The 57,671-nt window shown below is 68.3% G+C and carries 58 protein-coding genes (2 of these 58 running past the window's edge); 22 read left to right on the plus strand and 36 right to left on the minus strand.

What is annotated here, in order from left to right; genetic code table 11:
* The 3 genes from VHC63_18525 to VHC63_18535 form a co-directional block, all read right to left on the minus strand.
* On the minus strand, window positions 1–186 hold the 5' end (the start) of the coding sequence (locus tag VHC63_18525) for a hypothetical protein (GenBank protein ID HVV38610.1). 477 nt of this gene lie to the left of the window's left edge; only the first 186 of its 663 coding nucleotides appear in the window; the start codon lies at window positions 184–186; the stop codon falls past the left edge of the window.
* Between the two features lie 141 nt (window positions 187–327).
* Complete coding sequence (locus tag VHC63_18530) at window positions 328–1,575, minus strand: Glu/Leu/Phe/Val dehydrogenase (GenBank protein HVV38611.1); 1,248 nt, start codon at window positions 1,573–1,575, stop codon at window positions 328–330.
* Entirely contained in the window at window positions 1,576–1,926 is a 351-nt protein-coding gene (locus VHC63_18535) for a hypothetical protein (protein ID HVV38612.1), read from the minus strand.
* Window positions 1,927–1,991: 65 nt separating this feature from the next.
* Here VHC63_18535 and VHC63_18540 point away from each other — a divergent pair, with 65 nt between their 5' ends.
* From VHC63_18540 to VHC63_18550, 3 genes are read left to right on the plus strand one after another with little or no spacing between them, the layout of a single operon-like run.
* Window positions 1,992–3,065: an AI-2E family transporter gene (locus tag VHC63_18540; protein HVV38613.1), complete on the plus strand. Its 1,074-nt coding sequence runs from the start codon at window positions 1,992–1,994 to the stop codon at window positions 3,063–3,065.
* On the plus strand, window positions 3,058–4,101 hold the full coding sequence (locus tag VHC63_18545) for an LLM class flavin-dependent oxidoreductase (GenBank protein ID HVV38614.1): 1,044 nt from the start codon (window positions 3,058–3,060) through the stop codon (window positions 4,099–4,101). The genes VHC63_18540 and VHC63_18545 overlap by 8 nt, the downstream gene beginning before the upstream one ends.
* Window positions 4,098–4,796: a sulfotransferase family protein gene (locus tag VHC63_18550; protein ID HVV38615.1), complete on the plus strand. Its 699-nt coding sequence runs from the start codon at window positions 4,098–4,100 to the stop codon at window positions 4,794–4,796. Before VHC63_18545 ends, VHC63_18550 begins: the two co-directional genes overlap by 4 nt.
* Here VHC63_18550 and VHC63_18555 read toward each other — a convergent pair.
* From VHC63_18555 to VHC63_18580, 6 genes are all read right to left on the minus strand, one after another.
* Window positions 4,783–5,418: an alpha/beta hydrolase gene (locus VHC63_18555; protein HVV38616.1), complete on the minus strand. Its 636-nt coding sequence runs from the start codon at window positions 5,416–5,418 to the stop codon at window positions 4,783–4,785. The genes VHC63_18550 and VHC63_18555 overlap by 14 nt on opposite strands.
* Window positions 5,415–6,620: a cytochrome P450 gene (locus VHC63_18560; GenBank protein HVV38617.1), complete on the minus strand. Its 1,206-nt coding sequence runs from the start codon at window positions 6,618–6,620 to the stop codon at window positions 5,415–5,417. The genes VHC63_18555 and VHC63_18560 overlap by 4 nt, the downstream gene beginning before the upstream one ends.
* Window positions 6,617–6,808 carry a hypothetical protein gene (locus VHC63_18565; protein HVV38618.1) on the minus strand — a complete coding sequence of 64 codons (192 nt, stop codon included), beginning with the start codon at window positions 6,806–6,808 and terminating at the stop codon, window positions 6,617–6,619. The genes VHC63_18560 and VHC63_18565 overlap by 4 nt, the downstream gene beginning before the upstream one ends.
* A gap of 185 nt (window positions 6,809–6,993) precedes the next feature.
* The gene (gene rsfS / locus VHC63_18570) at window positions 6,994–7,371 is read right to left on the minus strand and encodes a ribosome silencing factor (protein HVV38619.1); all 378 of its coding nucleotides are present in this window, start codon (window positions 7,369–7,371) and stop codon (window positions 6,994–6,996) included.
* 129 nt (window positions 7,372–7,500) lie between these two features.
* Entirely contained in the window at window positions 7,501–8,088 is a 588-nt protein-coding gene (gene nadD, locus VHC63_18575; protein ID HVV38620.1) for a nicotinate-nucleotide adenylyltransferase, read from the minus strand.
* Window positions 8,089–9,018: a TIGR03621 family F420-dependent LLM class oxidoreductase gene (locus VHC63_18580; GenBank protein ID HVV38621.1), complete on the minus strand. Its 930-nt coding sequence runs from the start codon at window positions 9,016–9,018 to the stop codon at window positions 8,089–8,091.
* On the opposite strand from VHC63_18580, the gene VHC63_18585 reads away from it, so the two are divergent.
* The 13 genes from VHC63_18585 (at window position 9,009) to VHC63_18645 (ending at window position 22,068) form a co-directional block, all read left to right on the plus strand.
* On the plus strand, window positions 9,009–10,202 hold the full coding sequence (locus VHC63_18585) for an MFS transporter (GenBank protein ID HVV38622.1): 1,194 nt from the start codon (window positions 9,009–9,011) through the stop codon (window positions 10,200–10,202). The genes VHC63_18580 and VHC63_18585 overlap by 10 nt on opposite strands.
* Before the next feature lie 17 nt (window positions 10,203–10,219).
* The gene (locus VHC63_18590; GenBank protein HVV38623.1) at window positions 10,220–11,185 is read left to right on the plus strand and encodes an FkbM family methyltransferase; all 966 of its coding nucleotides are present in this window, start codon (window positions 10,220–10,222) and stop codon (window positions 11,183–11,185) included.
* 43 nt (window positions 11,186–11,228) lie between these two features.
* Window positions 11,229–12,575, plus strand: coding sequence for a 3-deoxy-7-phosphoheptulonate synthase class II (locus VHC63_18595; protein ID HVV38624.1), 1,347 nt, complete (start codon window positions 11,229–11,231; stop codon window positions 12,573–12,575).
* Window positions 12,576–12,671: 96 nt separating this feature from the next.
* Window positions 12,672–14,459, plus strand: coding sequence for a nitrite/sulfite reductase (locus tag VHC63_18600; protein HVV38625.1), 1,788 nt, complete (start codon window positions 12,672–12,674; stop codon window positions 14,457–14,459).
* Entirely contained in the window at window positions 14,447–14,980 is a 534-nt protein-coding gene (gene cysC / locus VHC63_18605; protein HVV38626.1) for an adenylyl-sulfate kinase, read from the plus strand. The genes VHC63_18600 and cysC overlap by 13 nt, the downstream gene beginning before the upstream one ends.
* Window positions 14,959–15,645, plus strand: coding sequence for a phosphoadenylyl-sulfate reductase (locus tag VHC63_18610; GenBank protein ID HVV38627.1), 687 nt, complete (start codon window positions 14,959–14,961; stop codon window positions 15,643–15,645). The genes cysC and VHC63_18610 overlap by 22 nt, the downstream gene beginning before the upstream one ends.
* A gap of 15 nt (window positions 15,646–15,660) precedes the next feature.
* Entirely contained in the window at window positions 15,661–16,590 is a 930-nt protein-coding gene (gene cysD, locus VHC63_18615) for a sulfate adenylyltransferase subunit CysD (protein ID HVV38628.1), read from the plus strand.
* 2 nt (window positions 16,591–16,592) lie between these two features.
* Window positions 16,593–17,834, plus strand: coding sequence for a GTP-binding protein (locus VHC63_18620; protein ID HVV38629.1), 1,242 nt, complete (start codon window positions 16,593–16,595; stop codon window positions 17,832–17,834).
* Window positions 17,835–17,849: 15 nt separating this feature from the next.
* Window positions 17,850–18,587 carry an alpha/beta hydrolase gene (locus tag VHC63_18625; GenBank protein HVV38630.1) on the plus strand — a complete coding sequence of 246 codons (738 nt, stop codon included), beginning with the start codon at window positions 17,850–17,852 and terminating at the stop codon, window positions 18,585–18,587.
* Window positions 18,588–18,589: 2 nt separating this feature from the next.
* Window positions 18,590–19,399, plus strand: a complete 810-nt coding sequence (locus VHC63_18630; GenBank protein ID HVV38631.1) for an endonuclease/exonuclease/phosphatase family protein — start codon at window positions 18,590–18,592, stop codon at window positions 19,397–19,399.
* Window positions 19,396–20,148 (plus strand): MOSC N-terminal beta barrel domain-containing protein, encoded by a 753-nt coding sequence (locus tag VHC63_18635; GenBank protein ID HVV38632.1) that lies wholly within the window; start codon window positions 19,396–19,398, stop codon window positions 20,146–20,148. The genes VHC63_18630 and VHC63_18635 overlap by 4 nt, the downstream gene beginning before the upstream one ends.
* On the plus strand, window positions 20,145–20,507 hold the full coding sequence (locus VHC63_18640; protein HVV38633.1) for a VOC family protein: 363 nt from the start codon (window positions 20,145–20,147) through the stop codon (window positions 20,505–20,507). The genes VHC63_18635 and VHC63_18640 overlap by 4 nt, the downstream gene beginning before the upstream one ends.
* 10 nt (window positions 20,508–20,517) lie before the next feature.
* Window positions 20,518–22,068 carry a Calx-beta domain-containing protein gene (locus tag VHC63_18645; GenBank protein HVV38634.1) on the plus strand — a complete coding sequence of 517 codons (1,551 nt, stop codon included), beginning with the start codon at window positions 20,518–20,520 and terminating at the stop codon, window positions 22,066–22,068.
* On the opposite strand, the gene VHC63_18650 is transcribed toward VHC63_18645, so the two are convergent.
* A complete protein-coding gene (locus tag VHC63_18650; GenBank protein ID HVV38635.1) occupies window positions 22,065–22,616 on the minus strand; it encodes a TetR/AcrR family transcriptional regulator in 552 nt (183 codons plus the stop codon). The two genes, VHC63_18645 and VHC63_18650, sit on opposite strands and share 4 nt — an antisense overlap.
* Window positions 22,617–22,763: 147 nt before the next feature.
* On the opposite strand from VHC63_18650, the gene VHC63_18655 reads away from it, so the two are divergent.
* On the plus strand, window positions 22,764–23,642 hold the full coding sequence (locus VHC63_18655; protein HVV38636.1) for a metal-dependent hydrolase: 879 nt from the start codon (window positions 22,764–22,766) through the stop codon (window positions 23,640–23,642).
* 6 nt (window positions 23,643–23,648) lie between these two features.
* Here the strand turns inward: VHC63_18655 and VHC63_18660 are convergent, their stop codons facing one another.
* The 6 genes from VHC63_18660 to VHC63_18685 form a co-directional block, all read right to left on the minus strand.
* Entirely contained in the window at window positions 23,649–25,082 is a 1,434-nt protein-coding gene (locus tag VHC63_18660) for a VWA domain-containing protein (protein HVV38637.1), read from the minus strand.
* Entirely contained in the window at window positions 25,082–25,960 is an 879-nt protein-coding gene (locus VHC63_18665; protein ID HVV38638.1) for a MoxR family ATPase, read from the minus strand. The genes VHC63_18660 and VHC63_18665 overlap by 1 nt, the downstream gene beginning before the upstream one ends.
* 46 nt (window positions 25,961–26,006) lie before the next feature.
* Entirely contained in the window at window positions 26,007–26,489 is a 483-nt protein-coding gene (locus VHC63_18670; protein ID HVV38639.1) for a GNAT family N-acetyltransferase, read from the minus strand.
* Window positions 26,490–26,491: 2 nt separating this feature from the next.
* A complete protein-coding gene (locus VHC63_18675) occupies window positions 26,492–26,890 on the minus strand; it encodes a CopD family protein (GenBank protein HVV38640.1) in 399 nt (132 codons plus the stop codon).
* An 81-nt stretch (window positions 26,891–26,971) separates the two neighbouring features.
* Window positions 26,972–27,430, minus strand: coding sequence for a GNAT family N-acetyltransferase (locus VHC63_18680; protein ID HVV38641.1), 459 nt, complete (start codon window positions 27,428–27,430; stop codon window positions 26,972–26,974).
* 55 nt (window positions 27,431–27,485) lie between these two features.
* Complete coding sequence (locus tag VHC63_18685) at window positions 27,486–28,739, minus strand: glutamate-5-semialdehyde dehydrogenase (GenBank protein HVV38642.1); 1,254 nt, start codon at window positions 28,737–28,739, stop codon at window positions 27,486–27,488.
* Window positions 28,740–28,770: 31 nt separating this feature from the next.
* Between VHC63_18685 and VHC63_18690 the strand changes: the two genes are divergently transcribed.
* The 3 genes from VHC63_18690 to VHC63_18700 are packed head-to-tail and all read left to right on the plus strand — an operon-like array spanning window position 28,771 to window position 30,643.
* Window positions 28,771–29,364: a GNAT family N-acetyltransferase gene (locus VHC63_18690; GenBank protein HVV38643.1), complete on the plus strand. Its 594-nt coding sequence runs from the start codon at window positions 28,771–28,773 to the stop codon at window positions 29,362–29,364.
* Complete coding sequence (locus VHC63_18695) at window positions 29,346–29,834, plus strand: hypothetical protein (protein HVV38644.1); 489 nt, start codon at window positions 29,346–29,348, stop codon at window positions 29,832–29,834. The genes VHC63_18690 and VHC63_18695 overlap by 19 nt, the downstream gene beginning before the upstream one ends.
* 17 nt (window positions 29,835–29,851) lie before the next feature.
* Window positions 29,852–30,643, plus strand: a complete 792-nt coding sequence (locus tag VHC63_18700) for a PspA/IM30 family protein (protein HVV38645.1) — start codon at window positions 29,852–29,854, stop codon at window positions 30,641–30,643.
* Here the strand turns inward: VHC63_18700 and proB are convergent, their stop codons facing one another.
* The 20 genes from proB to VHC63_18800 form a co-directional block, all read right to left on the minus strand.
* A complete protein-coding gene (gene proB / locus VHC63_18705; GenBank protein ID HVV38646.1) occupies window positions 30,644–31,744 on the minus strand; it encodes a glutamate 5-kinase in 1,101 nt (366 codons plus the stop codon).
* A 2-nt stretch (window positions 31,745–31,746) separates the two neighbouring features.
* Entirely contained in the window at window positions 31,747–32,976 is a 1,230-nt protein-coding gene (obgE, locus tag VHC63_18710) for a GTPase ObgE (protein HVV38647.1), read from the minus strand.
* Complete coding sequence (gene rpmA / locus VHC63_18715) at window positions 32,973–33,218, minus strand: 50S ribosomal protein L27 (GenBank protein HVV38648.1); 246 nt, start codon at window positions 33,216–33,218, stop codon at window positions 32,973–32,975. Before rpmA ends, obgE begins: the two co-directional genes overlap by 4 nt.
* A 5-nt stretch (window positions 33,219–33,223) precedes the next feature.
* Window positions 33,224–33,523, minus strand: a complete 300-nt coding sequence (gene rplU, locus VHC63_18720; GenBank protein HVV38649.1) for a 50S ribosomal protein L21 — start codon at window positions 33,521–33,523, stop codon at window positions 33,224–33,226.
* A gap of 20 nt (window positions 33,524–33,543) precedes the next feature.
* Window positions 33,544–35,364, minus strand: coding sequence for an Rne/Rng family ribonuclease (locus VHC63_18725; GenBank protein HVV38650.1), 1,821 nt, complete (start codon window positions 35,362–35,364; stop codon window positions 33,544–33,546).
* Entirely contained in the window at window positions 35,298–36,056 is a 759-nt protein-coding gene (locus VHC63_18730) for a TIGR03936 family radical SAM-associated protein (GenBank protein ID HVV38651.1), read from the minus strand. The genes VHC63_18725 and VHC63_18730 overlap by 67 nt, the downstream gene beginning before the upstream one ends.
* Complete coding sequence (locus VHC63_18735) at window positions 36,053–37,999, minus strand: TIGR03960 family B12-binding radical SAM protein (protein HVV38652.1); 1,947 nt, start codon at window positions 37,997–37,999, stop codon at window positions 36,053–36,055. The genes VHC63_18730 and VHC63_18735 overlap by 4 nt, the downstream gene beginning before the upstream one ends.
* Window positions 38,000–38,025: 26 nt before the next feature.
* Complete coding sequence (locus VHC63_18740) at window positions 38,026–38,862, minus strand: hypothetical protein (GenBank protein HVV38653.1); 837 nt, start codon at window positions 38,860–38,862, stop codon at window positions 38,026–38,028.
* A gap of 10 nt (window positions 38,863–38,872) precedes the next feature.
* Window positions 38,873–39,997, minus strand: coding sequence for a rod shape-determining protein RodA (gene rodA, locus VHC63_18745; GenBank protein ID HVV38654.1), 1,125 nt, complete (start codon window positions 39,995–39,997; stop codon window positions 38,873–38,875).
* A gap of 32 nt (window positions 39,998–40,029) precedes the next feature.
* Window positions 40,030–41,973 (minus strand): penicillin-binding protein 2, encoded by a 1,944-nt coding sequence (gene mrdA / locus VHC63_18750; protein HVV38655.1) that lies wholly within the window; start codon window positions 41,971–41,973, stop codon window positions 40,030–40,032.
* Complete coding sequence (gene mreD, locus VHC63_18755) at window positions 41,966–42,493, minus strand: rod shape-determining protein MreD (protein HVV38656.1); 528 nt, start codon at window positions 42,491–42,493, stop codon at window positions 41,966–41,968. The genes mrdA and mreD overlap by 8 nt, the downstream gene beginning before the upstream one ends.
* Entirely contained in the window at window positions 42,478–43,305 is an 828-nt protein-coding gene (gene mreC, locus VHC63_18760) for a rod shape-determining protein MreC (GenBank protein HVV38657.1), read from the minus strand. Before mreC ends, mreD begins: the two co-directional genes overlap by 16 nt.
* 12 nt (window positions 43,306–43,317) lie before the next feature.
* Window positions 43,318–44,346, minus strand: a complete 1,029-nt coding sequence (locus VHC63_18765; GenBank protein HVV38658.1) for a rod shape-determining protein — start codon at window positions 44,344–44,346, stop codon at window positions 43,318–43,320.
* 173 nt (window positions 44,347–44,519) lie between these two features.
* On the minus strand, window positions 44,520–44,930 hold the full coding sequence (ndk, locus tag VHC63_18770) for a nucleoside-diphosphate kinase (protein ID HVV38659.1): 411 nt from the start codon (window positions 44,928–44,930) through the stop codon (window positions 44,520–44,522).
* Window positions 44,931–44,988: 58 nt separating this feature from the next.
* Complete coding sequence (locus tag VHC63_18775; GenBank protein ID HVV38660.1) at window positions 44,989–46,290, minus strand: Mur ligase family protein; 1,302 nt, start codon at window positions 46,288–46,290, stop codon at window positions 44,989–44,991.
* The gene (locus tag VHC63_18780; GenBank protein ID HVV38661.1) at window positions 46,287–47,657 is read right to left on the minus strand and encodes a class I tRNA ligase family protein; all 1,371 of its coding nucleotides are present in this window, start codon (window positions 47,655–47,657) and stop codon (window positions 46,287–46,289) included. The genes VHC63_18775 and VHC63_18780 overlap by 4 nt, the downstream gene beginning before the upstream one ends.
* 16 nt (window positions 47,658–47,673) lie before the next feature.
* Window positions 47,674–48,942 (minus strand): ATP-dependent Clp protease ATP-binding subunit ClpX, encoded by a 1,269-nt coding sequence (gene clpX, locus VHC63_18785; protein HVV38662.1) that lies wholly within the window; start codon window positions 48,940–48,942, stop codon window positions 47,674–47,676.
* A gap of 12 nt (window positions 48,943–48,954) precedes the next feature.
* Entirely contained in the window at window positions 48,955–49,584 is a 630-nt protein-coding gene (locus VHC63_18790) for an ATP-dependent Clp protease proteolytic subunit (GenBank protein ID HVV38663.1), read from the minus strand.
* Window positions 49,584–50,921, minus strand: coding sequence for a trigger factor (gene tig, locus VHC63_18795; protein ID HVV38664.1), 1,338 nt, complete (start codon window positions 50,919–50,921; stop codon window positions 49,584–49,586). The genes VHC63_18790 and tig overlap by 1 nt, the downstream gene beginning before the upstream one ends.
* A gap of 52 nt (window positions 50,922–50,973) precedes the next feature.
* Complete coding sequence (locus VHC63_18800) at window positions 50,974–56,748, minus strand: ATP-binding protein (GenBank protein ID HVV38665.1); 5,775 nt, start codon at window positions 56,746–56,748, stop codon at window positions 50,974–50,976.
* An 83-nt stretch (window positions 56,749–56,831) separates the two neighbouring features.
* On the opposite strand from VHC63_18800, the gene VHC63_18805 reads away from it, so the two are divergent.
* Window positions 56,832–57,431 (plus strand): Maf family protein, encoded by a 600-nt coding sequence (locus VHC63_18805; GenBank protein HVV38666.1) that lies wholly within the window; start codon window positions 56,832–56,834, stop codon window positions 57,429–57,431.
* Window positions 57,422–57,671: the 5' portion of a tRNA dihydrouridine synthase DusB gene (gene dusB / locus VHC63_18810; GenBank protein ID HVV38667.1), read on the plus strand. The gene runs 875 nt beyond the window's last position; only the first 250 of its 1,125 coding nucleotides appear in the window; it begins with the start codon at window positions 57,422–57,424; the stop codon falls past the right edge of the window. The genes VHC63_18805 and dusB overlap by 10 nt, the downstream gene beginning before the upstream one ends.

Genomic DNA, 57,671 nt, shown 5'->3' on the forward strand with positions numbered 1-57,671 from the left:
GGCCCGCACCGCCACCGACGCCCCCGGCCGCAACCCGTGTGGGAACAGCGACGCCAGCGGCCCCCGCACCGGCCGCGCCCGCTGGCTGGCCAGGACGGAGGTGGCCTGGGCGCGTCCCGCGATCGCCCGCAGCCGGGCCCGCTCCTCCCCGTAAGCAATGGCAAGTTCTTCCTGCGCCTGTGCCACCCGTCCACTGTATCGAACAGGTGTTCGGTCTTGTCGAGGGGAGCCGGCGGGGTTGGGGTCCCCGCCGGGCCGTGAGCGGAGCCCTCGGGCGGAGCGAACCGAAAAGACAGCCGTAGGGAGGCTTTCCGAAGGAAAGACTCCCTACGGGAAGAAGCCGCGGGCGGCGATGGCTTCGGCCACGCGCTCGAGGGCCAGGGCGAAGGCGGCGCGGCGCAGCGGGACGCCCAGGGCCTCGGCTTTGGACCACACCGCCCGGAAGGCGGTGTCCATGCTGTCGCGCAGGCGGGTGGCGAAGACCTCTTGGTCCCACATGAAGCCCTGGCGGCTCTGCGCCCACTCGAAGTAACTGCCGGTCACGCCGCCGGCGTTGGCGAGGATGTCGGGCACGACCTTGACGCCCTTGGCCTCGAACACCGGGTCGGCGTCGGGCATCGTCGGGCCGTTGGCCGCCTCGATCACGAGCGACGCCGTCATCGACTCGGCCACCGATGCGTCGATCACGCCGCCGAGCGCCGCGGGCACGCACAGGTCCGTCGGCACGGTGAACACGTCGAGCAGCGGGATCTGATCGGCGATCGGGAAGCCCACGACGGAGCCATGCTCCTTGACGTGGTCGCCCAGCGCGGCGATGTCGAGGCCGCCGGGGTTGTAGACAGCGCCGCCCACGTCGGCCACCGCAACCACGCGCATACCGGCGGACTGCAACAGGAACGCCAGCGGACCGCCGACCTTGCCGAAACCCTGAATGGCGGCGCGCCGGCCGACGATGTCGACGCCCATCTCCTCGAACGCGGCGCGCGTGCACACCAGCACCCCGCTCGACGTGGCGCCGGCGTGGCCCCGTGTCCCGCCGACCGACAGCGGCTTGCCCGTCACCGCCGCCGGCACGGCGTGGCGGCCCTGGATCATCTCGAGGGTGTCCATCAACCACGCCATGACGCGGCCGTCGGTGTTGACGTCGGGCGCGGGCACGTCGAGGTCGGGGCCGATCACCGGCGCGATCTCCACGGTGTAGCGCCGCGTCACGCGCTCGAGTTCGCTGAGCGACAGCTTCGTCGGGTCACAGCGCACGCCGCCCTTGGCGCCGCCGAAGGGCAGGGCCGAGATGGCGGTCTTGAACGTCATGTCCGCCGCGAGCGCCTTGACTTCGTCGACGTCGACGTCGGGATGAAACCGTATGCCGCCCTTGGCTGGACCGCGGGCGGTCGAGTGCTGCACCCGCCAGCCGGTGAAGACCTCGAGGTGGCCGTCGTCCATGCGGACGGGGATCGCGACTTCGAGGATGCGCTGGGGCACCCGCAGGGCGGCGTGAATGTCGGGATCGACGCCGATCAGCTCTGCCGCATCGTCGAGACGTGCGAGCAGCGCCTCCCACGCCGCGCTGGCCACCTAGGCGCCTGCGGCCTCGCCGATCATCTCGCCGTTCTCGTCCACGAGGATCGACGGAGTGACGCCTTCGCGGTAGTGGATGAACAGATTGGTGATGAGCTGCGCCAAGCCGTCGGTGTTGGCGCCCGGTTCGAGCGTCACGGTGATCTCGTTGCCGTAGATGTGGACGTGCTTCACGCCGCCGCGTTCGAACAGCATCTTGGCGAGGCGATCCGGCGGTCGATCGAAGATCACGTCGGCGAGCGACGAGTACCGCTCGTGCGCCATACCGGTGAGGCCGCGGTCGGCCTCGAAGCGGACGACGCCGGGCTTCGACGTCTTCTTCTCGGTCACATTGATGGCGAGGCCCATAGCGAGGTTCAAGCTACATCGCCCGTCCGCCCAAACCGGTGTCCGTGTCCTTTAGCGTGGCGGCGGTGAACGTCTCGAACGCCACCGTCGCCCGGATCACCCTCATCGCCTGCGTGGTGGTGGGCGCGGTAGTCGGCTCGGTCTACGCGCTGCACCGGCTGTCACACATCATCACGCTGCTGGTGGTAGCGCTGTTCATCGCCATCGTGCTGGCGCCCTCGGTCGACGTGCTGGTGCGCCGCGCTCGCTTTCCCCGCGGCCTCGCCGTGCTCGCCGTGTTCCTCGCCGGTCTGCTGGCCTTCGCCGGCTTGACCTTCGCTTTCGTGCGCCCGATCGTGAAGCAGTCGCGGCAATTCGTTGACGACCTGCCCACCTTCGTGGCCGACGCCAAGGCCGGTCGCGGCCGCGTCGGGGAACTGGTGAAGAAGTACAAGCTCGACGACTTCGTCGAGAAGAACCAGGACAAGCTCAAGGAGGCGCGCAAAGAGCTGGGCAAGCGCGCCGTGCCGCTGGCGAGCACCGTGGCGAGCAGCGTGGCGGCCACCGTCACCACGCTGGTGCTCGCCGTGTTGATGCTGATGTCGGGACCCGACATTCAAGCCGGGATGCTCGACCTCATCGACGACGGCATATTGCGCGAGCGCATACGCCGCCTCGCCCACGACGCCAGCCTGGCGATGACGCGCTACATGGCGGGCAACCTCATCATCTCGGTCATCGCCGGCGCCGCCACCTACGTGGCTCTGCTCGTCACCGGCACGCCGTTCAAGGAAGTGCTGGCGTTGTGGGTGGCCTTCGCCGACCTGATCCCCCTTGTAGGCGCCACCCTCGGCGCGGTGCCGACGATCCTCGTCGCGTTCCTGCACTCGACGGTGGCCGGCATCGCCGTGCTGGTGTTCTTCATCCTGTACCAGCAGTTCGAGAACCACGTGCTCCAGGTGACGATCATGGCGCGCAGCGTTCGGCTCAACCCGCTGGCCGTGCTGGTGAGCGTGCTGGTCGGCGTCGAGATCTTCGGCATTCTCGGCGCGCTGCTCGCCATCCCGGTCGCCGGCGTGATCCAGGTCATCGTGGTGGACCTGATCAACGAGCACCGCCGCAAGCGTTTGGCCGCGGTTACCGTCGCACCTCGTGACTGAGTTCTGGACGACGGGCATCGCCCACCCGCAGGTGGCGGCGCGTCAAGCCGAACGCGCCGAAGCCGCCGGGTTCGACGGCCTGGTTGTCGTCGACTCGCAGAACCTGTCGGGCGACCCCTACGTCGCGCTGACGCTGGCCGCCGCGGCGACGAGCAACCTCAAGCTGGGCACTGGGGTCACCAACACCTCGACGCGCCATCCGGCGGCGACCGCCGCCGGCATCCTGTCGGTGCACGTCGCGTCGGGCGGCCGCGCCGCGCTCGGTATCGGCCGGGGCGACTCCGCCCTCGCCCACCTCGGCTTCGCGCCCGCGCCCGTCGCCGAACTGGCGGCCTACGTGCGCGTGGTGCGCGCCTACTTGCGCGGCGAGGCGGTGCCCTTCGACGCGCTGGCGCGCTTCGGCCACGCCGGCACCAAGGAACTCGACTCGCTCGGCCTCGCCGACGCGCCCGACGACAGCCGCCTCCACTGGCTGCCCGCCGGCCTCGCCCCGGTCCCGGTCGAGGTGGCCGCGACCGGGCCGAAGGTGCTCGCCGCGGCGCGTCGCGCCGACCGCGTCCTGGTCGCCGTCGGCGCCGATCCCGAACGGGTGGCGTGGGCCCGCGATCTCGCCGCTGCACCCGCCACGGGCGCGTTCGTCAACCTGGTCGCCCACGCCGATCGCGACGTCGCCCGCGACCTGATGCGCGGCGGCCTGTCGACCTTCGCCCGCTTCAACACGATGCACGGCGAGACCAACGGGCCGCTACACGAAGACGACCGCGTCTTGCTCAAGTCGCTGCACGAGTCCTACGACATGACCCGGCACACGCAGACCGGCTCGGCGCAGGCGAACCTGCTCACCGCGGACTTCGTCGACCGCTTCGGTATTGCCGGGCCCGCCGACTACTGCGTCGCGCGCCTGCGGGCCTTGGTCGAGCTCGGCGTCGACAAGTTCGTCATCGTCGGCCCGTCGCTGGGCAGCGATCCCGACGCCGCCCGCGTCGCCCAGGCGACGCTGGCCAACGAGGTGCTGCCGGCGCTGCGCGGCACATGAGGTACGACACGTGGGACTACCACTCCCGCGCTTCGCTGAAGCATCGTTACCTCACGGTGGCCACTCCCAAGGTTGGCTGCACCACGATCAAGCGCACGTTGCACGCCCTCGAGGGTTTGCCGCCGGCCGATCCGTGGTGGGCCGTGCACGACGAGGGCGAGGAGTTGCGGCTCGAGCATTACTCCGCCGCCGAGCAGCAACAGCTGCTGACGTCGCGCGACATCACGCGCTTCGCGTTCGTGCGCAATCCCTACGACCGCCTGTTGTCGGCGTGGAAGTCGAAGATCCTGCGCCACGACTCGTCGTACGTGCCGTTGGCGGCCGAGATCCGCGCTGCATGCGGCTATCCCGACGACACCGTCGTCGCGTTCGGCGACTTCGTTCGATACGTCACCACCCACGAACATCCCGACGCGCACTGGGAGCGGCAAGTCGTCATCCTCGCCTGCGACCGCATCGCCTATGACGTCGTCGGCCGCTTCGAGAACTTCGCCGCCGACTTCCGCACGATCCTGCTGCGCCTCGGCGTTACCGAAGACGTCCTGGCCCTGGCCGGCGAGGTGACCAATCCCACGCCCGACTTTCCACTCGCCGTCGCGTACGACACGGAACTGGCGAACGTCGTGTACGACTATTACCGCGAAGACTTCGAGCGGTTCGGGTACGACGCCGACAGTTGGTTCACGCCGCGCTGATCGCGTCGAGCACCGCGGCCCACACCTCCGAGCCGGTGTTGATCACATCGAAGTGGTCACCGCGCGGTTCGACGATCTCGACGTCGTCGCCGGCGGCGCGCGCCACCTCCGCGTAGCTACGCGACAGCTCGCGTCCCGCGGGAAAGTCCTGCGCCGGGCTGATCAACACGGTGCGCGCCCCGATCGGCACGCGCGCCGCCGGATCCGCGGCCGCGATCTGCTTGCCGGCGAACGCGTCGATGGCGCGGTCGCCGTAACCAAGGGCGTGGGCGCGTGCCAGGTCGTTGACGCCCGCCACGCTGATGACGACGCCGGGCCGCGGGTCGAGTTCCCTCGCCGCCCACAGCGCCAGCTGGCCACCGGCGGAATGACCGACGACGGCGGTCAGCGGACCGAGCGTGCGCAGCGCGTCGACGACATCGGTGCACGTGTTGGGAAACCCACCGCCGCGTTCGCCGACGCGGCGGTAGCCGACGTTGCCGGCGACGTAGCCGCGGCTGGCGAGATCACGGCAGTGGTCGGCGAGGCCCTCGCGTCCGTACATCGCCTGCCAGAACCCGCCGTGGACGAGCGCCACCGCGCCGATGGGGTCGCCGGCCGGCCGGTAGACGTCGACGGTCAACCAGTGACCTGGAGTTCGGCCAATCCGCGCAGCGTCATGTTGGGCCGGTATACAAGATCGCCTGTGCGCTCCAGCTTGGGGAAGCGCTTGAGCAGCGCCGGGAAGGCCTCCTGGCCCTCCATGCGCGCCAGCATCGCTCCGAGGCAGAAGTGGATGCCGTTGCTGAACGCGATGTGGTTGTTGGGCGAACGCGTCAGCACGACCTCGTCGGGGCGTTCGAACGCTTCGGGGTCGCGGTTGGCTCCGGCCAGGAGCAGGATCGCCGGGTAGCCCTTTTGCAGTTTGTGGCCGGCGATCTCGACGTCGGTCAGCGCCGTGCGCTGCGTGAACTGCACCGGCGAGTCGTAGCGCAGGAATTCGTCGATCGCCGTTTTGGCCAGACCGTCGGGGTCGGCGGCGAACTCGTCGCGCACCGCCGGGAAGTTGCATAGCGCCAGGGTGCCGTTGCCGATGAGGTTGGAGGTCGTCTCGTGCCCGGCGACGAGCAGCAGGATCAGGTTGGCGAGCAGCTCGGCGTGCGTGAGCCGGTCCCCCTCTTCCTCCGCCGCGATCATCACGCTCACCACGTCGTCGGTCGGCGAAGCGCGGCGCTCCTCGATGAGTTCGTTGAAGTACTGCACGAACTCCATCGCCGCCTGGATCGCCTGGCCGAAGTCGGCCTCGGCGAGGTTGGTGTCCGGGTCGATCATGCGCGCCAGGTGGACGGACCAAGCGGCGAACCGGTCACGGTCGGCGACGGGCACCCCGAGCAGCTCGGCGATGACGAAGACGGGCAGCGGACGCGCCAGCACGTCCATCACGTCGAACTCGTCGCCGGGACCGATGCCGGCAAGCAGTTCGTCGACCAACGCCCGCACCCGCGGCCGCCAGCCCTCGACGGCCTTGGGCGTAAAGGCGTGCTGCGCCAGCCGGCGCAGCCGCGTGTGATCCGGCGGGTCCGAGAAGAGCATCACCTTGCCGCCGAGGAACCCGCCCATCTCGGCCTGGCCGCTGGTGGCGTTGGCCATCAACTCGGGCGCCATGTTCGACGAGTCGGAGCTGAAGCGCTCGGCGTCACGCAGGACGGCGAGGCAGTCGGCATGGCGTGACAGGAACAGCTCCTGGTATTCAGGCCCCTGCCACACCGGCGCCTCTTCCCGCATCTGCTTGTAGACGGGATACGGGTTCGCCCGGTTCTCCGGGTTGAACGGGTCGTAGATCATGTGTGTCGTTCCCTTCGCACTACCGCGAACGTCCCAGCCGCGAACGCGAGCGAAATTACCGCGAGCACGAGGTGGACGGCGATGAAAGCGACACCGCCATGCTTGAACACGTTGCGGATGAACACGACCCAGACGAAGATCGTCCAGACGGCGAAGGCCCGAAGGAAGGTGGCGGAGCGCAGTTGCATGCCCGCACGCTACGGCGCGGGAGCGTGATTCAACTACGACGCTGTGACTGGCGAAGCTTGAAGCGCGCCTGCCGGCGCTTGACTGCCTGCGTCCCGCCGCTGCGGACGTTGATCGGTAATCCGGCGTGCTTCGCTTCGAGACGCAGCGCCGCGAGGCGCCGCGCCAACCATTGCGCGCGGATGGTTCAGTCCTCGAATGCCACGCGCGGGACGTCGCCCCAGAGGCGTTCGAGGTCGTAGAACTCGCGTGCCTCGTCGAGGAAGATGTGGGCGATCCAGTCGCCGAAGTCCATGAGGACCCAGCGGGCGTCGTCGAGCCCTTCGATCGAGCGCGGTCCGTTGCCGCCGGCGCGCTTGACCCGTTCCTCGATCTCCTCGCAGATCGCCCGCACGAGCCGATCGTTGGGAGCCGACGCGATCACGAAGTAGTCGCACAGACCGAGGACCTTGCTGACATCAAGGATGACCGGGTCGGTCGCCTTCTTGTCCGACGCGGCGCGCGCCGCCTCGAGCGGGAGGGCCGGACTGGCTTCAGTGGGATTCGGACGCGTCAAAACAGGCACGAGGTACGGGGCTCCTTTCGCAGGACGGACGGATGACGACGGGCGTAGCGCTCACAGCGTGACGCCCCGGTGGGCGCCGGACGACTGAATTTGGGTGGTGCTACGCACCAACAGGGGAAAGTCCCGTGGTCATCTGGCTCCAGCGTACCGCCCGTGTTTGCGTACCACGCGCATCGCGGCCGCCGGCACGAGACCGTCGACGGGCAAGCCGGCCGCCATGCGCTGGCGCACCAGCGAGGACGACACGTCGATCGACGGGACGTCGACCACTTCCACCTTCCAGCCGGGCACGTCGACGACCTCGTCGAAGCGCGGCCGGTTCACCACGACGAGGGTGACGAGCGCTCGCAGGTCCTCGACGCGATGCCATGTGTCAAGCTGCTTCGCCGCGTCGTAACCGACGACGAGGAACAACTCGCCCGTGGGGTCGAGCGCCTTGAGCTCCTCGACGGTGTCGATCGTGTAGGTCGGTCCGCCCCGGTCGACTTCACGGGCATCGGCGGTGATCGCCGGCAGCTCGATGTCGTAGATCGCTGCCTGCACCGCGGCGTAGCGCTCGGCGGCCGGCGCCACCGGCGGCGGGTCTTTCTGCCAGGGGTCGCCGGCGACGATCACGTGCATCTCGTCGAGCCGCAACGCGTGGTGCACCGTCGTCGCCACCACGATGTGGCCGACGTGAATCGGATCGAACGTCCCGCCGAAGAGGCCGATGCGCATTTACGTCCCGGCGAGTTTGGCGACGACGGGCGCGAACGCGTCCATGGCGTCGCCCTGGACCACGATGTCGTTGAAGCCGAACTCCTCGCGGCGCTTCTGGAGCGACTCGACGATCTGGTCGACGGTGCCGACCATGGCCAGGGGGATGTCGGCCGCCTCTTCGGGCGTGACGCCGAACAGCGGGGCGATGTTCGCGAGCACTTCGTCGCGGTTGTCGACGACCTGGGTCATGAACGTGAGCACCTGGAGATCGAGGGAGTCGAAGCGGTCGCCCGCCGCGTCGCGGATCCACTGCATGCGCTCCCGGTACACGTCGCCCATCGCCGACTTGGCCGTCTCGGCGTCGACCGCGCCCGAGCGCAGGTTCGGGTTCACACCGATCGTGTCGGCCATCTGCGCCGCGATGGTCAGCACCTTCTTGCCGCCACCGCCAATGAGGACGGGCGGGCCGCCCGGTGTGCTCGGCCGCGGGAAGCCCTGCGCGTTGGTGATCGTGTAGTGCTCGCCGTTGAAGGTGCACGTGCCGTCGGCCCACAGCGCCTTCATGATCGTCAGCGCTTCTTTCATGCGGTTGATGCGCGTGCCCGGCGAGTCGTACGCGATGCCCGACTCGTCGTAGTCGGTCTTCATCCACCCGGCGCCGAAGCCAAAGATCACGCGGCCGGGGAAAGCGACGTCGAGCGTCGCCACTTCCTTCGCTTGGGTGATCGGGTGGCGGTAGTCCACGTCGTAGACGAGGGCGCCCACGCGCAGGCTCTGCGTCACTTCCGCCGCGATCGTCATGGCGATCGTCGGCGACCACTGATCACCGAAGTGGTCCGGCAGATACAGCGTCGTGTAGCCGAGGTCCTCGGTCTTGCGAGCGAGATCGCGCCAGGCGTTCCCGTCTGAAGCCGCGTGGTGTTGCACACTGAAACGAAATGGACGCATCTACGCAATCTAGGTCGACGTGGCTCACCCGCAACTTGGTGGTGCTTTCGGTCGTCAGCTTTCTTCAGGACGCGGCGAGCGAACTGCTCTACCCGGTGCTGCCGATCTTCCTCCGCACCGTGCTCGGCGCGCCTGTCGCCGCCATCGGCGCCATCGAGGCCGTCGCCGAAGGCATCGCCGCCGCGGCGAAATACGTCGCCGGTCGCGTGGCTGATCGCGTGCAGCCACGGCGCATCGTCGGGCTCGGCTACGGGCTCGCCGCCGCCGGCAAGCTCGTCGTCGCCGCCGCGGGTGCGTGGCCCGTCGTCATGCTCGGCCGCGGCGTCGACCGCCTCGGCAAGGGCATCCGCGGCGCGCCCCGCGACGCGCTGCTGGTCGACGACATCCCCGTCGAGGCGCGCGGCCGCGCGTTCGGCGTGCACCGCACCGCCGACACCGCCGGCGCGGTGATCGGCCCGCTGATAGGGCTTGGCCTGTACGAACTGCTGCACCACCACATCCGGCCGCTGCTGTGGATCGCGGTCATCCCCGCCACGTTGAGCGCGCTCACCGTCGTGTTCGCCAACGACTCGCACGTCGTGGCGCGTGTCAAGGACGCGCGGGCCGCGGGCCGCGAGCGACCAGATGTGAAGATTCCCGCCAGCGCCAAGCGCGTGATCATCGCCGTGACGGTCTTCAGCCTCGTCAACTTCCCCGACGCGCTGATCATCCTGCGGGCCAACGAACTCGGTCTCAGCCTCGGCCTCGTGATCCTCGCGTACGCGTTGTACAACGTGAGCTACGCCGGCTTGTCGTATCCCTTCGGTGCACTCGCCGACCAACTGTCGTCCAACGTCGTGTACGCCATCGGCCTCGTATGTTTCGCCGTCGGCTACTTCGGCCTCGGTCTTGTCACCAAGAGCTACTGGGTGTGGCCGCTGTTCATGATCTACGGCGGCTTCCAGGCGGCGACCGACGGCGTGGGCAAGTCGTGGGTGAGCAAACTCGTCCCCAACGAGGTGCAGGGTCGCACGCAGGGCACGCTGCAAGCCGCCACCGGCGGCGCCGTGTTGATCGCCGGGTTGTGGGCCGGTTTCGCCTGGCACGACAACGGCCGCGTCCCGCTGATGATCTCCGGCGTCGTGGCCCTCGCTGCCGCCGCCTACGTGGCCACCGCGTTGCCGGCACGGCGCCTGCCGGCGTAGTTGGCAATGATGACCGCGTGACCGAAGCAAGACAGGCGCGGACGCGCGTCCGCGATGCGATCGCGACGCACCCATGGGTGTGCCGAACCCTCGCCGGCGCGGCGCGCTACGGAGGCGCGCGTTCGGCGGCGGCGAAGCTGCGTCAGCTCAGTCTTGATCTCGTCACCGTTTCGGTACCGGAGGTCGCCACCGGCGGCGTGCGGGTGACGGTCCGGCTGCCAGGTCGCGCCGGTCGGGATCAGATCGCGACCGCCCTGCGCGAGTCCGGATGGACCGGCTTCGAGCCACCGATGCCGACGGTGTTCGCCGCCTGCGCAGCAACGTTTCCCGGCGTGGTCTACGACATCGGAGCCAATACCGGCTTCTACTCCGTCGTCGCCGCCCGCGTCGCGCGTGCCAACAAGGTGGTGGCCTTCGAGCCGTTCCCGCCGGTACTGGCCAATCTGAAATCGACGCTGCGCGTCAACCGATGCTCCGACCGCGTCCACGTCGAACCAGCCGCCCTCAGCAGCGCGCCCGGCGAGGCGACGTTGTACGTGCCCCTGCAAGACCACGGCCTCGTCGAGACGAGCGCCACGCTCTCCGCCAGCTTCAAAGAGGAGTACAGCGACGCCATCGACGTGCGGGTGCTCACGCTCGACGCCTATGACGAGTCGGCGAGCCCCGGCCGGGCCACGCTTTTGAAGATCGATGTCGAGAGCATGGAGGCATCCGTCCTGCGCGGCGCCCTGCGGATACTCAAGACCCATCGCCCGATCGTGTTCTGCGAGGTGCTGCCGAGCGGGGACGCCAAGGCGATCGACGCCATCCGCCAACAGGTCCGCTACACCGACATCCGGTTGCACGCCGACGCCGCGTTCATCGGTTCCGACGTCAGCTTCGACCCCGCGGGATGGAACCATTTGCTCGTTCCCGACGAGAAGCTCGAACGGGTCGAGCCCCTCCTCACGCGGTGCGGCCTCACGTTGGAGCGGGCTGAGTAGCAACCGCTTTGCCATCGCGGCCCCGGGCGGCGAACATTGTTCTGTGACGACGAAGGCCTGGACGCCCGCGAGCTGGAAAGACAAACCAGCAAAGCAGCAGCCCACGTGGCCTGACGCCGCCGCGCTCGCCGAAGCGGAGAAGACCCTCGCCGGGCTACCGCCGCTGGTGTTCGCCGGCGAGGCCCGGGGTCTGCAGCGCCAGCTGGCGCAGGTGGCGGCGGGCGACGCCTTCGTCCTGATCGCCGGCGACTGCGCCGAGTCGTTCCACGAGTTCTCGGCGGACAACATCCGGGACAAGATGAAGGTCATCCTCCAGATGGCCGTCGTGCTCACGTACGGCTCCGGTGTGCCCGTCGTGAAGATCGGCCGTATGGCCGGCCAGTTCGCCAAGCCGCGCTCGGCCGACTTCGAGACGGTCAACGGTGTCGAGCTGCCGAGCTTCCGCGGCCACAACGTCAACGACGACGCCCCGACACTCGAAGCCCGCCTGCCCGACCCGCAGCGCCTCATCCAGGCGTACCACCAGTCGGCGTCGACGCTGAACCTCGTGCGCGCCTTCGCCACCGGCGGCTTCGCCGACCTGTCGCAGGTGCACACCTGGAACCAGCAGTTCGTGGCGTCGTCGGCCGAGGGCCAGCGCTACGACCAGGTGGCGGCCGAGATCGACCGCGCCATGCGGTTCATGCGCGCCTGCGGTATCGACCTCACCGCCGAGTCGGCGCTGCACCAGGTCGACTTCTTCACCAGCCACGAGGCGCTCGTGCTGCCCTACGAAGAGGCGCTCACCCGCAAGGACTCCCTCACCGGCGACTACTACGACTGCTCGGCGCATTTCGTGTGGATCGGCGAGCGCACGCGTGAACTCGACGGCGCCCACGTGGAGTTCTTCCGCGGCATCAAGAACCCGATCGGCGTGAAGATCGGTCCGGCCGCCGATCCCAACGACGTCGTGGCGTTGTGCCGGGTGCTGAATCCCGACAACGAGCCGGGCCGGCTCACGCTCATCACGCGTCTCGGCGCCGACCACGTGAGCGAGCACCTACCGCGTCTGCTCGACGCGGTGCACGAGGTCGACGCGTCGGTCGTGTGGGTGTGCGACCCGATGCACGGCAACACGTTCACGTCCTCCACGGGCCACAAGACGCGCCACCTCGAGTCGATCCTCGCCGAGGTCGAGACCTTCTTCTCCGTCCACCGCGCCCACGGCACCTGGCCTGGTGGCATCCACGTCGAGTTGACGGGCGACAACGTCACCGAGTGCCTCGGCGGTTCCGACGTCGTCGCCGAAGGCGACCTCGCCACCAACTACACGACGATGGTCGACCCCCGCCTCAACGCCCGGCAGTCGCTCGACTTGGCGTTCCGCGTCGCCGAACTACTCCGCCTCTAGTGACTTCGTGCGGGAGCGCGGAATGTTGAGCGAATAGGTCGGGTTTTAGTACGCTGACTCGTCCACCTCGCACGCCCGAGGAAGGAACCCTCTCCTATGACCATCGCTGAGCATCCCGTCATCTCCGACCCGCTGATCGCCAGGGACGTCGCTCGCTTCGAAATGGAGCTCGAGCGCTACCTCGCCAACGGCACCGACGACGACCGCTTCCGGGTGTTCCGCCTCGGCAACGGCATCTACGGCCAGCGCCAGGGCGGCACCAACCAGATGGTGCGGGTGAAGATCCCCTACGGCGGGATCAGTCCCGAGCAGCTCGAGATGATGGCCCACATCGCGGATACGTACTCGCGTGGTTGGGGCCACATCACCACGCGTCAGAACATCCAGTTCCACTTCGTCGAGCTGACCCGCGTGCCCGCCGTGCTGCGCGACCTCGGTTCGGTCGGCATGACGACGCGCGAGGCGTGCGGCGACACCGTGCGCAACGTCATGGGCTGCCACCTCGCCGGGGCCTGCCCGTTCGAAGTGCTCGACATCACGCCGTGGGCCGAGGCGACCTTCCGCTACTTCGTTCGCCACCCCTACGCCCAGCGCCTCCCGCGCAAGTTCAAGATCAACTTCTCGGGCTGCGCCACCGACTGCGGGCAGGCGATGTTCAACGACGTCGGCGTCGTCGCCGTCGGTCGACCGCTGCCCGACGGCACCGTCGAGAAGGGCTTCCGCGTCTTCATCGGCGGCGGCCTCGGGGCCAACCCACACCCGGCGATCGCCCTCGAGGACTTCACGCCGCGCGACGACCTGCTCGCCACCATCGAGGCCGTCCTGCGGACCTTCGACCACTACGGCAACCGCGACAACAAGCTGCGCGCCCGCCTGAAGTGGGTCATGGACCAGATGGGCCCCGACGAGGTGAAAGAGCGCGTCCTCAAGGAGCGTCGCTTCCTCATCGGTTCGGTCGGTTACCCCGGCGGCGTGCCGGCCCACGTAGTCGACGTCGGCGACGACCCGGCGGGCATGGCCACGGGCGTCGAGGCCGACTCGGTCGGCTACACCGGCGGTGTCTCGGTCACGATCAACGGCACGAATCCCTTCACGCGCTGGGAGCAGGCGAACGTGATCCGCGGCAACGCCAAGGGCACCGTGTCGGCCATCGCCTACGCCCGCCTCGGCGACGTGACCAGCGAGCAGTTCCGCGCCCTCGCCAACATCCAGCGCGAGTTCAACGCCTCGGTCCGGTTGACCAACCGCCAGAACATCGCGTTCCGTGACCTGACCGAAGAACAGATCCCGCAGCTCTACGAGCGCCTCGCCGCCATCGGGATGGCCGAGCCGGGTGCTGAGCTCGCCCGCGACGTCGTGTCGTGCCCCGGCGCTGACACCTGCAACCTCGCGGTGACGCAGTCGCGTGGGCTGGCCGACGCCATCGGCGTCGCCCTGGAAGAAGCCGGTCTCGGCGACGTCGGCGGCATCCGCATCAACATCTCGGGCTGCACCAACTCGTGCGGCCAGCACCACGTGGCCGACATCGGCTTCATGGGTGTCGAGCGCCGTGCCCACGGGCAGTCCGCTCCCGGTTACCAAATGCTGCTCGGCGGTCACCTCGCCGACACCATGGTGGCGTTCGGCCAGAAGGCGCTGCGACTTCCCGCCAAGAACTGCGGCGAGGCCGCGGTGCGGGTCATCGGCAAATTCGCCAGCGAGCGCAACCTCGGCGAGACGTTCCCCGCCTACATGGAGCGCATCGGCGGTGTGGGAGTACTCACCGACGCGGTGCGCGACCTCGACTGGTTCCCCAAACCCGACGAGGGCCCCGATTACTACGTCGACTACGACGAGACAGGTCCGTACGAAGTCGAACTCGGAGAGTCTGAATGCGCGACGTGATCGACGTTTCTCAGGGAGCGACGATCTGGCTCACGGGGTTGCCGTCGTCGGGCAAGACGACACTGGCCTACGCGCTCGAGAAGAAGTTCATCGAAGCCGGGCAGCGGGTGGAGGTGCTCGACGGCGACGTGATCCGCGAAGGGCTCACTGCCGACCTCGGCCTGTCGGCTGAGGATCGCCGCACCAATGTGCGCCGCATCGGCTTCGTGGCCGAGTTGCTGTCCCGCCACGGCGTCGTCGCCATTTGCCCCGTCATCGCCCCTTACCGCGACGCCCGTGACGAGGTCCGCGCCAAGCACGAAGGCCGCTTCGTCGAGGTGCACGTCGCCACGCCCGTCGAGTTGTGCTCCGAGCGCGACGTCAAGGGTCTGTACGCCAAGCAACGCGAAGGGAAGCTGTCGGGCCTCACCGGCGTTGACGATCCGTACGAGGCGCCGATCGATCCGGAGATCCGGATCGACACCAGCGGCAAGCCGCTCGAAGAGACCGTGGAGGAGCTGTGGCAAGCGTTGCACCCATAGCAACCGCCGACGGCTTCACCGACGCGGAGCTGCGCGACATCAGCGCGTCGTTCGAATCGGCGTCGCCGAGCGCGATCATCCGCTGGGCTGTCGACAACTTCGCCCCGCACCTGTGTCTCACGGCGTCGATGACCGACGCCGTGCTCGTCGACTTGGCGTGGAAGGTGTACGAGCCGATCGAGGTCGTCTTCATCGACACCGGCTACCACTTCCCCGAAACGCTCGAGACGGTCGAGAAGGTGCGGCGCAAGTACGGCCTCAACCTGCGCATGATGACGGTGCCGACCCACGACGAAGAGTTGTGGAAGGTCGATCCCGAGAACTGCTGCTCGGCGGTGAAGGTGGGCCAGCTCGACCGCGCCCTCGCCGGCAAGGAAGCGTGGATGTCGGGCCTGCGCCGTGACGAAGCCGAGACGCGGGCCAACGCACCGATCGTCGCTCGCGACCTGCGCGGCCTGATCAAGATCAACCCGCTCGCCAACTGGACCCAGCAAGACGTCGACGGCTACATCCAGGACCACGACGTTCCCGTCAATCCACTGACCGAGCAGGGCTACCCGTCCATCGGCTGCTGGCCGTGCACCAAACCGGTCGGCGAGGGCGAAGATCCGCGAAGCGGACGCTGGGTGGGCCGCGATAAGACGGAGTGCGGCCTGCACCTTTAGGCTTTCTCTTTCCCGATGCCCACTGCCACCGATTCACGTAACCGATTCGAACTGTCGCACCTCGACATGCTCGAGTCCGAAGCCATCTTCGTCATGCGCGAGGTCGCCGCGACCTTCGAGCGCCCGGTGCTGCTGTTCTCCGGCGGCAAGGACTCGATCATCCTGCTGCGCCTCGCCGAAAAGGCGTTCCGTCCCGGCAAGTTCCCGTTCCCGATCATGCACGTCGACACCGGGCACAACTTCCCCGAGGCGATCGAGTTTCGCGACCGCCGCGTCGCCGAACTCGGCGAGCGCTTGATCGTCGCCAGCGTCGAGGAGTCGATCGCGAAGGGACGCGTCGTCGAGGAGACGGGGCCGCGGGCGTCGCGCAACCGCTTGCAGACCACCACCCTGCTCGACGCCATCGAGGAGTACGGCTTCGACGCCGCCTTCGGTGGCGCCCGGCGCGACGAGGAGAAAGCTCGCGCCAAGGAGCGCTTCTTGTCCTTCCGCGACGAGTTCGGGCAGTGGGACCCGAAGAACCAGCGCCCCGAGTTGTGGTCGCTCTACAACGGCCGCGTGCGCAAGGGCGAGCACATCCGCGCCTTTCCGATCTCCAACTGGACCGAGCTCGACGTGTGGCAGTACCTGCGCCGCGAGAACCTCGAGATCCCCTCCATCTACTTCAGCCACGAGCGCGAAGTGTTCGAGCGCGACGGCATGCTGCTGTCGACGGCGCCGTTCATGCAGCTGCTGCCCGGCGAGACGCCCGAGCGCCGCATCGTGCGCTACCGCACGGTGGGCGACATGAGCTGCACCGGAGCCGTCGAGTCGACCGCCGCCACCATCGACGCCATCATCGACGAGGTGGCGTCGAGCCGCATCACCGAACGCGGCGCCACCCGCGCCGATGACCGCTTCACCGAAGCGGCGATGGAAGACCGCAAGAAAGAGGGCTACTTCTAGCCATGGAGTTGTTGCGCTTTTCCACGGCGGGTTCCGTCGACGACGGCAAGTCGACGCTCATCGGCCGCCTGCTCTACGACGCCAAGAGCATTTTCGAAGACCAGTTGACCGCCGTCGAAGACGCATCGGAGCGGCGCGGTCTCGACTACGTGAACCTGGCGCTGCTGACCGACGGTCTGCGCGCCGAGCGCGAGCAGGGCATCACCATCGACGTCGCCTACCGCTACTTCGCCACCCCGCGGCGCAAGTTCATCATCGCCGACACCCCGGGTCACGTGCAGTACACGCGCAACATGGTCACCGGCTCGTCGACCGCCGACGTCGCCCTCGTGCTCGTCGACGCCCGCAACGGCCTGGTCGAGCAGAGCCGGCGCCACACGTTCCTGGCAACGCTGCTGCAGATCCCCCACATCGTCGTGTGCATCAACAAGATGGACCTCGTCGACTACGACGAGAAGGTCTTCGACTCGATCCGCGACGAGTTCCGCGAGTTCGCCACGCGCCTCGAGATCGCCGACCTGACGTTCATCCCGATCAGCGCGCTCAAGGGCGACAACGTCGTCGAGCCGTCGCAGAACATGCCGTGGTACCGCGGCCTGCCGCTGCTGACGCACCTCGAGGAGCAGGAGATCGCGTCGGATCGCAACCTGGTCGACGCCCGCTTCCCCGTGCAGTACGTGATCCGCCCGCTCAACGACGAGCACCACGACTACCGCGGCTACGCCGGTCAGGTCGCGGGCGGCGTGTTCCGCCCGGGCGACGACGTGATGGTCTTGCCTTCCGGGCTCACCACCAAGATCGCGTCGATCGACACCTACGAAGGCCCGGTGGACGAAGCGTTCCCGCCGATGTCGGTGACCATGCGACTCGAAGACGACGTCGACGTGTCGCGCGGCGACATGATCTGCCGCGTCGGCAACCATCCGGCGCCGTCTCAGGACGTCGAAGCGATGGTGTGCTGGTTCAACGATCGCCCGATGCAGGTGGGCGGCAAGTACGCCATCAAGCACACGACGAACGAAGCGCGCGCCATCGTCAAGGAACTGCGCTACCGCCTCGACGTCAACACGCTGCATCGTGACGAAAGCGCCGGCGACCTCGCCCTCAACGAGATCGGCCGCGTCCTGCTGCGCACCACAGCGCCGCTGATGGCCGACGAGTACCGCCGCAACCGCACCACGGGGTCGTTCATCCTCATCGACGAGGCGACCAACGCCACCGTCGGCGCAGGCATGATTTTGTAATTAGCGTCTTTCTCCATGACAGTCGTTCTGCTGCATGGAGTCCCCGAGACCGCCGACATCTGGGACGACGTCCGCGACCACCTCGAGCAGCCGTCGATCGCCCTGCGCCTCCCGGGGTTCGGCTGCGCCCGACCCGACGGGTTCAGCGCCACCAAGGACGCCTACGTCGACTGGGTCCTCGGCGAACTCCGGGGCATAGACGGTCCGATCGACCTCGTCGGCCACGACTGGGGCGGCGGCTTCACGGCGCGTATCGGCACGCATTATCCCGACGCGGTGCGGTCGTGGACGATCGACGTCGCCGGTGTCATCCACCCCGACTACGTCTGGCACGACTTCGCCCAGATCTGGCAGACGCCCGGCGAAGGCGAGAAGTTCTTCGAGCAGCAAGAAGCGTCGACGCCCGAGGAGCGGGCGCCGCTCATGCAGATGTTCGGCCTCGACGAGAAGGCGGCGCTGAAGCTCACGCGCATGAGTGATCCGGTGATGGGCACGTGCATCCTCGACCTTTACCGGTCGGCGACGCCGAACCCGCACAAGGACTGGGGCGACGGCTACAAACACTCGGAAAAGCCGTGCATGGTCCTCACGCTCACGGGCGACCCCTTCACCGGCGGCACCGAACCGAGTAGCGAAGTCGCGCGGGTGCTGGGCGCCAAGGAAGTCACGTTTGAAACGGGACACTTCTGGCCGCTCCAGAATCCGGTGGAGGGCGCGGGGTACATCAACGAGTTCGTTAGCGCGCTTGCCTGATTGTGCTGCGCGTCCTCACCCTCAACATCTGGAACGTCATGGGCGACTGGCGCGCCCGGCGCCAGGACATCGTGGCGTGGATCGACCACCTCGAGCCGCACGTCGTGTGCCTGCAAGAGGTGATCGAGTCGCCCGACGGCAAGAACCAGGCCGACTGGATCGCCGAGCACACCGACGGCGAGTGGCACATCGCGTACACCGGCCGCGATGTGATGGACGGCGCCGCCAAGTTCGGCAACGCCGTCATGTCGCGCTGGCCGATCGACGCGCAACACGACGCCGACCTCACCTCGAACCCGCCCGGCCGACTCGACGAAGTGCAGCGCTGCATCCTCCACGCCCGCACCAACGACTACGACATCTTCAGCACCCACCTCGTGTGGCGCTACGACGAGGGCAACATCCGCGAACGCGAGGTCCTCGAGATCGACGACTTCATTCGCCAGCACGCCGATGCCACCGGTCCCCTCCCGCCGGTCCTGTGCGGCGACTTCAACGCCGAGCCCGACTCGACCGAGATCCGGTTCCTGACGGGCTCCACGTCACTCGAAGGGCGATCCACCTACTTCCAGGACGCGTGGCGCGTGGCCGGGGGTCGCGGCGACGGCTTCACCTGGGACAACCGCAACACCAACGCGGCGGTCGAGCGAGAACCCGACCGGCGCATCGACTACATCTTCAGCGGCTGGCGCAAAGACGACACCAAGGGCGCCGGGCGCGTGGCGTTCTGCGACGTCGTGTGCAACCGGGCGCTGACCGGCGCGTTCGGCTCCGACCACTTCGGCGTGTTCGCCGAGATCGAGACGCCGTGAGCGGGGTCGTCGCCGAACTGTGGCGCTACCCGGTCAAGTCGATGCAGGGCGAGCGCGTCGAGCAACTGAGCCTCGGTTCGGGGGGCGCCGTCGGCGATCGCATGCTGGCGGTGGTCGACGCCGGGGCCCGCAAGGTGCTGTCGGGCAAGCGCTACGCGGAACTACTGATGGCGTCGGCGCGCCTCGAGGGCGGCGACGTCGTCGTCACGCTGCCCGACGGCGCCGAATACGCCGCCGGCGACCCGGGCGTGCACGCCGCGCTCTCGGCGTGGCTCGACAAGGAGGTGCGCCTCGAGCCACCGCCAACCGACGCCGTCTACCCGATGGAGATGTACACCGGGATGTCGGACGAGTCGACGCCCGTCTTCGACTGGCCGGGGCCGCCCGGCACGTGGCTCGACTTGGCGGACGCCCACTTCCTCACGACGTCGAGCCTGCGCGCCGCCGCGGCGCTGCATCCCGACGGTGTGTGGGACGTGCGCCGGTTCCGGCCCACGGCGCTGGTCGAAACCGACGACGACGGTTTCGTCGAGGACGGCTGGTCGACCATCGCCCTCGGGGCCGTCGAGACCGAGGTCATCATGAAGACGCCGCGCTGCTCGATGCCGTCGCGGGCCCAGCCCGGATTCGAGCGGGACATGAAGATCGGCACGACGATCCGCGACGGGCACGACAACAACCTCGGCGTGTACTGCGCGATAACCCAGGCGGGTCTCGTGGCGGTCGGCGACGCCGTGGAGGCGGTGTGAACATCGAAGGCATCGACCACGTGCAGTTGGCCATTCCCGTCGGCGAGGAAGACCGCGCCCGCGCCTTCTACGGCGGCCTCCTCGGGTTGACCGAAGTGCCCAAGCCGGCGGAACTGGCCGGCCGCGGCGGCTGCTGGTTCGAGCGCGGCGCGGTGCACGTCCACATCGGCGTCGAGGCCGACTTCCGCCCGGCCCGCAAGGCGCACGTGGCGTTCCGGGTGGACGAAGTGCGCACGCTCGGCGAGGCCGCCCGCGCCGACGGCTACGAGGTCAAAGACGACGACCCACTCGCAGGCGTCGACCGCATCTTCGTCTTCGACCCCTTCGGCAACCGGCTGGAGTTTCAAGCGCCGCAGTAGCGTTCGCCGCGTGACCTCACGCGTGCTGCGCTTCGTCGTTGTCGTGTTCATGATCACTGCCGGCGCAACGGCCCTGGGGGCGCCACCGGCCCGGGCGACGACGACTGGGACTTATGTGATCGACCCGATCTCCGGGGTGAGCGAGGGAGACACCTCGGTTCTCGTCAGCGTCACCCGCACGAGCGCCACCGACACGAGCGACACCGTCGACTACGACACCGCCGACGGCACGTCGAGCGGCCTGACCTTGCCGCCGGACATCACGAATCCAGCCACCGCGAACGCGACGGCACCCGAGGACTACACCGCGACGGAAGGCACGCTCGTCTTCGGACCCGGCATCGTGACCCAAACCTTCAGCGTGCCGATCACGGACGACGACATCGTCGAGGACCCAGAGGTGTTTCGGGTCCTCGTGAACGGCGCCGAGGCTTATGTCGAGATTTACGACAACGACGTGGCCCCCCAGGACTGGCACGTTGCCATCACCACGCCGCCGCCGGCGAGCGCGCACGTCGGCGACACCGTGTCCGTCGGCTACTCGGTCTCGGTCGATCCCGGCGCTGACGATCTCACTGTGACGAACGTCGCCGCCGGCGCCGGCACGAGCGGGCTCGATTCCGCGTCGTTCCCGTCGCCGCCGACGAGCGTTGCCGCCGGGACGACGACTCCCGCGACCGGTACCGCGCGGGTCGTCGCCCCGCCCGGCACCGGCGGTGTCCACCTCCAGATCACCGTGAGCGGCACGCTCGGCGCGGACTCGTCCGACAAGTCGGCGGCGACGGCAACGATCGCGGTTGCCGAGGCCCTCAGGGGGAAGCTCACCGTCGACAAGCACAACATCCGCGTCGGTCGTCCGCTCACGTACACGCTGACGTTCACGAACAGCTCGGCGACACCCGCGCAGCTGTCGGGTCTCCCTGCGGGATTCGTCCCGCCCGCCGGGACGACGCTCACGTCGCGCAGCGACGGCTCGACCACCGTGGCGGCCAACGGTGGAGCGTCGGTGTGGACGCTCGTCGTCGGCGTGGACGACGCCGACACCAACGGTCAGGTCATCACGCAAGCACCGACCGGGGTGCAGTACGCGATGGCCGACGTCGGGCTCGCGGCGCGGCCCGTACCGCTGTCGCCCGCCAACGTGTCGAGCACGGTGCAGGCCGCCGTCGTCGGCGTGTCGTCGCACCAGCTCAGCGACCTCGACGGCGGCTCGCTCCTGCCCGGCGACGTGGTCCGCGTGACGATCACCGTGGCCAACTCCGGCGGCGCGCCGGGCAATGCGACCTTGCGCGACGCGTTGAGCCAGCTGCAGGCGCCAACCGATGTGCTGGTCGACGGCTCGCCGTGCGGCGCGGCGTGCACCGTCAGGAGTGCATCCGTCATCGCGGCGCTGGGCAACATCCCCGCCGGGGGCTCGCGCGTCGTGACCTTCACGGTCACCGTCCGGCAACCACCGACGAGCAACACCGCGTCGAGCGGCGCGACCGTCGCCTTCCACCCGGCGACGGCGGGCGCCAGCCCCACCCCCGCCAACGTGGCGACGCTGTCAATCGCCGCCTAGCCACCTACGTAGCGCGCCAGTAGCCGCACGACTTCGGCGATGAGCCGCTCGCGTGTCGCTTCGTCGGTGACGGTGGCGATGCGCGGCGCGAACTGGCTGACGACGCCGATCGAGATGTACACGGCGAGGTCGATGTCGGGAACGTCGAGGTCGGCCGCGGCGACGCTGAGGTAGTCCTTCGTCAGGTCGTGGACGTGGGCGACGGCGCTGTGCGCTTCGGGCCGCGACGGCGCCGCCGCCAGGTACGGCGCCAGCACTTCGGTGACGCCGGGCTCGGCGGCGAAGAAGTCGACGGCGGCGCGCAGAACGGTCTCGGCGGCCTGCGTGTACGAAAGCTCGCGCACGGCGGCCATGCGGTCGACCGCGAGCTGGGTGAGGCGCGCGGAGCGGTCCTGGACGACCGCCCGCACCAGCGCCTCCTTGTCGGGGAAGTACTGGTAGATCGAACCCACAGCCACGCCGGCGGCTTTGGCGACCTTGTTGGTGCTCAGCTGGTCGAGCCCGACCTCGGAAAGAACCTGAGCAGTGGCGTCGATCAAGCACGCCACCAGCCGCTGCGACCGTTCCTGAGTGGGCGTGCGGCGTCGCGAAGCTCCAGGTGACGCCGGTCTTTTGTGCGACCCAGTGGGCACGGCGACCTCCTGCCGGAAAATGGTCCTGGACATGAATACCTACTCACATTTTAGATTGCCGCTATGAGTGACCTCCAAGTGCGCCGGATTCCCTTCACCTTCGACGACGTCGACTTCCACTGGAACCCGTCCAACAAGGCGATCTCGGTATTCGTGAACGCCATCTCGTTCTGGGTCATCGGCCTCGAGAAGTACTTCGTGCGGACGATGCGCGAAGCCGAATCGCGCATTACCGATCCCGACGTGTTGGAAGAGGCGCAGCTGTTCCGGCAGCAGGAGGCCGTCCACGCCGCCACGCACCGCCGCCACGTGAACGCGCTCATCGACCAGTACCCCGGGCTCCAGGCCGTGCTCGACGACATCGTCGCCCGCTATGACGCGCTGTTCGAGGCGCATGCCCTCGAGTACCACCTCGCCTACGCCGCCGGGCTGGAGGGCACCTTCACGCCGACGTTCAAGATGATCATGGATCACCGCCACACGCTGCTCGCCGATGGCGATGCGCGCGTCGCGTCCCTCACGCTGTGGCACTTCTGCGAGGAAGTCGAGCACCGGAGCTCGGCGGTCATCGTCTACGACCACGTCGTCGGCGACGCCGCCTACAAGATCCGGGCCTTCCCCTCGGTCGTGCGTCACCTCGACGGCTGCATGGAGGCGCTCCAGCGCGGATTCCAAGCGGCCGTCCCGGGCGAGGCCGGTGCCGCGCACTACGGCGGTCGCTTCCAGCGCCTCGTTTGGCGCGGGCCGGCGAATCCGCTGGCGGACGTGCCCGTATCGGGGCTCGTGACCGCGCTGGTCAGATCACTGCGTTCGCTGACGAGTACCTACGACCACCAGGCGCAGCCGCTGCCCGCGTACGCCGAAGAGTGGTTCGCCCGCTTCGACGCCGGCGAGGACATGACCGAAGTGTTCGGCGTCCCGCACGGTCGCCTCGCCTCGTAATCGGCTTCAGTCGAGCAGGCCGACGAAGTTCTCGAGCTGGCGCAGGTTGCGGCACTCGTAGACGCCGTCGCAGTGGGTGCCGTACTCGGAGACGATCGAGTCGCCGGTATCCCAGTACGAACGCGGCTCGGGATTGAGCCAGTAGACGTGGCGCGCCCGCTTGTTCATCTCGTGCACGACCCAGCTCTGCGCCGCGTGGTAGTTGTTGCGGGCGTCGCCGAGGAGAAGCACGGAGGTCTTGGGGTTGAGCTCCTTGCCCCAGCGCTCCCAGAACACTTCGAAGGCGTGGCCGTAGTCGGAGTGGCCGTCGACCCAGATCACGTCGGCTTCGTTGTTGACGCGCGTGATCGCGTCGGTGATGTCCTCGACGCCGGTGAAGAACTCCGTCACCTCGTCGACACCGTCGATGAACACGAAGGAGCGCACCTTCGAGAACTGCGTGTTCAGCGCGTACGTCAGGTGCAGCGTGAAGCGGGCGAACGCGGCGACCGAGCCTGAGATGTCGGCGATGATCACCAACTCGGGCTTCGAGGGCCGCGGGTACTTGAACTTCGGCTCCGCCGGCACGCCGCCGTAGGACAGCGAGTGGCGCACGGTGTTGCGGAAGTCGAGCGGGCCTTTGCGCCCGTGCCGGCGCTTGCGGGCCAGGCGCACCGCCAGCTTGCGCGTCAAGGGGGCGATCGCCTTGCGCAGGCTCGCCAGCTCCTCCTTGGACGCGTGCATGAAGTCGATGTCTTCGGGCAACGGCTTGCGCAGCGTCCGCGCCATCGCTTCGGGACCGCGATCGGCCACCAGACGCCGGCGGATCTCGGCTTCGATCTCCTGGCGCAGCTTCTCGATGCGGGACTGGTACTCGTCGTGGGCGAGGCGTTCTTCGAGACTCGTGAGTTGGCCGTCGTCGGCCTCGTTCTGCGCCTCCTGCATCATGCGTTCGAGCATTCCCTCGAGGTCGAGGTTGCGCAGGGTGCGATACAGGTAATACGTACCGCCGACGGGACGGCCCGGCTCCATCCCGGCGTAGCGAGCGACGGCCTGCTTGGCGAGCGCCTTGATCATGGCGTCATCGGCGTTCATCAACGCCTTGTAGAGCATCTCGGCGAGTTGCTCAGGCGTGAGGCCGTCGAGACCACCGCCCGCTTGCTCGCCGCTCTGTTGCATCTCGCGCAGCATTTCGAGCGCGGCTTCGTCAAGCGCGCCGTTGCCGTCGCCGCCTTCGGGCGGGGCCAGCCGCGTCGAGAAGTACACCTCGAACACCGTCTCGAAGGCGCGCCAGTGCGCAGCGGACTTCACCATCGTGGCGCCCAGCGCGTACTTGAAGGCCTCGCGGTCTTCGAGCGGCACGTGCTTGACCGCCTCCATGGCGTCGATCGACTCCGTCAGGCTGACCGGGAGCCCCGCGTTGCGCAGTTCACCGACGAACCCGTTGAGGAGGTCAAGCATTAGGAGTCGGAGAGTTCCTTCGTCGCCTTGGCGATGTCGGTTTGGTACTTGAGCAGGATGTGCAGCGTCTCTTTGGCCTGCTCGGCGTCGATCGACTGAATGCCGAGCAGCACGAGCGTGCGGGCCCAGTCGAGCGTTTCGGAAACCGACGGGTGCTTCTTGAGGTCGAGCGAGCGGATGGAACGCACGATGCGCACGATCTGATCGGCGAGGTGATCGGTGATGCCCTCGACGCGGGTGACCACGATTTCCTTCTCGCGCTCGAGCGACGGGTAGTCGATGTGGAGGAACAGGCAGCGACGCTTGAGCGCTTCGGACAGCTCACGGGTGTTGTTCGACGTCAGGAACACGAGCGGGATCTGCTTGGCCGTCACTGTGCCGAGTTCGGGGATCGACACCTGGTACTCAGAGAGGATCTCGAGCAGCAGCGCTTCGGTCTCGACCTCGACGCGGTCGACCTCGTCGATCAGCAGAACCACGGGCTCTTCGGCGCGGATGGCCTCGAGCAGCGGGCGGGTCATGAGGAACTCCTCGCCGAAGATGTCCTCTTCGATCTCCTTCCAGGTGCCCGACTCCTCGGCGTTGCGCTGGGCCTGGATGCGGAGCAGCTGCTTCTTGTAGTTCCACTCGTAGAGCGCCTTGGCCTCGTCGAGCCCCTCGTAGCACTGGAGGCGGATCAACCGGGCGCCGGTGATCTCGGCCACCGACTTGGCCAGCTGCGTCTTGCCGGTACCAGCCGGTCCTTCGACGAGCACCGGCTTGCCCAGGCGGTCGGCGAGGTGCACGACACCGGCGATGCCGTCGTCGGCGAGATAGGCCACGTCGTGCAGCTTTTGCCGAACTTCGGCGACGGATTCGAACCGGTGATCAGTGCTCATGGTCTCCATTACCAGCCGACACTAATTGAGAACTTGACCGCTCGGTCTAGTTTTGCCCGACCCGGGTCGGGATCGGCATGTCGAAGTGCAGCACGCCGTCGCAGAAGGTGACCGACGTGCCCGGAGCCCACTTGCGGAACACGTGCATCATCGAGCGGTTGTCGGCGAGCACGTCCGCCTCGAAGCGGGCGACGCCGTGCGCGCGGCCCCACTCCCCGAGCGCCTCGAGCAGACGCGAACCGATCCCTTGCCCCTGGAGACGGTCGGTCACCACGAAGGCCACCTCGCCGATGTCGTCGCCCGTCCGGTCGAAGCGCCCGACGCCGACGACGTTGTCGTCGCCGTCCACCGCCACCAGCGCCTCGCGATCGACGTGGTCGACATGACTGAAGCGGTCGACTTCTGCCGGCGTCAGGTGCGGATGCGGGGAGAAGAACCGGTAGTGGCGCGTCACGTCGCTCAGGCTCTCGTGGAGATCGACGAGCTTGGGCCCGTCGGCCGGCTCGATCGGACGGATGCGGATGGCCATGGCTAGTGCAGTTGGATCCCGATGAACAGCGCGCCGAGCGCCCCCAGCGCCGAGAGCGCGCCGAACACGGCCAGCGCGGCCTTCGAGCGCGCGATGGTGTGCAGGAACGCCGACACGCCGGCGACGGCCACGACGAGCACCTTGACCATCACGGTGCGGCCGTAGGCGGTGTCCCACTGCGGGTTCACCGTCATCACGTTCCAGATCCCGGTGACGACGAGGACGCCGAACGCCGGCCACGCGATCCGGTTGAACCGCCGGGCGACCGTGCGCGGCGCGTCCTCGCCCAGCGCCCGCAACCCTGGCACGAGTCCGGCGAGCGTCAACTGCCCGCCGACCCACACCGTGGCGGCGAGCACATGAATGAACAGGCGGATGGTCGTCCACGAGACAGGCAGCACCCGCCCATTCTGTCCACGCGGGCCCCGTGTGCGGACTTGCTCCGGCGAATGCCGGAGCAATCCCGCACACAGGGTGGTTTGTCACGCCGACAGGGGCATCTCGAAGTGGATGTAGCCGCTGTCGAAGCTCGACTTGCGGTTGGGTGACCAGTGGCGCATGAGCGCGATCGCCGCCCGGTTCTCGCCCATGGTGTCGGCGACGAAACGGGAGATGCCGACCTCGCGCGCCCGTTGTGCCAGCGCGTCGAGCAGCGCGGTGGCGAGGCCGTGGTGCTGGTACGGCTCGCCGACCACGATGGCGACTTCGGCGACGCCGGGCGCCACGACGTCATACCGACCGACCGCAGCGATGAACGGCCCGTCGACGGCCACGAACGCCTCGCGGTCGTGGTGGTCGACGTGCGTGAAGAACGACGCCTCGCTGGCGGACAGGACCGGGTGGGGCCGGAAGAAGCGGAGCCGACGCGACTCGTCGCTCAGGTGGTCGTGCGCCTTGACGAGTGCCGGCGCATCGGATGGCTCGATGGGACGGATCTCCATGCACTGTGCAACGCCGCCGCCGGCCGCATCGTTCCGATGCGGACCGTGACATCCGTCACGACCGGATCTGGCCCGTCCCGTGGATGACGTACTTCGTCGTGGTGAGTTCGCGCAGGCCCATCGGGCCGCGGGCGTGGAGCTTCTGGGTCGAGATGCCGATTTCGGCGCCGAAGCCGAACTGCTCGCCGTCGGTGAAGCGGGTCGACGCGTTGACGATCACCGCCGCGGCGTCGACCTCGTGGGTGAAACGTTCCGACGACGCCAAGTCACGCGTGATGATCGCCTCCGTGTGACCGCTCGAGTAGCGGTTGACGTGGGCGATAGCGGCGTCGAGGTCGTCGACCACAGCCACACTCATCTTCATGTCGAGGAACTCGGACGCGAAGTCCTCCTCGGTGGCCACGGCCATCGAGTCGACGATCGCCCGCGCCCGCGCGTCGCCGACCAACTCGACGCCCTCGAGGGCGGCGGCCACTCGCGGTAAGAAGGCGTCGGCGACCGACGCGTGCACGACGAGTGACTCCGCCGCGTTGCACACCGACGGTCGCTGCGTCTTGGCGTTGACCACGATCGCCTCAGCCATGTCGAGGTCGGCCGACGCGTCGACGTACACGTGACAGTTGCCGTCGCCGTCGATCACGTAAGGCACCGTCGCGTTCTCCAGGATGGACGCGATGAGCGACGGCCCGCCGCGCGGGATCAGGCAGTCGACGACGCCGCGCAGGCGCATGAACTCGACGGCAGCCTCGCGCGACACGTCGTCGACAAGGGTGACAGCGTCCTCGGGCAAACCCGCCTTCGCAATGCCGGTGCGCAGCGCCTCGGCGATGGCCCGGTTCGACTCGGCCGCGCCCGACGACCCGCGCAGGAACGCGGCATTGCCCGACTTGATGCACAGCGCCGCTGCGTCGGACGTCACGTTCGGACGGTTCTCGTAGATGATCGCCACCACGCCGAGGGGCACGCGCACGCGCTCGATGCGCAGCCCGTTGGGGCGGACCCACCCGTCGAGCACTTCGCCGACCGGGTCGGGCAGCGCGGCGACCTGACGCAATCCGTCGGCCATCGACTCGATGCGCGCCGGTGTGAGCCGCAGCCGGTCGATGACAGTCGCCGACACCCCGTCGGCCTCGGCCCGCGCCACGTCGGCGGCGTTGGCCGACAGGATCGCTTCGGTGCGCGAAACCAGCACGTCGGCCGCCGCCAGCAGCGCGGCGTTCTTGGCGTCGGTGCTGGCCAGCGCCACGGCTGGGGCCGCCGCCTTCACCAGTGCGCCCTGTACCGCAACGTCTTGGGCCGCCACGTCCATTTCCCAAGACTACCGGCGATAGGTTGAGCCCATGTCCGAGGTGCGCAAGGCAACGATGGCCGACATCGACCGCCTGTCGACCGCGCTGGCCAGCGCGTTCGACGACGATCCCGTGTTCGAGTTCCTCTTCCCGCAGAAGAATCGCGCCAAGACGTACAAAGCGTTCTTCGGCCGTGAGCTGGCGAAGCACTACCTGCCCCACGACGAGGCGTGGACGACCAGTGACCGCAACGGCGCGGCGCTGTGGGCGCCCCCGGGCCGGTGGCGCCAGAGCAACCTCGACACGATCAAGAGCCTGCCGTCGTTCATCCGCATCCTCGGCGCCTCGCTCCCCCGCGCCTTCCGGGCGCTGCTGGAGGTCGAGAACGCCCACCCGCCGGGCGAGCACTACTACCTCGCGGTGCTCGGCACCGAGCAAGCCGCCCAAGGCAAGGGCGTCGGCACCTCCGTGCTCGCCCCCGTCCTCGAGAAGTGCGACGAGCAGGGCATCGGCGCCTACCTCGAGTCGAGCAAAGAGAAGAACATCCCCTTCTACAACCGTCACGGTTTCGAGGTGATGCGCGAGCTTCCGCTGCTCGGCGGCAAGGGGCCGTCGGTGTGGCTCATGTGGCGCGACCCGCGTTGAGCTGGTTCCGGCGCAAGCCGAAGAAAGAGCGGATCGACCCCTTCACGCTCACCGATCCATGGCGCTCGTTCGTGCAGGACGCGCAGCAGGCGCAGACGCGGTTCGGCCGCATCGTCGCCACGGTGACCGACGGCCCGCTGCGCGAGCGCCTCGTCGACATCGACGACCGCGTCGCCGACGGCGTCCACGCCTGCTGGCGCATCGCCCGCACCGGCTACCAACTGCACAAGGCGCTCCTCGAGGTGGCCGACACGCCGTCGGACGCCGTCACCCGCATGCGCGCCCGCGAGACCGACACTCAGCAGAAGCTGGCGGCGCTGACCAAGAGCCTCGACGAAGCCGTCGCCCGCGCCGCCGAGTTGGCGACGGGGCAGCTGGGCGGGCTCGACGCACTGGCGGGCGACGTCGACTCGGTCGTCGACGACCTCGAAGCGCTGCGCCAAGCGATCGCCGAAGTCAGCCCCTCCTAAATAGCTACGCTGCGGCCATGTTCAAGCTGCTGCAGCGCATCCGGCGGTACTTCACCACCGCGGGCAACATGAAATTCAACGAGAAGGCCGACCCCAAGGTGCAGTTGGAACAGGCCATCCAGGAGGCACAGGACCAGCACCGCCGCCTCACCGAGCAGGCGGCCAGCGTCATCGCCAACCAGAAGCAGACCGAGATGCGCCTGTCACGGGCGATGGAGGACCTCGAGAAGCAGAACTCGTCGGCGCGCCAGGCCGTGCTGATGGCCGACGAGGCCACCAAGAAAGGCGACACCGCCAAGGCCGCCGAGTACACCCGAGCCGCCGAGGCCTTCGCCGGCCGCCTCGTGTCGATCGAGAAGGAAGTCGAGAACCTCAAGGCGCTGTCGCTCCAGGCGACCGAGGCGTCGGACAAGGCGAAGGCGGCGGTGCAGCAGAACTCCTCCGCACTCCAGATGAAGCTCAACGAGAAGCAGAAGCTCCTGAGCCAGCTCGACCAGGCGAAGATGCAGGAGCAGATGAACTCGGCGATGACGCAACTGACCGCCGCCGTCGGCCAGGACGTCCCCACCCTCGCCGAAGTCCGCGACAAGATCGAAGCGCGCTACGCCAAGGCGATCGGCGCCGCCGAGCTTCAAGGGGCGACGGTCGAGACGCGCATGCTCGAAGTCGAGCGTGCCGCCCAGGACAACGAAGCCGTGGCCAAGCTCGCCCAGATCAAGGAACAGCTCGGCATCGCCGCCCCGGCCGCCGAGGCGGCGCCGGCTATCACCGACGCGGAGACCGAGCCCGCCGACAAACCCGAGGCGTAACTAGCCGTCGAGCACCACGAGGTCGTCGCGATGGACGACTTCGGGATCGTCGCCCGCCGCGAGTGCGTCGGTGCGCTGGCCCTTCGCCGCGCTGACCCAGGCCGCATCGTGGGCGGCGATGCCCTTGGCGAACACCACACCGTCGGGTCCGCAGATCTCGACGCCGTCGCCCTCGGAGAACGACCCCCGCACATCGGTGACGCCCGCCGGTAGGAGCGACGTGCCGCGCTCGACCAGGGCGCGCCGCGCCCCGGCGTCGACGGTGATGGCGCCGTGGGCCCCGAGGGCGAAGCCGATCCACAGCTTGCGGGCGGAGAGTTTCTTGCCCGCGGAGGCCCGCACGACGGTGCCGATGCCGCTGTCGCCCCGCAGCGCGGCGTGCAGCACGTCGGGACGCGCCGCCGCCGCGATCACCGTCGGCACCCCGCTGCGCGACGCGATGCGCGCCGCGGCCAGCTTCGACGCCATGCCGCCGCTGCCCCGCTCGGTGCCGGCGCCGCCGGCGGCGGCTTCGATGGCGGCGTCGACGGCGACGATGTCTTCGATCAAGGTGGCATCGGCGTCGAGGCGCGGGTCGGCGGTGAACACCCCCTCGGTGTCGGTGAGCAGCACGAGCAGGTCGGCGTCGACCAGGTGGGCCACGAGCGCGGCGAGCCGGTCGTTGTCGCCGAAGCGGATCTCGTCATCGGCGATGGCGTCGTTCTCGTTGACGACGGGGATCACGCCGAGTTCGAGCAGCCGCGTGAGCGTCTGGCGAGCGTGCAGGTACTGCTGGCGATGGGCGAAGTCGAGCGGCGCCAGCAGCACCTGGCCGACGACGAGGCCGTGGGCCGAGAAGGCGTCGTCGTAGACGCGCATCAGGCGGCTCTGGCCGACGGCGGCGACGGCTTGCAGCGTCGGCATGTCGGTGGGTCGTGGCTCGTGGAGGCCCAGGCGCGGCAAGCCGGCGGCGATGGCACCACTGGTGACCACCACGACGCGGTGGCCCTCGGCGCGCAGCCCGGCGACTTCGCCGACGAGCTTTTCGATCGCCTCGGCCGTGACCACGCCGCGCGCGTCGGTGACGCTGCTCGTCCCGATCTTGGCCACGACGGTCGACACGGCTAATCCGCCTCGTATTCGAACACGAACCCGCCGATCCGTACGAGATCCCCGGGCCGCACACCGGCGCGGGCCAACGCGCGGTCGACGCCGAGCCGTTTGAGTCGTTGCTGCGCGTACTGGAGGGCACCGAGGTCCGTGAGGTCGCTGAGGGCGACGGCGCGCTCCGCGGCGCGGCCGACCACGACCCAGTCGTTGCCGTCGCGTTCGATGCGGAAGCCGTCGGGCTCGGGGCGGTGGATCACGAAGATCTCGCCTGTCGGTTCGGTGTTGCGGGCGGCGTCGACGAGGTCCATCAGCTGACCGAGCAACGGCCGGATGCCCTCGCCGGTAGCGGCGGAGATGCGCTCGCCGTCCCACTCGAGGGCGGCGGCGTCAGCTTTCGTGCCCACGACGACGCGGGGCCGATCGAGCAATTCGGGTTCGTAGTCGCCCAGCTCGCGCAACAGCGCGTCGACCTGGTACTGCGGGTCGCGCCCCTCGGCCGAGGCGAGATCGACGAGGATCAGCAGCACGCGGGCGCGCTCGATGTGGCGCAAGAACTCGTGGCCGAGGCCCTTGCCGGTGCTGGCGCCCTCGATCAATCCGGGGATGTCGGCGATGACCATCTCGCGGTCGTCGAGGCGGACCACCCCGAGATGCGGCTCGAGCGTCGTGAACGGGTAGTCGGCGATCTTCGGCTTGGCCGCGCTGACCGCCGAGATGAACGTCGACTTGCCCGCGTTCGGAAACCCGACGAGCGCCACGTCGGCCATGAGCTTGAGTTCGAGGTCGAGCCAGCGCTCCTCGCCCATCTCGCCCTGCTCGGCGAAGGCGGGCGCCCGGCGCTTGTTGCTCAGGAAGCGGGCGTTGCCGCGGCCGCCCTGGCCGCCTTTGGCCGCGAGGTAGCGCATGCCTTCGGTGTGCAGGTCGGCGAGGATCTCGCCGTCGGTGTCCTTGACGACCGTGCCGATGGGCACCGGGGCGACGTTTGGCTCGCCCCGTTTGCCATGCTTCTGCTTGCCCTGCCCGTGCACGCCGTTCTCGCCGGCCCGGTGGGGATGGTCGCGAAACGACAGCAGCGACACCGTGTTGTGGTCGGCGACGAGCCACACGTCGCCCCCGTCTCCCCCGTCGCCTCCGTCGGGCCCGCCCCGGGGGACGTGCGCCTCACGACGAAACGACACCGAACCCGCGCCGCCGTTGCCCGCCTTGGCGTGCAGCTGCGCGGTGTCGACGAAGGAACTGCTCAGAGGACGTTGACGATTTTGCGGCCGCGGCGCTCGCCGAACTTGACCGCACCATCGGTGAGGGCGAACAGCGTGTCGTCGCCGCCCTTGCCGACGTTCTCACCGGGGTGAATGCGCGTGCCGCGCTGGCGCACGATGATGGCGCCGGCCTTCACGACGCCGCCGTCGAACACCTTCACGCCGAGGCGCTGTGCGTTGGAATCGCGGCCGTTACGAGTGGAGCCGCCGCCCTTGGTCTTCGACATGTCAGTTAACCCTTCGTGATCCCGGTGATCTCGATGGTCGAGAAGCTCTGCCGGTGGCCCCAGCGCTTCCGCTGGTTCGTCTTGTTCTTGTAGGTGAAGCCCCGGATCTTCTTGCCGCGCCCCTCGCCCACGATGTTGGCGGTCACCGACGCGACGGAGGCTGCCGGGCCCGCCAGCACGGTGTCGCCGTCGACGACCATGAGCGGGACAAACGTCGCGGACTCGCCGGTGAGCTTCTCGACGTCGAGACGATCACCTTCGGTCACCTTGTACTGCTTGCCGCCGGTCCGGATGACTGCATACATAGGGTCGGAGATTGTAGCCGCTAGTAGAGATCTGTCTCAATTACGAGGCCGCGGCCTTCGCACATGGGGCAGGTGTGGGACATCGATTCGACCAGGCCCTCGCCGATCCGCTTGCGCGTCATCTCGACGAGACCGAGCTCGGAGATCTCGAAGGCCTGCGTGCGGGTCTTGTCCCGGGCCAGCGCCGCCCGGAACGCCCGGATCACGTCGTCGCGGTTGGCCTTGATCTCCATGTCGATGAAGTCGATGACGATGATGCCGCCGATGTCGCGTAGCCGCAGCTGGCGGGCGATCTCCTCGGCCGCCTCCAGGTTGTTGCGGTAGACGGTCTCCTCGAGCGACGACGAACCGACGTTGCGGCCGGTGTTGACGTCGATGACGGTGAGCGCCTCGGTCCGTTCGATGATGAGCGACCCACCCGAGGGCAACCACACCTTGCGGTCGAGCGCCTTGTGCAGCTGCTCGTGGATGTGGAAGCGCTCGAAGATTGGCAACCCGCCGTTGTCGGCCTCGGACGGGTCGTAGAACTCGACGCGGTCGGCGAGACCGGGGCTGATGTCGTGCACGTAGTCCCGCACCTGCTGGTAGAGGTCGCGGTTGTCGATCACGATGCTGCGGTAAGAGGCGTTGAACTCCTCGCGGATGATGCGCAGGGCGGCGAAGGGCTCCCGGTAGAGCAACGCCGGCGCCTTGGTGCGCCGCTGCTGGTCCTCGATCTTGGCCCACTGCTCGCTCAGCAGGCGGACGTCGGCGACCAGTTCGTCGGCGTTCACTCCCGCCGCCGCAGTGCGCACGATGAGGCCGTGCCGCTCCGGCTTGATGTCGTCGAGGATGCGCCGGAGGCGCTTGCGCTCGTCGTCGGGCAGTCGCTTCGAGATGCCATAGGTGTCGCTGTTGGGGACGAGCACTACGAACCGACCGGGCAGCGACACCTCCTGCGTCAGGCGGGCACCCTTGCTGCCGATCGGATTCTTCGTCACCTGGCAGGTGACGACCTGGCCCGGGCGCAGCAGGTTCTCGATGCGCACTGATTCACGGGCCGTGGCGGTGTCGAGGTCGCCACGGTCGAACTGGACGTCGCCGCGGTAGAGGACCGCGTTTTTCGGGGTGCCGATGTCGACGAAGGCGGCCTCCATTCCGGGCAGCACGTTCTGGACCCTGCCGAGGTAGATGTTGCCGTCGATCTGGGTGGCGTCGTCGGCCGGGCGGGAGACGTAGTGCTCGATCAGCGCTCGACCTTCGAGCACGGCGATCTGGGTGACCTCGTCGCGCACGTGCACGCACATCATGTAGCGGCCCACGGCCTTGCCGCCGCGCATCTTGCCGACGCGCATGTCCTCGACCGACACCGCGTCGTCCTCGCGCCGATCACGCTCGCGGCCCCGACCCCGTCCGCCGCGGCTGCGCGCCCGCGCCGGGCGCTCGGCTCGCTCGGCGCGTGCGTCTCTTTGGTCCGTTACGGCCTCTGTGGGGCCGCTGGTGCCCAAAGAGCTGGCGTCGGCGGTGTCGGCCGTGGCGTCGGCGGTGGGCGCCTCGGATCGGCGCTGCTGGCCGGCACGACGGCGCCGGCGACGGGCCGCCCCCGAGGTGGTCGAGCGCTGGCCCTCCGTGCGGGGCTCGCGCGGCTCGCGCGGTTCACGCGGTGTGGACGCGGCCGCCGGCGGCGCCGGTCGGGTGTCGCCGATCTTCGGACGGGGAACGCCTTCGTAGGGCGGGTCGGGCAGATCGTCGGGCTGGCGGTCGACGGCGTCGACCGCGGGGGCAGTAGCTCCCGCTACGCGGTTCGGGCGGCGACGGCGTCGCCGGGGGGTTGGTGTGTAGTCAGGGGAAGAGTCGGACATGGGGTACTCGTTTCATCGAGCAACAGTGGCTCGGTACGCGTCCCTTCAGAGGGCGCAATCCATTGGTGGGTGCGACGCACGTCGAGGCGCGTCGCCGGCAGTTCCAGTGCATGACCGATGTCAGCGGGACGGATGCCGCGCGGGTAGGTCGATAGTTCCACCGCGAGAATCGGGGTCCCGTCGGGTCGGGCCTCGGCGCTCAGCGCGGCGATGTTCGGGCGGACGTCATCGCTGACCATCTGCCCCTTGCGTTCGCGGGTGACGACTAGTTCGTGTGCGGCCAGCAACCGGTCCGCCGCCTCCGGGAACCAGCCATGAGGCATGGGGTCACCGAACACGCCGATCTCCCACCGGCAGGCGACCACGCCCTCTTGCAGCGACATCGCCCCTTGGGGAATGGGCGCGGTCGCAGTGACGTCGATACCAACCGGCAGCCCCGCGGACAGCGCCGGCCCGACCGTTGCCGCATCGACTTCGTTCGCACCGAAGTCGATGTCGAGGTACTCCGCCGACGATTCGGCGCCGGTCGGCAGCGCCAGTCCGAAGGCGATGCGAGGGCGCGGTGAGAAGCCCTCGCTGTAGGCGACGGGCAGCTTCGCCCGCCGCACGGCGCGCTCGACACAGCGCGCAATATCCCGGTGGCTGATCCAGCGCACCTTGCCCAGCTTGGTGTAACGGATGCGGAGCTTCATGCCCCACCCCCGCGCGTTGCGAGCAGCTGCACAGGAATCTCGCCGCCTGCCGTCAGATCCTGCCCGGTGCCCTGCGAGCCGCCCGCCGGCGGCACGTTCGATGCGACGACGTGTTCGATGCCGAACTCCGTGCAGGCGCCGCAGTCGTAACACGGCGTCCACCGGCAGTCGGGCAGGCCGTGTTCGGCGAGCGCGTCCTGCCAGTCGTCCCACAAGAAATCCTCGTGCAATCCCGCCCCGATGTGGCTCCACGGCAGGATTTCGTCGCGCCCGCGGTGCCGGTACACGAAATCCTCCACCGCCAACCCGTGCTTGGCCATGGCGTCGAGCCAGCGGTCGACCGAGAAGCACTCGGACCACTCCTGGAACACCCCGCCGTTGCGCCACACCTCTTCGATCACCGCGCCCATCCGGCGATCGCCGCGCGACGCGATGCCTTCGGCGAGCGACGCCTTGGGGTCGTGCCACTTCAGTTGCGCGCCCTTGATCGTCTTGAACGCGTCCTTGAGCAGCCATACGCGGCGCTGGAGTTCGTCCACGGGCACCTGGCCGAACCACTGGAACGGCGTCTGCGGCTTCGGTACGAATCCCCCGACCGACGCCACGACGTTGGCCGCCTTCGTGTGCCGGCGACCGATCGCCGCGCAGTTGCGGGCCAACTCGGCGATGCCGAGCACGTCGTCGTCGGTTTCGGTCGGCAACCCGATGAGGAAGTACAGCTTCACCCGCCGCCAGCCCTGCGAGAACGCCGCTTCGACCGACGCGTACAAGTCCTCTTCGGTGATGAGCTTGTTGATGACCTGGCGCATGCGCCACGTGCCCGCTTCGGGGGCGAAGGTGAGGCCGGTGCGGCGCGCCTTTTGGATCTCGGCGGCGATGCCGACGGTGAAGGCGTCGACCCGCAACGACGGCAGCGACACACTCACCTGGCCGCCGCACTCGGGGTCGTTGACGATGCCCCCGACGACTTCCTTGATGCCGGAATAGTCCGCGCTCGACAGCGACGTGAGCGACACCTCGTCGTAGCCGGTGCGCTTGAGACCTTCGGTCACCATCGTGCGCACCTGATCGGCAGGGCGCTCGCGCACCGGCCGCGTGATCATCCCGGCCTGGCAGAAGCGACACCCCCGCGTGCAGCCGCGGAAGACCTCGACGTTGAGACGATCGTGCACGACCTCGGTCAGCGGCACGAGTTGGTGCTTGGGATACGGCCACGCGCCGAGGTCGGCGATGGTGCGCTTGTCGACTCGGCTCGGCACGTCGGCGAACCGGGGGGCCACCGTGGCGATGCGCGGCCCGTCGTACACGACGTCGTAGAGCGAGGGCACGTACACGCCCGGCACCGTGGCCAGCGCCCGCAGGCGCTCGGCGCGCCGCTGGCCGCGGGTGGCGCGGATCGACTCGGTGATCTCGCGCACGACTTCCTCGCCGTCGCCGATCACGAAAAAGTCGACGAAGTCCGCAAGCGGCTCAGGGTTGAACGTGCAGTGACCACCGGCACATACGAAGAAGTCGTCGTCGGACCGGTCCGCCGCCTGGATCGGGACGCCGGCGAGGTCGATGCAGTTGAGGACGTTGGTGTAGACGAGCTCCGCCGACAGGTTGAACGCCAGCACGTCGAAGTCGGACGCGGCGCGGTGGGTCTCGAGCGAGAACAGCGGCACGCCGTGGGCCCGCATCTGCGCTTCCATGTCGCTCCAGGGCGCGTACGAGCGCTCGGCGGCCGTATCCGGCGCCTCGTTGAGCAACTCGTAGAGGATCTGGAGACCTTGGTTGGGAAGCCCGACTTCGTAGGTGTCGGGGTAGACGAGCAACCACGAAACGGTCTCGGGGCCGTATGACGGGGAAATCGCCCCGTCTTCGCACCCGATGTACCGCGCCGGCTTCTGCACCATGGCCAGCAGCGCCTCAACCCTGTTCCACAGGGTGGCTTCCTGCGTCATGACGGCCTGAGTTTACAAGGGCCCGCTCAGGTAATCGTTACCCCTTGGAACATGCCCTTGAGGAAATGCGGCTGGCCGTCGGCCGGATCCGGAATCGGGCAGTAGAAGACGTAGGTGCCCTTCGACAGATTGGCGGTGAACGCCGTGGTCGCCCCCGGGCCGGCGGCGGGTCCGCCCATGAATGAAATCGGCGGCGGGCCCTGGTGCGTCTTGAGCCACTGGAGGGCGTCGTCGGCCGTCTTGCCGTCGGCCACCTTGGCGAAGCCGAGCACGTGGTCCTGGGCGCCGGTGTTGTGGAACCGGATTGTGGTGGACCCCGCCTTCAGGGCCGGCAGGTCGAACTGGAACTCCTTGCCGCCGGCGTTCACGCCGTCGGGCAGGGGCAGCGACGTCGTCGAGTTCCCGGTGACGTTGAAGCCGCTGAGCATGCCCTTGGCGAAGTGCGGCACTCCGTCTGGGCTCTGCACGTAGCAAATGAAGGCATAGGAGCCCGCCGGGAGCGCCTGGGTGACCGACGCGGAGCCGCCGGGGTCGACTGCGGTGAGACCACCGGCGACGGCGAAGGGGGCGGGGCCCGACGGTGCCTTCTGAGCGAGGAAGCCCTTCACGTCGTCGACCGTCTTACCGTCGCTCAGCTTGATGATCGCCGCCTCGTGCGGTTCGGTTCCCTCGTTCTTGAGCGTGATCTTGGCGAGGTTGTCGACGCTCACGGTTGGTGGCGCGTCGGCGAACTGGTAGTCCTTCGCCGTCAGGTTGATGTCGGTCGGCTTGGGCAACGAGCTGTCGAGCGACGGGTTGTCATTCTTGCCGCAGGCACCGAAGAGCACGGCGACGAGGGCAACCGCGATTGCGATCTTCCGCATGCGTTGGACCCTAGCTAAACCGGCGCATGCCGACGTTGAGCACCAGGCCGACGCCGGCGAAGGCTGCCAAGGTCGACGAGCCGCCATAACTGATGAAGGGAAGCGGGATGCCGGTGATCGGCATGATCCCCATCGTCATGCCGATGTTCTCGAAAATCTGGAACACGAACATGCACAGCACCCCCACGCAGACGAGCGTGCCGAACAGGTCCCGCGACGTCGCCGCGGCGCGCCACATGCGCCAAGTAATGAACCCGAACAACAAGATCAGCGCACTCGACCCGACGAGGCCGAGTTCCTCGCCCACCACGGTGAAGACGAAGTCGGTCGACTGCTCCGGGACGTAGCGCAGGTTCGTCTGCGTGCCCTTGAACAGCCCCTTGCCCGTCAGGCCGCCTGAACCGATGGCGATCTTGGACTGGTTGAGGTTGTACTTCGCCGGACTCACGCTGTAGGCGACGCGCTGACTCGAGCTCTGCTGGTCCAAGAAGGCGCCGAAGCGGTCGAGCTGGTACTGCTTCAGCACACCCAGTTGGAGCACGAGCACGAAGGCGGTGACGCCGAGGGCGGCGAGGATCGCGAGGTGGCGCGGCTTGGCACCCGCCACGGCGAGGATCCCGAGCAGCACGGCGATGAAGACGAGTGCGGTACCGAGGTCGGGCTGGAGGTAGATGAGGCCGATGGGGACGGCCGACAGCAGCAAAAGGCCGGTGATGTGGCCGCCCGTGAGGCGGCCGCGGAACGACGCGCAGAACGCGGCGATGCACACGACCATCACGATCTTGGCCCACTCCGACGGCTGGAACTGGTAGGGCCCGAAGTCGAAGCGCGCCTGGGTGCCGAGTTGTTGCGAACCGAGCGGTGTCTTGACGAGCAATAGCAACGCCACCGTGCCGCCGAACAAGTACGGCGCCATCGCCCGCAGGTTGCGGTAGTCGACAAAGGTCATGATGATCATCACGACGATGCCGCCGAGCACGAACGTCGCCTGCTTGTTCACCGTGCTGTTCTGCGGCAGACCGAGCGCTGCGAGTTCGTGACGTGTGGCGGAGAACACCGCCACGAGGCCGAGGGTGGCCGCGGCCACGCAGGCGATGATCAGCGCATGGTCGGCGTGCCGCCACGACCGCAGCATCGAGAAGCGTTCTTGGGGTCGAGCCGACAGCACTAGTCGACCCCGCTCGGGACGATGTCAGCGGAGTTGTCGTTGGTGCGGCCCAGGACCGAGTCGAAGATGTGGCGGGCGACGGGGGCGGCGATGGCGCCGCCGAAGCCGGCTTCCTCGACGACGACGGCCACGCACCATTGCGGGTCCTCGACCGGCCCGTAGGAGACGAACAGGGCGGTGTCCTGCTTGTTGTGCACCTGAGCGGTACCGGTCTTGCCCGCCAGCGTCATGCCTGTGAACCCGTTGAAGGCGTTGTAGGCGGTGCCTTTCGGATCGGCGATCACGCCCCGCAGACCGGCTTCGATCGGCCCCTTCACGTCAGGGGCGACGGTCGGGCCGCTGGCCGGCACCGGAGCGAACGTGGCCGCCGTCGTGAAGCTGCCGTTGTCGTTTTCGGTCAGCGCGTCGGAGGCGACCCGCGGCACGTACGTCTTGCCGTTCATGGCGAAGGTCGCGTACGCCCGCGCCAGCTGGATCGGTGTCACGACAAGCTCGCCCTGGCCGATGGCGAGGTTGATGTTGTCGCCGGGGAACCACCCGCGCGTGGGAAACGCCTTGGGATTGGCGTCGTGGAGCGCGGCGCGCGAGTCAGGAGTCGGCACGCGCCCCGCGTGTTCTTCGAGGCCGATACCGGTCTTGGTGCCGAAGCCGAGGGCACGGGCGACGTCCTGGATGGCGGTGTTGCCGTACGTGCTGCGGTCGCGCCAGAACAGATCGCCGAGGCGGTAGAAGAACACGTCCGACGACACCGTGATCGCCCTCGTGACGTTCACCGGACCGTTCGCCTCGTTGCCGGCGTTGTGCTTCACGCAGCCGGCCGACGCCGCCGCGCCGAGGCAGTTGGGCACGACGTAGCGGCCGTTGTCGATGATGCTCGTGCGCGGGTCGAGCAGGCGCGTGTTCAGGGCGGCGACGGCGGTGGCGAGCTTGAACGTCGAACCCGGCGCGTACTCGCCGGCGAGGGCGCGATTAGTCAGCGGGCTGTGCGCGTCGGGCGCGGTCAGCGCCTGATACTGCGGCGTGGAGATGCCGCCGACGAAGTCCGCCGGGTTGTAGGTCGGGAACGACGCCATGGCGCGCACCGACCCGTCACGCGGGTCGAGGACGATGGCCGAGCTCGCGGGCGCGATGAAGTCCTTTGCCTGCCCGCGGTCATAGGTGTTGTGCGCCGCGTTCATGGCGCGCGTGAGCGCCGCCTCGGTCGCCATTTGCACGTTGAGGTCGAGCGTGAGGCGGATGTCGTGGCCCGGGATCGGATCGGTGTGGAACAGCGTGCGCACGACGCGATCAGCGCTGTCGACCTCCAGCCGCGTCACGCCCGGTGTTCCCCGCAGGTACTTCTCGTACAGCAGCTCGACGCCGCTCTTGCCGATCTCGTCGGACGGTTGGTAGTTGTCGCGCCGGTGATCCTGCAGCTCGTGCTCGTTGATCTTGCCGACGTAGCCGAGCAGGTGAGCGGCGAGGGTCCCGTGCGGATAGTCGCGTTCGGTCACGCGCGCGGCGTCGACGCCGGGAAAGTCGGTCTGGTGCTCGCGGATGTAGACGATCGCCTCTTCGGGCGCTTCGGTGATGACGGGCACCGGCGTGAAGGGTGAGAAGCGCTGATCCTTGACGCGCGCTTCGATGTCGGCGCGTTGGATGTGCAACAGCGCGGCGAGGCGGTCGATCACGACGTCGTTCTTGGCGGCCTGCTCGCGGCTGAGCGTGATGACGTTCGACACCTTGTTGTCTACGAGCACCTGGTTGTTGCGGTCGAGGATGCGGCCGCGCGGGGCTTCCTCGTAGACGACGCGCACGCGGTTCTGCAGGGCCTGGTTCTTGAAGGCGTGCGAGTCCATCGCCTGGAGATATGTGGCGCGACTCAGCAGCGTCGCGAAGAGCGACAACACGATGATGCCGACGATCGTCAGGCGCAGGTGCGCCGATCCCTGCGGATCAGGCATGCAGGCTCCCGTGCACGGCGACGGGGCCGAGAGCCCAGCGCACGGCGCGAATCACGGGAGTCGCCACGATGGCGTTGAACACGCCGACGACGAGCACGGAGCCGATCAGCGAGACGCGGAAGTACTGCGGCTCGCCGAAGATCGCCGCCGCCATGCCGATGCCGACGACACCCAAGGCGCTGGCGACGCCGGCGACCGCCGGCTGCAACCAGCGATCGGCGCGGATCACACCGCGCTCGAACGACGCCACGCCGTAGCCGACGATGGCGAATACGAGCGCCGTGAGCCCGAGCGGTGTTTCGAGGAAGAGGTCGAACACGAGGCCGGTGACGAACCCCGCCACCGCGGCGCGCGAGCCGTCGCCCTCGAGCGCGGCGGCGATCGGTACGAGGAACAAGATCACCGGGTGATGGCCGGCGATCTGGATCCCGTCGACGATGTGCAGCTGAAGTTCGAGCAGCACGAGCAGCACCAGGGCTACGCGAAGAATGCGATTTCCATCCGTCACGACGGCGACCACTGCAGCACACGAACGAAGGAAAGTCTGCGCAGGTTCACCAGCGGACGAACCCGCACGGACTGGGTCAAACCCGCGCGATCTTTCTTGGAAGAGATCACCCGCCCAACGGGCAGGCCGCCGGGATACTCGCTTTCCTGCAGCCCGCTCGTCACGACGGCGTCGTTGGTGTGGATCTCGGTATTGGGCTCGACCAGCGACATCACCATGTCGCCGCCGTCGCCTGTCGCCACGCTGAGGTCACCGGTGCGGGCGAGGCGCACGCCGACGCTCAACGCCGGATCGGACAGCAGCTGGATCGTCGAACGATGGGCGATGGCGCGTTGCACGCGCCCGATCAGCGCGCCGCCCGACACTACGGGCATCCCCCGCGTGATCCCGTCGTCCTCGCCCTTGTCGATCTCGATCGTGAGTTGCAGCGCCGAGGGCGAGCCGCCGGTCACCCGCGCCGCCACCGACGGGATGTCACCCGTGCTCGACAGGTTGAGCTCGTCCTCCATGCGCTGGAGTTGGCTTTTGGCGTCCTGGGCTTCGACCACCTGACTGCGAGCCTGCGCCAGTTCGTCGCGCAGCTTGGCGTTCTCGTGGCGGACGCGGCCGAAGTCGAGGATGCCGCCCACGACGTTGCCGACGGGCGTGACGACGTAGTCGACGGCGGTGCCGACGGGCTGGAGCACGGTGCGCGCCGCGTTGCGGATCGACCCGGTGACCCCACCGCCGTTGGCGCGGTAGTCGAGGGTGATCAGCGTGATCGCGGTGAGGACGATCAGCAGCAGCGTGAAGCGCGGGCGGGAAGTGCGCCTGGGGGCGACCACAGGTCGCCGAGGCTAGTTCGGGGGGTTCGAGTTAATGAAGACGCCCTTGAGGACCTCGAACTCCTCGAGGCACTGACCCGACCCGATGGCCACGGCGTGCAGTGGGTTGGGCGCGATCACAATCGGCATGCCCGTCTCGTGCTCGAGCCGCGCGGCCATGCCGTGCAGCAGCGCGCCGCCGCCGGTGACGACAATCCCTCGCTGCATGATGTCGGCGGCGAGTTCGGGCGGCGTCTTGTCCAGCGTGACCTTGACGGCGTCGACGATGGCGGCGACCGGCTCTTCGATCGCCTCGCGGATCTCACTCGTCGAGGTCATGATCGGCTTGGGCAGACCGGTGATCAGGTCGCGACCGCGGATCTCGAAGTAGAGCTCCTCCTCGAGCGGCCACGCCGAGCCGTAGTAGCACTTGATCTCTTCGGCCGTCCGCTCACCGAGGGCGACGGAGTATTCCTTCTTGATGTAGTTGATGATCGACTCGTCGAGCTCGTCGCCGCCGATGCGGATCGAGCCGGCGGTCACGATGCCGCCGAGCGAGATGACCGCCACCTCGGTAGTGCCGCCACCGATGTCGACGACCATGTTGCCCGCCGGTTCGTGGACCGGCAGCCCGGCGCCGATGGCGGCGGCCATGGGCTCTTCGATGATGTAGACGGGCTTACGGGCCCCGGCGAACTCGGCGGCCTCGGCCACGGCCCGCTGCTCGACGCCGGTGATGCCCGACGGCACGCAGATGACCATGCGCGGGTGCGAGAAGCGCCGCTGGTGCACCTTCTGGATGAAGTAGCGCAGCATCTTTTCGCAGATGTCGAAGTCGGCGATGACGCCGTCCTTCAGCGGGCGAATGGCGCGGATGTGATTCGGCGTGCGGCCGATCATGCGCTTGGCTTCCATCCCCACTGCTAGCGGTCGCCCGTCGCGCACGTTGACCGCCACGACCGAGGGCTCGTTGAGCACGATGCCACGGCCGCGCACGTAGACGAGCGTGTTGGCCGTGCCCAGGTCGACGGCCATGTCGCGACCTAGGAGGTTGGAAAAGATGCTCTCAGACACTTACGGGCTCCGCACGGGATCGGGGTCCCCCCGGGAAGCCAGTCAGGCTAGCAGGGCACTGAAAAACGACGCGGTCGAGCTTCGGCCGAGAACCACATGCGAATCAGGAAAGCCGTCTGGGCAAGCGGCCGAAGCTCGACCGCTTGTTTTTCAGGGTCCTGCTACAGCCCCGGGAAGAACAGTGCGATCTCGCGGGCGGCCGACTCGGGGCCGTCGCTGCCGTGCACCAGGTTCTCGGTGACCTCGATGCCGTAGTCGCCCCGGATCGTGCCCGGCGCCGATTCTCGGGGGTTCGTGACGCCCATCATCGTGCGCACGACCTTCCAGGTGTCTTCCGGGCCTTCCAGCACGAGCAGCATCGCCGGGCTGCGCCCGATGAAGCTCACCAGCTCGCCGAAAAAGGGCTTCTCGGCGTGCTCGGCGTAGTGCTTGCCGGCGACCTCCGCGTCGATGACGCGCAGCTCGGCGGCAACGATCTTGAGTCCCTTGTTCTCGAAGCGGCGGATGATCTCGCCGGTCAGGCCCCGCTCCACTGCGTCGGGCTTACAGATAACGAACGTACGGTCTGCCATAGCGGCGGTGAGGCTACCGGCCCACCCGCCCCTTCTCCGAACCGGTACGCGGATTCGGTCAGTGGTGGGTGGCGGCGCCGGCGACGTACAGCGAGCCGGCCACGAGGACGAGGCCGTCGGCGCCGGCGACGAATTTGGCGCGGGCGACGCCCTCGTCGACCGTGCCGGCGACTTCGGCGTTCACCCCGAGGTCGAGCGCCGCGGCGGCGATGGCTTCAGGATCCATGGTGCGCGGCGACGGGGCCGGCACGGCGATGACGAGCTCGGCGCTGGTGGCGCCAAGGGCGTCGAGCAGGCGCTCGGGGTCCTTGCCCTTGCCCTGCAGCATCCCGACGACGAGCACGCGAGGCGACACCGTGGACCACTCTTCGTCGAGGGCGTGCTTGACGGCCGCCGCGCCCATCTCGTTCTTCGTGCCGTCGAGGATCACAAGCGGATTGCGGCCGACGACCTCGAGGCGACCGGGCGACGTCAAGCCGGCGGTGGCGGCGAGGACCAGCTCCTCGTTCAGCGGCCGGTCGAAGAACGCTTCGGTGGCGGCGATGGCGCACGCCAGGTTCTCGGACTGGTGTCCGCCGTGCAGCGGCAGGAAGATCTCGTCGTAGCGCGCTCGCGGCGTGCGCACCGACACGAGGCGCCCGCCGATGGCCACACGATCACTGGTGAGGGCGAAGTCCTCGCCCGCATGGACGATGCTGGCCGCGCCGACCTCACGAGCGCGCTCGTCGATCACGCGGCGGGGACCGTCGTCGACGTATCCGACCACGACGTCCGCGCCGGCTTTGATGATGCCGGACTTCTCGGCGGCAACGTCCTCGGCGGTGTCTCCGAGGAACTCGAGGTGGTCGAGACCGACCGACGTCACGACGGCCACGGCGCCGTCAGCAGCGTTGGTGGCGTCCCACGTTCCGCCGAGTCCGACTTCGATCACCGCCGCATTCACCGCGGTGTCGGCGAAGTGGGCGTACGCCGCCGCGGTCATCAGCTCGAACCACGTGGGGCGCTCGGCGAGCAACGGTTCAAGCCGCGCCAGCTGCCCGATCAGACTGCCGAAGTCGTCGCGGGTGATGGGGACGTCGTCGCGCAGGATCCGTTCGGTGAGCGATACGACGTGCGGGCTCGTGTACGTACCGACCGTGAGGTCGTGAGCCATGAGCAGCCGACCGATGGCGCGGCTCGTCGACGTCTTGCCGTTCGTGCCGGTCACGTGCACGATCGGGTACTGCTGTTCGGGATCTCCGAGCAGGCGCAGCAACTCACGGATCCGCTCGAGCGTGGGCGCGGTCGCCCGCTCCCCCGCCAGCATCTTTTCCATGTTGATGTGCTCGTCGAGGAATTCGACTGCGGCGTCGAAATTCATTCGGCCGCGACGCTCACGAGTTCGTCGTAGGGCACGGCACCGGCGAGGCGCAGCCCGAGGGCGGCGACGGGCAAGGCGAAGCCGGTCACGTCATCGGGGCCTGCGAACACGATCGTGCGGTCGACCTCGACCTTGTCGACGGGCCAACCCGTCAGCGCCAGCGGCCACAGCGCGGCGAGGAAGCGGGCGTCGAGCACGTCGTCGGTGGGCACGAGTTCGCCCATGCACTTGCCACACGACGGCGACGGCTCGGCGGTGACCGCCAGCTGCCCGCAGTCGATGCAACTCGCCGCCGGTACGACCTCGCCCGCCCACACCTGATTCGACAGGCACCAGGCTTCGGCCCGGGCGGCGCGGTCGACGAAGCGTTCGCGCGCCTCGACGTCGTCGATCTGCAACGCGCCCTCACGCACGGCGTCAGCGGCCGCAACCTCGAGATCCGCCGTCCGTAGGAACCAGTGCCAGCCGAGCAACGGCGTGAGCGACGTGGCACAGCGGCCGCAGCGCAACTGGTCGACCGTCTCGGTCACCTCGGAGACGAGCACACCTTCGGCCCGGAGCAAGTCGGCGGCCGCGGCGCGTGCCGCGTAGCGCGCCAGGCCTGCGAGGGGTCCTTCGCTGACGACGACGCCGTCGCGATTGAGCACGGGTACCGGCGCCAGCCCGTGGTGGCGGGCCACGTCGAGCGCGCCCGCCGAATGCGCCGGGATCACAAACCAGGGCTCGTCGCTTTCGTCCGCAATGACAGGGACGTCGCGACCGAGGGGCACGCGCACCGTCGCACCGGCGCTCGGATGCGCGGCGGGTACAGCGACGGCGACCACGCCGGGCAGCAGTTCGAGCTCGACGAGCGCCACTTCGAGTCCGTCGAGGTTGATCACCGCGCGCACCTCGTCGGTGGGCACTGGAGCGGCGTCGGTGGCCTCGACGACCGTTTGGCAACGCGAACAGATGTCGACGACGCGCTCGGAGCGCTCGAGGAGTCCGGCGTCGTACAACCGCACGAACGCGATGCGCGCCGCCCGCAGCACTGCTTCGTCCGCCGTGCGGCCCCCGTCGACGTCGGCGGTGACGCCGGCGTCGCTCAGCGCGTCCCGCAACTCCGCGCGGTGCCGGGCCTCGGAATCGCGGACGCGCTCGACGAAGGACTCGCGGCCGATGACCGTGCGGTCCAACCCCTCGCGCGCCAGATCCACCTCGACGGCGTGCTGTGACGCCAGGTCGCCCTCGAGAGTGCCGACGATCAACTCGGTGTCGCCTTCGGTGTCGAAGCGCCGCTCGGCGGCGGCGCGCGCCGCTGCGAGTGCAACCGCATCGGGCTCCGCCGCCAGTACGGCAGGCGCGACCAACAACCGCGTCAGCGACACGTTGGACCCGGGGAGGTTAGGAAGCCGCGCGCCTTGGCTTGTCCGACGGCGGCACTTCGCTGCGCGGGGTGAGCGTGGGAGCGACCTTGTCGAGGACCACGGCCCGGTCGACGACGCACTTGCCGATGTCGGTGCGGCTCGGCACGTCGTACATGACGTCGAGCAGCACCTCTTCGAGGATGGCCCGCAAACCGCGGGCGCCGGTGCCGCGCAGGAGGGCCTGCTCGGCAACAGCCTCGAGGGCGTCGTGCTTCATCTCCAACTGCACGCCGTCGAGTTCGAACATGCGCTGGTACTGCTTGACCACGGCGTTCTTCGGCTCGACGAGGATCTGGACCAGCGCGTCCTTGTCGAGATTCGACACCGCGCCGATGACAGGCAGCCGGCCGACGAACTCGGGGATGAGGCCGAACTTGAGCAGGTCCTCGGGCTGCACCTGGAGCATCAACTCGCCGACGTCGCTCGACTTGCGATTGATCGTTGCACCGAAGCCGATGCCGGTCTTGCCGATGCGGCTTTCGATGATCTTGTCCATGCCGGCGAACGCGCCGCCGCAGATGAACAGGATGTTGCCGGTGTCGATCTGAATGAATTCTTGATGCGGGTGCTTGCGCCCGCCCTGGGGCGGCACCGACGCCGTGGTGCCTTCGAGGATCTTGAGCAGCGCCTGCTGCACGCCTTCGCCCGACACGTCGCGCGTGATCGACGGGTTCTCGCTCTTGCGGGCGATCTTGTCGATCTCGTCGATGTAGATAATGCCGGTCTCGGCCTTCTTGACGTCGTAGTCGGCGGCCTGGATCAGCTTGAGGAGGATGTTCTCGACGTCTTCGCCGACATAGCCGGCCTCGGTCAACGCGGTGGCGTCGGCGATGGCGAAGGGCACGTTGAGCATGCGCGCCAGCGTCTGGGCGAGATACGTCTTGCCACAACCCGTTGGGCCGATGAGCAGAATATTCGACTTGCCGAGTTCGACCTCGGGGTCGTGGGCGCCGGCCTGCACGCGCTTGTAGTGGTTGTAGACGGCCACCGACAGGATCTTCTTGGCGTGGTCCTGGCCGACGACGTAGTCGTTCAGGAAGGAGAAGATCTCGCGTGGCTTGGGCAGCTCTTCGAACTTGAGCTCGCTCGCCTCCGCCAGATCTTCCTCGATGATGTCGTTGCACAACTCGATGCACTCATCGCAGATGTACACACCGGGGCCGGCGATCAGTTTCTTGACCTGCTTCTGCGTCTTACCGCAGAAGCTGCACTTGACCAGATCGCTGCCGTCGCCGAGTCGCGCCATCGTTTGCTGCTCCTATGCCGCGCCGAGCGCGTGCTCGGAAACGGGAAGACGGGTCGAAATCACTTCGTCGATAACGCCGTAGGCCTGAGCTTCTTCCGCGCTCATGATGAAGTCACGCTCCGTGTCCTTGGCGACACGCTCGAAGGGCTGACCGGTGTCGGCCGCCAGCATCTGGTTGAGCAGGTCCTTCATGCGGAGGATCTCCTTCGCCTGAATCTCGATATCGGTTGCCTGTCCGGCGGCTCCGCCGTAGGGCTGATGCATCAGGATACGGGCGTGGGGCAGCGCGTAACGGCGACCCTTGGTGCCTCCAGCAAGCAGCACGGCTGCAGCCGAGGCCGCCTGGCCGTAGCAGAAGGTGTGAATTTCGTTACCGACGTAGCGCATGGTGTCGTAGATGGCCAGCAGGGCCGTGATCTCACCGCCCGGTGAATTGATGTAGAGCGATATGGGCTTGTCGGCGTTTTCCGACTCCAAGAACAGCATTTGCGCACAAATGAGGTTGGAAATCGTGTCGTCGATCGGCGTGCCGAGGAAGATGACGTGCTCCTTGAGCATGCGGGAGTACAGGTCGTAGGCGCGCTCGCCCCGGCTCGAACTCTCGACGACGGTCGGCACGAGGTAGTTGTAGGTCGGTTCCATTACTCGTTTTCCTCACCATCTGTCTCTGGAGCCGCCGTCAACGCGGCCACATCGATCGGTTGTCCTTCTTCGTCGACTACTTCAGCATTGTCGATCAGCCACTGCAGCGCCTTCGCTTTGGCCAGATCGAGTTTGACCGCCGGCAGGACGCCGTTGGCCTCGAGTTGTTTGCGCAGCTTGGCGGGCTTCTCACCGGCGCTCTCGGCAACCTTCGCCAGTTCCTCGTCGAGTTCGTCGTCGGAGATCTCGATGCCTTCGGCGGCGACGACGGCGCGCAGTGCCAAGTCGACCTTGACGTTGCCGACGGCGTCCTCGCGGTGCGAGGCGAGAAAGTCTTCGGGCGACTGGCCGGTGGCCTCGAGCCACTGCTGGAGCGTTGCGCCCTGATGCGACAAGCGGTGCGCCAGGTCTTCGACGCGGCGTGAGACCTCGCCGTCGATCAGCGCGTCGGGCATGACGTCGACCACCAGGTCGGCGAGCGCCTCGGCAACACCCGATCGCAGCGTCATCTGCGCATTGGCTTTGCGCACCGTGGTCATGCGCTTCACCAGATCGGCGCGCAGTTCCTCGACGGTGTCGAACTCGGAGACTTCGCTCGCCCACTCGTCGGTGACTGCGGGCAGCACCTTCTCCTTCACGCTCTTCACGAGCACCTTGAAGGCGACTTCGCCCTCGTGGCCCGGGACCTCGTGCGTGAACGTGACGACGTCGCCGGCTTTGGCGCCGGTGATCGCCTCGTCGAGACCTTCGACGAGCGTGCCGGTGCCGACCTCGTAGGTGAGATCGGTGGCCTCGAGCCCGGGAACGATCTCGTCGTTTTGCGAACCGTGGATGTCGATGACGACGGCGTCGCCGTTGCGGCAGTCGCGATCGACGTCGTTGAGCTCGGCGCCTTGGTTGCGTAGCCGGTCGATCTGGGCGGTGATGTCGTCCTCGGACGGCTCAGGCCGGGGGACGACCACCTTCAGCGCGTTGTAGCCCGGCACCGTGATGACGGGGCGCACCTCGACGACGGCGTCGAACACCAGCGGGCCGGTCTCCTCGCCCGACGTGATGTCGATGTCAGGCGAGGCGATGGCGTCGGTGTCGGTCTCGCGCAGGGCGGTGACGTAGTACTTCTCCAGCTCGACGCGAATGGCCTCTTCACGCGCCACGCCGGCGCCAAGCTTCGCTTCGAGGACGCGCCGGGGCGCCTTGCCGGGGCGGAACCCGTCGATTTTGACCTCGCGGGCGAGCCGGCGGAACGCCGCGTCGACCGCTTTTTCGAATTCGGCCTCGTCGACCTCGACGGACAGCTTGACTTTGTTGCCCTCGAGGGGTTCAGCGACCGCTTTCATAGGAAGTCAGCAGTGTACTGGCGCGCGGAAGCAATCCCTTTCCTTGGCCTGGTCATGCAGTGGCGACGGCGCGACCCGACACCCATCGCTCCAGCGTCGAGCCCAAGGCGGTCAGGTTCACGGGCTTCGAGACGTAGTCGTCCATACCCGATTCCGTGCAGCGATCGCGGTCTTCGGCCATCGCCAGCGCCGTCATCGCGATGACTGGCGTCCGGTCGGCACCATCGGCCTCCTCTCGGGCGCGCAACTCGCGAGTGGCGGCGAAGCCGTCCATCTCGGGCATGTAGCAGTCCATCAGGACGGCGGCGTACGGGCGCAACCGCAGGGCCTCGAGCGCCTCGGCGCCGTTACCGACGACGTCGCACTCGTAGCCGAGCCGACGGATCATCTCCTTGGCGACCAGCTGGTTGATGGCATTGTCCTCGGCCACGAGGATCCGGCCGCCACGCCGCGGTGGGGTCGCCGGGCGCAGGCTCACCGGTGTGGTCGGCGCCTCGGTCTCAGCCGGCGCGGCGGCGACGCTGACGACGCTAAAGGGAATCTCGACCCAGAAGGTCGAGCCGACCCCGAACTCGCTCTCGACGCCGATCGTGCCGCCCATCGCTTCGGAGAGGCGCGAGCAGATGGCGAGGCCGAGCCCGGTGCCACCGAAGCGGCGCGTCGTCGACGCGTCCGCCTGGGAGAACGGCTCGAACAGGCGCTCGCTGTCCTCAGGGCGCAACCCGACGCCCGTGTCGATCACTTCGAAGCGCAGTTGGGTGCGGCCGTCGTCGAGTACGCCCGTCTTGGCGACGCGCACCCGCACGCCGCCGTGTTCCGTGAACTTGACCGCGTTGGCGAGCAGGTTGAGCAGGATCTGGCGGAGGCGGCCGACGTCGCCGCGGATACTCGTGGGCACGCCGGGCTCACAGCCCCACGTGAGTTCGAGATGCTTCGCCGCCGCGCCGCGCGCCACGAGGCTGGCGACGTCCTCGAGGGCGGCAGGCAGGTCGAAGTCGATGCTCTCGAGCTCTAGCTTGCCCGCTTCGATCTTGGAGAAGTCGAGAATGTCGTTGATGACGCCGAGCAACGCCTCGGCAGACATGCGCACCGCCTCGGCGTACTCGCGCTGCAAATCGGTGAGATCGGTCTCGAGCAACAGCCCGGTGAGGCCGATGACGCCGTTCATCGGCGTGCGGATCTCGTGGCTGGTGGTGGCGACGAATTCGGACTTGAGGCGGCTCGCTTCCATCGCCTTGTCGCGGGCGACGGCGAGCGCCTGCTCGGTGCGCACGCGTTCGGTTACGTCACGGAAGCTCCACACGCGCCCGACGATCTGGTCGCCGATGCGTTGGGGCTTCGAGCCGCGCTCGAACACCCGGCCGTCCTTGAATTCGATCGTGTCGTAACTCTCGGCGCCCGGGGCGGCGTACAGCTCGTTGACTTTCCGGATGAAGTCGTCGGGGTCGACGAGGCGGTCGAGGACGTAACGCGTCGCCTCGTTGTCGTCGCGCCGTTCGAGCACCGACGCCGGAATCCCCCACATCTCGGCGAAGCGACGGTTGTAACTCGTCATGCGCCCGTCGAGATCGACGACGAGGATGCCGTCGATGGTGGCGTCGAGCGCGGCCTCGAGCAGCGACGACGTCACCGTCAGGTCGTCGAGCATCTGGCGCAGTTCGGCTTCGGTGTTGGCGACGTGTTCCATCGCGGCACCAGCGAGGGTGGCGATGAACTCGGCGATGCGGATCTCGTCGGCACCGAAAAGGTCCTCGAATCCGTTGTGGCTGACGTAGACCAGCGCGACCACGTCGCCATCGCGCATCACGGGCGCACACAGCGCCGAGCGCACCCCCGAGAGTTCGATGCTCTCGGAGCTGTCGAGGACGTCGCCGTCGAGCGCGGACAGCGCGACAACAGAACGCTCTTCGACGGCGCGACGCACGATCGTGCGGCTGACGTTTTGCAGCGTGGTCGCGTCGTCGGGCACCGGGAACATCTCGCATTGATCGCCGCGCAACAGCGCCACCGACGCGTGCTTGACCGCGGTGACCACGCCCTCGGCGGTGGTCGCTGCCGCGATCTCGCGCCCTGCCGCCAGCAGCGTGGCGAAGCGGTCCAGCAACGACAGCGACTGCAACGTCCCTTCGACTTCTTCGGTTTCGAGCTTCGCCACCTCGGGCACCAGCAGCGCGAGTTCGGCTTCGGCCGACTCCCGCAGCACGGCGGCCGGCGTGCCGCGCACGTCGACGCCCAGCGACGCCCACGCCCGCAGCGTCAGCAGGCGCTCGTACATAGCGTCTTGCGCTTCGGCCGCGTCGAGGCTCTTGGCCATGAGCCGCTGCGCCGTGCGCGAGCGGCCGCCGATGGCGGCGTAGAGCGCCGCCTCCCGCAGCGCGTGCGGCCAGTTGTTGCGGTAGAAGAACGCGATCCGCCGCGCAGCACGCACGGCGCGCTTGCCCTCGATAAGCGCGGCGCGGCGTTCGCTCAGATCCCACGGCGGCTTCGACTCGGCCAGTTCACGCAGGGCAGTGGCGAGCCACGGCTGCACCGGAGCGATGTACTCCTGGCGCAGGCCGGCGTCGCGCACGATGGCCGCCGCCTTGCGCAGCACCTCGACGGCGCCGGCGTAGTCGTGCTCACCCAGCAGCCGCACCGCGTCGGCCAGGTTGACGTCGGCGTCGGTCTGGGCGTCTTCGAGGCCGTAGTCGAGCTGCGTGCGGATCAGCTCCGCTGGCACTTGGCCCGCCGACGCACGCGACCACGCACTCAGCGCGGCACCCGCGGCGGTCATGTCGCCCATCGCAGTGGCGGTCTCGTGCAGCCGGCGTCCGATGCGCACGGCGTCGTTGAGCTCTCCGAGGCGGTAGTGAGCGAACGCCTTGTTCCACAGCGCGACGTTGGCTTCCCAGCGGTCGCCCGTTTGATCCAGCAACCGGTACGCCTCTTCGAGCTTCTCGATCGCTTCGCGGTAGCGCGACGCGGCGTACAGCGACACACCGTAGAAGTTGAGCGACTGGCCCTGGCCCCATAGGTCGCCGAGGTCGGTGCGGATCTTCAGCGAGCGCTCGACGTACTGAATGCCGCGCTTCAACCACGGCGCCATCGTCATCACCGGCGCGTGTTCGGAGTAGGCCTGCGCCAACTCCAGGGTCGGTGGATAACGCTCCGCCATGTTCATCTCGCGCAAGTGCGCCCACGCGCACGCCACCTTGCCGGCGCTGAACCAGTACACGTAGGCGAGCCGGCTGTAGAGCCGGATGAGGAGGAAGGTACGTTCGGAGCCCTCGAGCGAGCGACGGTTCAGGAACAACCGCGGCGCGATCGAGTGCCCGGCCTGCACGACCACTTCGAACACCAGCGCGCACAGCAGCGCCACTGAATTCTTCGGCAGGCGTCCCCCCAACTCGTTGACGGCCGCTTCGATGTGGGCTCGCGCCGAACGCTGGTCGCCCTTCTTGAACGCGACCTCGCCCAGCTTGCCCATCAGGGCGGCGCGGCGACCGTCGGTCGACGCGTGTTCGAGCGCCGCGGACAGCTTTGCGGCCGCCTCGTCGTACGCGCCCTGCAACGTGAGGACGTCGCCAAGAGACTCGGCCACGCCGGCGCGGTCGGCGTCGGAACCGCCGCTCGTACGCAGCGCGGCTTCGGCGATGCGGTAGTTGCGCAGCGCCACGTCGAGCGAGTGCTGTGCGCGCGCCGTCTCGGCGGCGCGCAGGGCGTACGGCAGCGCCAGGTCGTCGCGGCGCGCCGCGTCAAAGTGGTACGCCAGTTCGAACGTGCGGTCGGCGTCGAGGCTCTCGATGCGCTGCGCGGCCCGCAGGTGCAGGCTGGCGCGTTCGTCGGTGCTGATGCGGCTGAGCAGCGCCTCACGCAGTTTGTCGTGGAGGAAGCGGGCGTGGCCCGTGGTCTCCTCGGGCCACACGATCCGGCGTTGCGCGGCTTCGCTCAGCGCCGACGCGACGGTCACCGAGTCCTGCCGGCACAACTCGGCCGCAAGATTGGCGTCGAACTCCTTGCCGAGGATGGCGCCCACGGTGAGCAGTTCGAGGGTCGTGGGGGCCAGCAACTCGAGGCGGCGCAGCAGGAACAGCGCGGCGCGCCGTGACGTCTGGGCATCGGCGAGACGCACTTCGTCGACGCGCCACCCGCGCGCTTCGTGCACCAGCGCGCCGGTCTCGACCAGGCCGCGCAGGACGGCGGCGGCCATGAACGGACTGCCTTCGGACAGCGCGGCGACGGTGTCGATGGCGGCAGCAGGCAGCGAGCCCGCCATCGACTCGGCGAGGCTCTCGACGTCGGCGACCCCGAAGGCCTGCAGCTTGACGTGGGCGATCGGGTGCCCGCGCCGCAGCGGATGGCTGACGGGGACCTCCTCGGTACGGAAGGCCGCGATGACGATCGTGCGGCACGGCGATTCCGTGGGCCACTCGGCGAGCAGCTTGAGGGTGGAGGCGTCGGCCCACTGGCAGTCGTCGAGTAGCACGACCGCCGGGCGACCGGTCTGGCCGAGCGCCTGCAACAACACGTTGATGGCGGCGATGCTGCGCGTCTCGCCGTAGGCCTCGGGGCCCAGGTTCACCACCGCGTCGATGTCGAAGGTTGCCGCGAGGTCTGGCAGGGCAGCGACCACCGCGTCGGCGCGGTCGCCCACGCGCTCGCGCAGGGCGACGGCGACGTCGGGGTCGTCGACGGCCGCGGCGTTCACCGCCTGCACGAGACCCTCGAGCACCTGGAAGGGCCGCTGCGCGCCCTGGTCGACGCCCTGGCCGCGCAACACCCATGCCGCATTGCCGACCCGCAGTGCCAACTCCTCGAGCAGCCGGGACTTGCCGCCGCCCGATTCGGCTTCGAGCAGCACGAGCCCGCCCTCGCCCGCCGCCGCAACGTCGACGGTATGGGCCAGCAGCGCCAGTTCGGCGGTGCGCCCGACGAACGCGGGCTCGGTGAGGACCGGACGGTTGTCGTGCGCACCGACGACGATGACGGGATCGGGGTTGCCGCGCAGGATGGCGTCGTGGATCTCGCGCAGATCCTCGAGCACCGCGCCCGCCGACTGATAGCGCTCCGCCGGGTCTTTGCGCAGCAGTCGCTGCACGACGGCGTCGAGCGCGCGCGGCACGTCAGCGCGCAACTCACGCAGCGACGGCGGCGCGGCATTGAGGTGCTGACGCAACAGCTGGCCCACATCTTCGGCTTCGAACGGCGCGCGCCCCGCCACGCACTCGAAGAGGACGACGCCGAAGGAGTACAGGTCCGAGCGCTCGTCGACCTCGCGCTCGAGCAGCCCCGCCGCCTCAGGCGCGAGGTAGCGCGCCGTGCCGACGCGGTCGTCGCGCACGTCGAGGTCGAGCGTCGGGCTGCGGGCGAAGCCGAAGTCGATGAGCACGACGCGATCGACGGGCTCGGCCTCGTCGACGATCACGTTGGCCGGCTTCACGTCCCGGTGCAGGATGTTGTGATCGTGCGCCTGCTGGAGCGCTTCGAGCAGATGCATGCCGACGCGCAGCGACGACTCGATGGTCAAGCGGCCGCGGCTGAGTCGTTCGGAAAGGTTGATGCCTTCGACGGCGGGCCGCACCATGTAGAAGCTGCCGTCTTCGCGCCCGGTCGTGACCGGCGCACGGAACGAGCGGCTCTCGAGGCGCCGCAGTACTTCGGCTTCGTGCGCCAGGCGAACCCACGCACGATCCATCCGACCGTCGCTGGCGACGCGCTTGACGATGATCGCTGAACGCGACTCGATATCAACGCCCGCGAACGTCTCAACGCCGGCGCCCGCTTTGAGCAACCGGTCGCAGCGATATCGTCCGCCGAGAAGCGGTCGCGCGAACGCGTCTTCGGCCATATCTTCACCTTTCGGCCGCGTCTCAAATGTTTTGACCACCGGCGGCGCAACTTGGGACCAACGGCCATGCGCGACGATTGGGGATGCCCAGGCGTCGCCTCGTCCTCGCGTCGGCGTCGCCCGCCCGGTTACGCCAGCTGACCATGGCGGGTTTCGCGCCGGAAGTGATCGTCAGCGGGGTGGATGAGGACGACCTAGACCATTTGTCCACTTCTGAACAGGCTCGCGCGCTCGCGGAACGCAAGGCCGAGGCGGTCGCGGCGCGGGTGGAGGCGGCCGACGCCATCGTCGTCGGCTGCGACTCGATACTGGCGTTCGACGGCGCGTCGCTCGGCAAGCCGGCCAGCGCCGAGGAAGCAGTACTGCGGTGGAAGATGATGCGTGGCAATCACGGCGTGCTCACAACCGGCCACTGCGTGATCGACGTACGGACGGGCCGGCGCGCCGCCGACGTGGCGGCGACGCTCGTGCGCTTCGGCACGCCGAGCGACGACGAGATCGCCGCCTACGTGGCGTCGGGCGAACCGCTGGCCGTGGCCGGCGCGTTCACGCTCGACGGACGCTCCGCGCCCTTCGTCGAGGGTGTCGAAGGCGACCCTGGCGCGGTAATCGGCATCTCGCTACCGCTATTCCGTCAACTCTTGGCGGTCGTGGGGATCTCAGTGGTGGACCTGTGGGACTGAGCATCGGGCCCCTCGTCGTCGATCCGCCGGTGGTGCTCGCGCCGATGGCGGGTGTGACCAACACCGCGTTCCGGCGCCTGTGCCGGTGCTACGGCGGCGGGTTGTACGTGAGCGAGATGGTCACGGCGCGCGCGCTGGTCGAGGGCAACCGCAAGACGGCGCGCATGGTGGCCCGCGCCGAGGGTGAGCCCGTTCATTCCGTCCAGCTCTACGGCGTCGACCCCGACGTGATGGGGCGCG

It is taken from the genome of Acidimicrobiales bacterium (genome assembly GCA_035546775.1).
Lineage (GTDB): Bacteria > Actinomycetota > Acidimicrobiia > Acidimicrobiales > JACCXE01 > JACCXE01.

Bases quoted from the DNA above. Each gene is read 5' to 3' on its own strand.
- VHC63_18535 (HVV38612.1), bottom strand. From the start codon at position 1,926: ATGGGCCTCGCCATCAATGTGACCGAGAAGAAGACGTCGAAGCCCGGC.
- VHC63_18550 (HVV38615.1), top strand. From the start codon at position 4,098: ATGAGGTACGACACGTGGGACTACCACTCCCGCGCTTCGCTGAAGCAT.
- VHC63_18560 (HVV38617.1), bottom strand. From the start codon at position 6,620: ATGATCTACGACCCGTTCAACCCGGAGAACCGGGCGAACCCGTATCCC.
- VHC63_18565 (HVV38618.1), bottom strand. From the start codon at position 6,808: ATGCAACTGCGCTCCGCCACCTTCCTTCGGGCCTTCGCCGTCTGGACG.
- nadD (HVV38620.1), bottom strand. From the start codon at position 8,088: ATGCGCATCGGCCTCTTCGGCGGGACGTTCGATCCGATTCACGTCGGC.
- VHC63_18585 (HVV38622.1), top strand. From the start codon at position 9,009: ATGGACGCATCTACGCAATCTAGGTCGACGTGGCTCACCCGCAACTTG.
- VHC63_18580 (HVV38621.1), bottom strand. From the start codon at position 9,018: ATGCGTCCATTTCGTTTCAGTGTGCAACACCACGCGGCTTCAGACGGG.
- VHC63_18600 (HVV38625.1), top strand. From the start codon at position 12,672: ATGACCATCGCTGAGCATCCCGTCATCTCCGACCCGCTGATCGCCAGG.
- cysC (HVV38626.1), top strand. From the start codon at position 14,447: ATGCGCGACGTGATCGACGTTTCTCAGGGAGCGACGATCTGGCTCACG.
- cysD (HVV38628.1), top strand. From the start codon at position 15,661: ATGCCCACTGCCACCGATTCACGTAACCGATTCGAACTGTCGCACCTC.
- VHC63_18620 (HVV38629.1), top strand. From the start codon at position 16,593: ATGGAGTTGTTGCGCTTTTCCACGGCGGGTTCCGTCGACGACGGCAAG.
- VHC63_18625 (HVV38630.1), top strand. From the start codon at position 17,850: ATGACAGTCGTTCTGCTGCATGGAGTCCCCGAGACCGCCGACATCTGG.
- VHC63_18655 (HVV38636.1), top strand. From the start codon at position 22,764: ATGAGTGACCTCCAAGTGCGCCGGATTCCCTTCACCTTCGACGACGTC.
- VHC63_18660 (HVV38637.1), bottom strand. From the start codon at position 25,082: ATGCTTGACCTCCTCAACGGGTTCGTCGGTGAACTGCGCAACGCGGGG.
- VHC63_18665 (HVV38638.1), bottom strand. From the start codon at position 25,960: ATGAGCACTGATCACCGGTTCGAATCCGTCGCCGAAGTTCGGCAAAAG.
- VHC63_18670 (HVV38639.1), bottom strand. From the start codon at position 26,489: ATGGCCATCCGCATCCGTCCGATCGAGCCGGCCGACGGGCCCAAGCTC.
- VHC63_18680 (HVV38641.1), bottom strand. From the start codon at position 27,430: ATGGAGATCCGTCCCATCGAGCCATCCGATGCGCCGGCACTCGTCAAG.
- VHC63_18685 (HVV38642.1), bottom strand. From the start codon at position 28,739: ATGGACGTGGCGGCCCAAGACGTTGCGGTACAGGGCGCACTGGTGAAG.
- VHC63_18690 (HVV38643.1), top strand. From the start codon at position 28,771: ATGTCCGAGGTGCGCAAGGCAACGATGGCCGACATCGACCGCCTGTCG.
- VHC63_18700 (HVV38645.1), top strand. From the start codon at position 29,852: ATGTTCAAGCTGCTGCAGCGCATCCGGCGGTACTTCACCACCGCGGGC.
- rpmA (HVV38648.1), bottom strand. From the start codon at position 33,218: ATGTCGAAGACCAAGGGCGGCGGCTCCACTCGTAACGGCCGCGATTCC.
- rplU (HVV38649.1), bottom strand. From the start codon at position 33,523: ATGTATGCAGTCATCCGGACCGGCGGCAAGCAGTACAAGGTGACCGAA.
- VHC63_18725 (HVV38650.1), bottom strand. From the start codon at position 35,364: ATGTCCGACTCTTCCCCTGACTACACACCAACCCCCCGGCGACGCCGT.
- VHC63_18730 (HVV38651.1), bottom strand. From the start codon at position 36,056: ATGAAGCTCCGCATCCGTTACACCAAGCTGGGCAAGGTGCGCTGGATC.
- VHC63_18735 (HVV38652.1), bottom strand. From the start codon at position 37,999: ATGACGCAGGAAGCCACCCTGTGGAACAGGGTTGAGGCGCTGCTGGCC.
- VHC63_18740 (HVV38653.1), bottom strand. From the start codon at position 38,862: ATGCGGAAGATCGCAATCGCGGTTGCCCTCGTCGCCGTGCTCTTCGGT.
- rodA (HVV38654.1), bottom strand. From the start codon at position 39,997: ATGCTGCGGTCGTGGCGGCACGCCGACCATGCGCTGATCATCGCCTGC.
- mrdA (HVV38655.1), bottom strand. From the start codon at position 41,973: ATGCCTGATCCGCAGGGATCGGCGCACCTGCGCCTGACGATCGTCGGC.
- ndk (HVV38659.1), bottom strand. From the start codon at position 44,930: ATGGCAGACCGTACGTTCGTTATCTGTAAGCCCGACGCAGTGGAGCGG.
- VHC63_18775 (HVV38660.1), bottom strand. From the start codon at position 46,290: ATGAATTTCGACGCCGCAGTCGAATTCCTCGACGAGCACATCAACATG.
- clpX (HVV38662.1), bottom strand. From the start codon at position 48,942: ATGGCGCGACTCGGCGACGGCAGCGATCTGGTCAAGTGCAGCTTCTGC.
- VHC63_18790 (HVV38663.1), bottom strand. From the start codon at position 49,584: ATGGAACCGACCTACAACTACCTCGTGCCGACCGTCGTCGAGAGTTCG.
- tig (HVV38664.1), bottom strand. From the start codon at position 50,921: ATGAAAGCGGTCGCTGAACCCCTCGAGGGCAACAAAGTCAAGCTGTCC.
- VHC63_18800 (HVV38665.1), bottom strand. From the start codon at position 56,748: ATGGCCGAAGACGCGTTCGCGCGACCGCTTCTCGGCGGACGATATCGC.
- VHC63_18805 (HVV38666.1), top strand. From the start codon at position 56,832: ATGCCCAGGCGTCGCCTCGTCCTCGCGTCGGCGTCGCCCGCCCGGTTA.